The organism is Shimia thalassica (assembly GCF_001458215.1).
Classification (GTDB): domain Bacteria; phylum Pseudomonadota; class Alphaproteobacteria; order Rhodobacterales; family Rhodobacteraceae; genus Shimia; species Shimia thalassica.
On the sequence record NZ_CYTW01000005.1, the window covers coordinates 171,197 to 227,870 of the forward strand.

55 protein-coding genes and 2 tRNA genes (2 of these 57 cut by a window edge) are annotated in these 56,674 nt (G+C 57.2%); 39 read left to right on the plus strand and 18 right to left on the minus strand.

Going from position 1 to position 56,674, the window contains the following annotated elements:
- The 12 genes from PH7735_RS17650 to PH7735_RS17705 form a co-directional block, all read left to right on the plus strand.
- Positions 1-374, plus strand: the 3' end of a protein-coding gene (locus PH7735_RS17650; RefSeq protein WP_058312746.1) for a V-type ATP synthase subunit B. The gene continues 988 nt to the left of window position 1, outside the view; the window shows 374 of its 1,362 coding nt (coding positions 989-1,362); its start codon lies off the left edge, out of view; the stop codon is at positions 372-374.
- Positions 352-948, plus strand: coding sequence for a V-type ATP synthase subunit D (locus tag PH7735_RS17655; protein WP_058312747.1), 597 nt, complete (start codon positions 352-354; stop codon positions 946-948). The genes PH7735_RS17650 and PH7735_RS17655 overlap by 23 nt, the downstream gene beginning before the upstream one ends.
- Positions 945-2,741 carry a V-type ATP synthase subunit I gene (locus PH7735_RS17660; RefSeq protein ID WP_058312748.1) on the plus strand — a complete coding sequence of 599 codons (1,797 nt, stop codon included), beginning with the start codon at positions 945-947 and terminating at the stop codon, positions 2,739-2,741. Before PH7735_RS17655 ends, PH7735_RS17660 begins: the two co-directional genes overlap by 4 nt.
- A complete protein-coding gene (locus PH7735_RS17665) occupies positions 2,738-3,184 on the plus strand; it encodes an ATP synthase subunit C (protein ID WP_058312749.1) in 447 nt (148 codons plus the stop codon). Before PH7735_RS17660 ends, PH7735_RS17665 begins: the two co-directional genes overlap by 4 nt.
- Complete coding sequence (locus PH7735_RS17670) at positions 3,181-3,858, plus strand: hypothetical protein (RefSeq protein ID WP_058312750.1); 678 nt, start codon at positions 3,181-3,183, stop codon at positions 3,856-3,858. Before PH7735_RS17665 ends, PH7735_RS17670 begins: the two co-directional genes overlap by 4 nt.
- 1 nt (position 3,859) lies before the next feature.
- The gene (locus PH7735_RS17675; protein ID WP_058312751.1) at positions 3,860-4,552 is read left to right on the plus strand and encodes a hypothetical protein; all 693 of its coding nucleotides are present in this window, start codon (positions 3,860-3,862) and stop codon (positions 4,550-4,552) included.
- Positions 4,549-6,399, plus strand: coding sequence for a V-type ATP synthase subunit A (locus PH7735_RS17680; RefSeq protein WP_058312752.1), 1,851 nt, complete (start codon positions 4,549-4,551; stop codon positions 6,397-6,399). Before PH7735_RS17675 ends, PH7735_RS17680 begins: the two co-directional genes overlap by 4 nt.
- A 140-nt stretch (positions 6,400-6,539) precedes the next feature.
- Positions 6,540-7,661 carry an extracellular solute-binding protein gene (locus PH7735_RS17685; RefSeq protein ID WP_058312753.1) on the plus strand — a complete coding sequence of 374 codons (1,122 nt, stop codon included), beginning with the start codon at positions 6,540-6,542 and terminating at the stop codon, positions 7,659-7,661.
- A gap of 175 nt (positions 7,662-7,836) precedes the next feature.
- On the plus strand, positions 7,837-8,961 hold the full coding sequence (locus PH7735_RS17690) for an ABC transporter ATP-binding protein (RefSeq protein ID WP_233488348.1): 1,125 nt from the start codon (positions 7,837-7,839) through the stop codon (positions 8,959-8,961).
- Positions 8,961-10,382 (plus strand): ABC transporter permease, encoded by a 1,422-nt coding sequence (locus tag PH7735_RS17695; RefSeq protein ID WP_058312755.1) that lies wholly within the window; start codon positions 8,961-8,963, stop codon positions 10,380-10,382. The genes PH7735_RS17690 and PH7735_RS17695 overlap by 1 nt, the downstream gene beginning before the upstream one ends.
- Positions 10,379-11,209 carry an ABC transporter permease gene (locus PH7735_RS17700; protein ID WP_058312756.1) on the plus strand — a complete coding sequence of 277 codons (831 nt, stop codon included), beginning with the start codon at positions 10,379-10,381 and terminating at the stop codon, positions 11,207-11,209. The genes PH7735_RS17695 and PH7735_RS17700 overlap by 4 nt, the downstream gene beginning before the upstream one ends.
- Positions 11,206-11,913, plus strand: a complete 708-nt coding sequence (locus tag PH7735_RS17705) for a hypothetical protein (protein WP_058312757.1) — start codon at positions 11,206-11,208, stop codon at positions 11,911-11,913. Before PH7735_RS17700 ends, PH7735_RS17705 begins: the two co-directional genes overlap by 4 nt.
- A gap of 50 nt (positions 11,914-11,963) precedes the next feature.
- Here the strand turns inward: PH7735_RS17705 and PH7735_RS17710 are convergent, their stop codons facing one another.
- The gene (locus PH7735_RS17710) at positions 11,964-12,512 is read right to left on the minus strand and encodes a tetratricopeptide repeat protein (RefSeq protein ID WP_058312758.1); all 549 of its coding nucleotides are present in this window, start codon (positions 12,510-12,512) and stop codon (positions 11,964-11,966) included.
- Between the two features lie 92 nt (positions 12,513-12,604).
- Here PH7735_RS17710 and PH7735_RS17715 point away from each other — a divergent pair, with 92 nt between their 5' ends.
- Positions 12,605-13,534: a PHP domain-containing protein gene (locus tag PH7735_RS17715; protein ID WP_058312759.1), complete on the plus strand. Its 930-nt coding sequence runs from the start codon at positions 12,605-12,607 to the stop codon at positions 13,532-13,534.
- Positions 13,535-13,563: 29 nt separating this feature from the next.
- On the opposite strand, the gene PH7735_RS17720 is transcribed toward PH7735_RS17715, so the two are convergent.
- A complete protein-coding gene (locus PH7735_RS17720) occupies positions 13,564-14,253 on the minus strand; it encodes a GntR family transcriptional regulator (RefSeq protein WP_058312760.1) in 690 nt (229 codons plus the stop codon).
- Between the two features lie 109 nt (positions 14,254-14,362).
- On the opposite strand from PH7735_RS17720, the gene PH7735_RS17725 reads away from it, so the two are divergent.
- From PH7735_RS17725 to PH7735_RS17745, 5 genes are read left to right on the plus strand one after another with little or no spacing between them, the layout of a single operon-like run.
- Entirely contained in the window at positions 14,363-14,965 is a 603-nt protein-coding gene (locus PH7735_RS17725) for an amino acid synthesis family protein (RefSeq protein WP_058312761.1), read from the plus strand.
- A complete protein-coding gene (locus PH7735_RS17730) occupies positions 14,937-15,749 on the plus strand; it encodes an alpha/beta fold hydrolase (RefSeq protein ID WP_058312762.1) in 813 nt (270 codons plus the stop codon). Before PH7735_RS17725 ends, PH7735_RS17730 begins: the two co-directional genes overlap by 29 nt.
- Positions 15,746-16,666 (plus strand): flavin reductase family protein, encoded by a 921-nt coding sequence (locus PH7735_RS21200; protein ID WP_058312763.1) that lies wholly within the window; start codon positions 15,746-15,748, stop codon positions 16,664-16,666. Before PH7735_RS17730 ends, PH7735_RS21200 begins: the two co-directional genes overlap by 4 nt.
- A 4-nt stretch (positions 16,667-16,670) precedes the next feature.
- Positions 16,671-17,708, plus strand: a complete 1,038-nt coding sequence (locus PH7735_RS17740) for an LLM class flavin-dependent oxidoreductase (RefSeq protein WP_058312764.1) — start codon at positions 16,671-16,673, stop codon at positions 17,706-17,708.
- A gap of 9 nt (positions 17,709-17,717) precedes the next feature.
- Complete coding sequence (locus tag PH7735_RS17745) at positions 17,718-19,184, plus strand: aldehyde dehydrogenase (protein ID WP_058312765.1); 1,467 nt, start codon at positions 17,718-17,720, stop codon at positions 19,182-19,184.
- Here the strand turns inward: PH7735_RS17745 and PH7735_RS17750 are convergent.
- Positions 19,181-20,146, minus strand: a complete 966-nt coding sequence (locus PH7735_RS17750) for a LysR substrate-binding domain-containing protein (protein WP_058312766.1) — start codon at positions 20,144-20,146, stop codon at positions 19,181-19,183. The genes PH7735_RS17745 and PH7735_RS17750 overlap by 4 nt on opposite strands.
- Positions 20,147-20,240: 94 nt before the next feature.
- On the opposite strand from PH7735_RS17750, the gene PH7735_RS17755 reads away from it, so the two are divergent.
- The 4 genes from PH7735_RS17755 (at position 20,241) to PH7735_RS17770 (ending at position 26,576) form a co-directional block, all read left to right on the plus strand.
- The gene (locus tag PH7735_RS17755) at positions 20,241-22,694 is read left to right on the plus strand and encodes a GcvT family protein (RefSeq protein ID WP_058312767.1); all 2,454 of its coding nucleotides are present in this window, start codon (positions 20,241-20,243) and stop codon (positions 22,692-22,694) included.
- Positions 22,695-22,716: 22 nt separating this feature from the next.
- A complete protein-coding gene (locus PH7735_RS17760; protein WP_058312768.1) occupies positions 22,717-24,234 on the plus strand; it encodes a trimethylamine methyltransferase family protein in 1,518 nt (505 codons plus the stop codon).
- A 79-nt stretch (positions 24,235-24,313) separates the two neighbouring features.
- The gene (locus tag PH7735_RS17765) at positions 24,314-25,327 is read left to right on the plus strand and encodes an Ldh family oxidoreductase (RefSeq protein WP_082645301.1); all 1,014 of its coding nucleotides are present in this window, start codon (positions 24,314-24,316) and stop codon (positions 25,325-25,327) included.
- 10 nt (positions 25,328-25,337) lie between these two features.
- The gene (locus PH7735_RS17770; RefSeq protein ID WP_058312769.1) at positions 25,338-26,576 is read left to right on the plus strand and encodes an NAD(P)/FAD-dependent oxidoreductase; all 1,239 of its coding nucleotides are present in this window, start codon (positions 25,338-25,340) and stop codon (positions 26,574-26,576) included.
- 6 nt (positions 26,577-26,582) lie between these two features.
- Here PH7735_RS17770 and PH7735_RS17775 read toward each other — a convergent pair whose 3' ends face one another.
- Positions 26,583-27,794 carry a threonine ammonia-lyase gene (locus tag PH7735_RS17775; RefSeq protein WP_058312770.1) on the minus strand — a complete coding sequence of 404 codons (1,212 nt, stop codon included), beginning with the start codon at positions 27,792-27,794 and terminating at the stop codon, positions 26,583-26,585.
- 1,024 nt (positions 27,795-28,818) lie between these two features.
- On the opposite strand from PH7735_RS17775, the gene PH7735_RS17785 reads away from it, so the two are divergent.
- The 6 genes from PH7735_RS17785 to nqrF are packed head-to-tail and all read left to right on the plus strand — an operon-like array spanning position 28,819 to position 34,668.
- Complete coding sequence (locus PH7735_RS17785) at positions 28,819-30,153, plus strand: Na(+)-translocating NADH-quinone reductase subunit A (protein WP_058312772.1); 1,335 nt, start codon at positions 28,819-28,821, stop codon at positions 30,151-30,153.
- A 3-nt stretch (positions 30,154-30,156) separates the two neighbouring features.
- On the plus strand, positions 30,157-31,365 hold the full coding sequence (locus PH7735_RS17790; RefSeq protein WP_058312773.1) for an NADH:ubiquinone reductase (Na(+)-transporting) subunit B: 1,209 nt from the start codon (positions 30,157-30,159) through the stop codon (positions 31,363-31,365).
- On the plus strand, positions 31,358-32,173 hold the full coding sequence (locus tag PH7735_RS17795; RefSeq protein WP_058312774.1) for a Na(+)-translocating NADH-quinone reductase subunit C: 816 nt from the start codon (positions 31,358-31,360) through the stop codon (positions 32,171-32,173). The genes PH7735_RS17790 and PH7735_RS17795 overlap by 8 nt, the downstream gene beginning before the upstream one ends.
- Positions 32,173-32,826, plus strand: coding sequence for an NADH:ubiquinone reductase (Na(+)-transporting) subunit D (locus tag PH7735_RS17800; protein ID WP_058312775.1), 654 nt, complete (start codon positions 32,173-32,175; stop codon positions 32,824-32,826). Before PH7735_RS17795 ends, PH7735_RS17800 begins: the two co-directional genes overlap by 1 nt.
- Positions 32,826-33,434 carry an NADH:ubiquinone reductase (Na(+)-transporting) subunit E gene (gene nqrE, locus PH7735_RS17805; protein WP_058312776.1) on the plus strand — a complete coding sequence of 203 codons (609 nt, stop codon included), beginning with the start codon at positions 32,826-32,828 and terminating at the stop codon, positions 33,432-33,434. Before PH7735_RS17800 ends, nqrE begins: the two co-directional genes overlap by 1 nt.
- A gap of 13 nt (positions 33,435-33,447) precedes the next feature.
- The gene (nqrF, locus tag PH7735_RS17810; RefSeq protein WP_058312777.1) at positions 33,448-34,668 is read left to right on the plus strand and encodes an NADH:ubiquinone reductase (Na(+)-transporting) subunit F; all 1,221 of its coding nucleotides are present in this window, start codon (positions 33,448-33,450) and stop codon (positions 34,666-34,668) included.
- A 144-nt stretch (positions 34,669-34,812) separates the two neighbouring features.
- Here the strand turns inward: nqrF and PH7735_RS17815 are convergent, their stop codons facing one another.
- Positions 34,813-35,334, minus strand: a complete 522-nt coding sequence (locus PH7735_RS17815) for a CBS domain-containing protein (protein ID WP_058312828.1) — start codon at positions 35,332-35,334, stop codon at positions 34,813-34,815.
- 107 nt (positions 35,335-35,441) lie between these two features.
- On the opposite strand from PH7735_RS17815, the gene PH7735_RS17820 reads away from it, so the two are divergent.
- The 3 genes from PH7735_RS17820 (at position 35,442) to nqrM (ending at position 36,998) form a co-directional block, all read left to right on the plus strand.
- Entirely contained in the window at positions 35,442-35,627 is a 186-nt protein-coding gene (locus PH7735_RS17820; RefSeq protein ID WP_058312778.1) for a hypothetical protein, read from the plus strand.
- A gap of 87 nt (positions 35,628-35,714) precedes the next feature.
- Positions 35,715-36,743, plus strand: coding sequence for an FAD:protein FMN transferase (locus PH7735_RS17825; RefSeq protein WP_058312779.1), 1,029 nt, complete (start codon positions 35,715-35,717; stop codon positions 36,741-36,743).
- Between the two features lie 18 nt (positions 36,744-36,761).
- A complete protein-coding gene (gene nqrM / locus PH7735_RS17830; RefSeq protein WP_058312780.1) occupies positions 36,762-36,998 on the plus strand; it encodes a (Na+)-NQR maturation NqrM in 237 nt (78 codons plus the stop codon).
- A gap of 58 nt (positions 36,999-37,056) precedes the next feature.
- On the opposite strand, the gene PH7735_RS17835 is transcribed toward nqrM, so the two are convergent.
- Entirely contained in the window at positions 37,057-38,118 is a 1,062-nt protein-coding gene (locus PH7735_RS17835) for a siderophore-interacting protein (protein WP_058312781.1), read from the minus strand.
- Positions 38,119-38,136: 18 nt separating this feature from the next.
- Positions 38,137-38,514, minus strand: a complete 378-nt coding sequence (locus PH7735_RS17840; RefSeq protein WP_199535004.1) for a DUF983 domain-containing protein — start codon at positions 38,512-38,514, stop codon at positions 38,137-38,139.
- A gap of 204 nt (positions 38,515-38,718) precedes the next feature.
- Here PH7735_RS17840 and PH7735_RS17845 point away from each other — a divergent pair, with 204 nt between their 5' ends.
- Entirely contained in the window at positions 38,719-39,687 is a 969-nt protein-coding gene (locus PH7735_RS17845) for an alpha/beta fold hydrolase (RefSeq protein WP_058312783.1), read from the plus strand.
- Positions 39,688-39,759: 72 nt separating this feature from the next.
- Here PH7735_RS17845 and PH7735_RS17850 read toward each other — a convergent pair whose 3' ends face one another.
- Complete coding sequence (locus PH7735_RS17850; RefSeq protein ID WP_058312784.1) at positions 39,760-40,506, minus strand: YbaY family lipoprotein; 747 nt, start codon at positions 40,504-40,506, stop codon at positions 39,760-39,762.
- A 46-nt stretch (positions 40,507-40,552) separates the two neighbouring features.
- Positions 40,553-41,386, minus strand: coding sequence for a universal stress protein (locus tag PH7735_RS17855; protein ID WP_082645302.1), 834 nt, complete (start codon positions 41,384-41,386; stop codon positions 40,553-40,555).
- A 165-nt stretch (positions 41,387-41,551) separates the two neighbouring features.
- On the opposite strand from PH7735_RS17855, the gene PH7735_RS17860 reads away from it, so the two are divergent.
- Positions 41,552-42,460, plus strand: coding sequence for an ABC transporter transmembrane domain-containing protein (locus PH7735_RS17860; RefSeq protein ID WP_058312786.1), 909 nt, complete (start codon positions 41,552-41,554; stop codon positions 42,458-42,460).
- Between the two features lie 239 nt (positions 42,461-42,699).
- A complete protein-coding gene (locus PH7735_RS17865) occupies positions 42,700-44,343 on the plus strand; it encodes a sulfatase-like hydrolase/transferase (RefSeq protein ID WP_058312829.1) in 1,644 nt (547 codons plus the stop codon).
- A gap of 148 nt (positions 44,344-44,491) precedes the next feature.
- Here the strand turns inward: PH7735_RS17865 and PH7735_RS17870 are convergent.
- The 8 genes from PH7735_RS17870 to PH7735_RS17905 all read right to left on the minus strand — a co-directional run bounded on the left by PH7735_RS17870 (position 44,492) and on the right by PH7735_RS17905 (position 50,581).
- Positions 44,492-44,566: transfer RNA gene (locus tag PH7735_RS17870), tRNA-Glu, on the minus strand.
- 47 nt (positions 44,567-44,613) lie between these two features.
- A tRNA-Glu gene (locus tag PH7735_RS17875) sits at positions 44,614-44,688 on the minus strand.
- A 127-nt stretch (positions 44,689-44,815) separates the two neighbouring features.
- Positions 44,816-46,558 carry a single-stranded-DNA-specific exonuclease RecJ gene (gene recJ / locus PH7735_RS17880; protein ID WP_058312787.1) on the minus strand — a complete coding sequence of 581 codons (1,743 nt, stop codon included), beginning with the start codon at positions 46,556-46,558 and terminating at the stop codon, positions 44,816-44,818.
- Complete coding sequence (locus PH7735_RS17885; RefSeq protein WP_082645303.1) at positions 46,555-47,118, minus strand: cysteine hydrolase family protein; 564 nt, start codon at positions 47,116-47,118, stop codon at positions 46,555-46,557. The genes recJ and PH7735_RS17885 overlap by 4 nt, the downstream gene beginning before the upstream one ends.
- Positions 47,119-47,121: 3 nt before the next feature.
- Positions 47,122-48,087, minus strand: coding sequence for a class II fructose-bisphosphatase (gene glpX, locus PH7735_RS17890; RefSeq protein WP_058312788.1), 966 nt, complete (start codon positions 48,085-48,087; stop codon positions 47,122-47,124).
- 68 nt (positions 48,088-48,155) lie between these two features.
- On the minus strand, positions 48,156-48,839 hold the full coding sequence (locus PH7735_RS17895) for a ceramidase domain-containing protein (protein ID WP_058312789.1): 684 nt from the start codon (positions 48,837-48,839) through the stop codon (positions 48,156-48,158).
- Positions 48,840-48,922: 83 nt separating this feature from the next.
- Positions 48,923-50,209, minus strand: coding sequence for a homoserine dehydrogenase (locus tag PH7735_RS17900; RefSeq protein WP_058312790.1), 1,287 nt, complete (start codon positions 50,207-50,209; stop codon positions 48,923-48,925).
- Between the two features lie 129 nt (positions 50,210-50,338).
- Positions 50,339-50,581 carry a hypothetical protein gene (locus tag PH7735_RS17905; protein ID WP_058312791.1) on the minus strand — a complete coding sequence of 81 codons (243 nt, stop codon included), beginning with the start codon at positions 50,579-50,581 and terminating at the stop codon, positions 50,339-50,341.
- Between the two features lie 98 nt (positions 50,582-50,679).
- Between PH7735_RS17905 and PH7735_RS17910 the strand changes: the two genes are divergently transcribed.
- Complete coding sequence (locus PH7735_RS17910) at positions 50,680-51,276, plus strand: TetR/AcrR family transcriptional regulator (protein WP_058312792.1); 597 nt, start codon at positions 50,680-50,682, stop codon at positions 51,274-51,276.
- A 39-nt stretch (positions 51,277-51,315) separates the two neighbouring features.
- Here PH7735_RS17910 and PH7735_RS17915 read toward each other — a convergent pair whose 3' ends face one another.
- Positions 51,316-52,230 (minus strand): pirin family protein, encoded by a 915-nt coding sequence (locus PH7735_RS17915; protein ID WP_058312793.1) that lies wholly within the window; start codon positions 52,228-52,230, stop codon positions 51,316-51,318.
- Between the two features lie 194 nt (positions 52,231-52,424).
- Between PH7735_RS17915 and PH7735_RS17920 the strand changes: the two genes are divergently transcribed.
- From PH7735_RS17920 to PH7735_RS17935, 4 genes are all read left to right on the plus strand, one after another.
- Entirely contained in the window at positions 52,425-54,047 is a 1,623-nt protein-coding gene (locus PH7735_RS17920; protein WP_058312794.1) for a long-chain-fatty-acid--CoA ligase, read from the plus strand.
- Between the two features lie 177 nt (positions 54,048-54,224).
- Positions 54,225-55,217 (plus strand): NAD(P)H-dependent flavin oxidoreductase, encoded by a 993-nt coding sequence (locus PH7735_RS17925; RefSeq protein ID WP_058312795.1) that lies wholly within the window; start codon positions 54,225-54,227, stop codon positions 55,215-55,217.
- Positions 55,214-55,882, plus strand: a complete 669-nt coding sequence (locus tag PH7735_RS17930; RefSeq protein ID WP_233488349.1) for a histidine phosphatase family protein — start codon at positions 55,214-55,216, stop codon at positions 55,880-55,882. Before PH7735_RS17925 ends, PH7735_RS17930 begins: the two co-directional genes overlap by 4 nt.
- Before the next feature lie 13 nt (positions 55,883-55,895).
- Positions 55,896-56,674, plus strand: partial view of a phosphotransferase family protein gene (locus PH7735_RS17935; RefSeq protein ID WP_058312796.1) — the 5' portion only. Its footprint extends 247 nt past the window's final position; the window shows 779 of its 1,026 coding nt (coding positions 1-779); it begins with the start codon at positions 55,896-55,898; its stop codon lies beyond the right edge, outside the window.

The window sequence follows — 56,674 nt, forward strand, 5'->3', positions numbered from 1 at the left end:
TGCATTCCGGAATGCTTGATCCGTTTGGAAGCCTGTCTCGTCTCAAACAAAACGTCATCGGCAAAACCACGCGCGAGGATCACAGCCAGATCATGAATACCATGATCCGTTTCTACTCCGAGTCGCGCGATGCTGCCCAAAAACAGGCTATGGCGTTCGAGTTGTCGGACTATGATCTTCAATTGCTAAAGTTTGGCGACCTGTTCCGTGACCGTTTTATGCGTCTGGACGTGTCTATGCCGCTTGAGGACGCTTTGGATCTTGGCTGGGAAACACTGGCCGAGTGTTTTGAAGCGGAACAACTTCTGATGAAACAGTCGCTTGTCGACAAATATTTTCCCAAAGAAACCCATGGCACGGCTGCAGCTGAATAAATCCTCATTGGCGCGTCAGGTGACGCAGCTTCAAAGCTACAAGCGCTTTCTGCCGTCGCTCGACCTGAAGCGTCAACAGCTTATGGCAGAGCGCGCGCGTGCCCGTACCGAGGCGAAAGCTCTGCGAACGGAAGTCGACGAATTGGTTCAACAGGTCGGAGAACGGCTTCCTATGTTGGCGCAAGAAGGCATTGATCTTGAGGGGCTGGTCGAACTGGATACCTACGATCTGACCGAAGTGAACGTGGTTGGCGTCAAGGTGCCCCAGCTTGCCGGTGTGCATGTCACGGTGCGCCCGTATTCCCCCATGGCCAAGCCCCACTGGGTTGATAACCTCGCGCGGCTTTTGAAAGACGTGATCGAAACCCGGCTGCGGGTCAGCGTTGCCGAAGAACGTGTGCGGCTGTTTGAAAAGGCGGTCGATACGATAACGCAACGGGTCAACCTGTTTGAAAAAGTGCTGATCCCTCAGACACAAGCCAACATCAAACGCATCCGGATTTACCTGAATGATGAACAGATTCAGGCGGTTGTGAGGTCCAAGCTCTCCAAACGAAAGAGAACGGTCGCATGACGGTTGCATCTCTCAAGAAAGTGACCCTGTTCGGTGATGCCACTGCCCGCACCGAGACGATGGTGTTCCTGCAAGAGTTGGGCTGTATGCATCTGGTGCCGCTTGCCCCTTTGCCGGATGCCCCCGAACATGTTCAGTCGCGTGATGCCAAGGATGCCTATACCGCCTTGCGGTTTCTGGCCGAAGTCGGCACGCCACGCCGGCAGGTGCAGCGCGATCCCGGCTTTGATATGACACGGTTCGTGGCCGAGGTCTTGGACCTGTCCCACCGGATGCGCGAAATGCGGGATCGTCGGGATTTTCTGGTGCATCGCATCCGCGCGGTGCGTCCTTGGGGGGATCTGGAATTTCCACCGCACGAGGACCTTGCCGGAAACCGGCTTTGGTTCTACCGCCTGCCGGTGAAGCACCGCAAGGCGCTGGAACAGGTCGCTTTGCCTTGGTCCATCTTGGGGACGGATCACCGGTTTCTGTATGTTGTGTTGATTGCTTTGGACGAGCCGGACGATGATGTTCTTCCGGTGGCGCGCACGCATACGGGTGCGCTGCCTATCAAGCAGCTAGAAGAACAGCTCGAAGATACGGAAATTGCCCTCGAAGCGTTAGAGGCCGAGCGGTTGGCCTCTACCCGCTATCTTGATTTGATGCGTAAAAACCTGTCCGAAGCCGAAACCAAGGCCGAACTCGCCCACGCAGAACAGAAGGTCTTGGAAGAAGATCACCTTTTTGCGGTTCAGGGCTGGGTGCTTTCGGATCGGATTGAGGCTGTATTGGCAGGTGCCAAATCCCGAAAACTGGCCGCGACCATCGAAGAGCCCCGCGTCGATGAATTGCCGCCAACCCTGCTTGAGCAACCGGACAGCCGCAGTGCAGGGGTCGACCTTGCCATGTTCTATCAGGTGCCAAGCGCACGTGGTTGGGATCCAACCGTGATGTTGACACTGTCATTTGCCATTTTCTTTGCAATGATTGTGGCGGATGCGGGCTACGGCCTAGTTATTCTTGCCGGGCTTGGTCTGGGCTGGAAGGGACTCGGGAACACTGCAGCGCGCCGGTCCTGGCGCCGGCTGGGCCTCGGGATTGCTTTGGGGACTGTCGCATATGGTGTTCTGGTTGGTAGCTATTTTGGTGTGTCACCGGATCAAACCAGTGTTTGGGGCAAGCTTCAAATTCTTGATTTGAACGACTTTGGCGCGATGATGCTGCTGTCTATTGTTATCGGGGTGCTGCACCTTGTGATTGCCAATGCTCTGGCGGCGCGGGCGGCGTGGGGCACGCGCCATGCCATCGCCAACCTTGGCTGGATCGCGTCCTTGTTGGGCGGGCTTTTCCTGTGGCGGGCAAGCGTCGCAGAACAGGCGACAGCCGTTCCCGTTGCCGTATTGGGGGCAGGGCTGGCGACGATCTTTGTTTTTTCCAGCGACCGCCCCATTCAGAAACCAACGGACTGGTTGTGGCGGATGCTCGACGGTGCCCAAGGCGTCAGCGGCGCGATGGGCGCCTTTGGCGATGTGCTGAGCTACATGCGGCTGTTCGCACTTGGGCTGGCCTCGGCATCGCTGGCGATCACGTTCAATGATCTGGCCTTTGGCGTGATGCAGGCGTTGGAAGGGCCGGGGATGCTGTTCGGATTGCTCATCTTGCTTGTTGGCCATGCACTTAACTTCGGCCTCGCCCTGATGAGCGGCGTCGTGCATGGCTTGCGCCTTAATTACATCGAATTTTACAAATGGGGTTTGCCCGACGAAGGCGTCGCCTTCCGACCGCTCACCCGCAAGGAGCTTCAGGAATGAATGAACTTGTTATGGCCCTTGGATGGCTTGGAATATATGCGCCTATGGCTCTTGGGGCCGTGGCTTCGGCAATTGGCTGTGCCATCGCGGGACAGGCGAGTATCGGCGCGATGACGGAAACCGATGGCGGGTACGGTCGTTTTGTCGGGATATCGGCCTTTCCGTCTACTTTCGTGATCTACGGGATCGTCATCATGTTCACGCTGAACCGCGAGGTGACGCCGGAAAATTCGCCCGGTTTGTTCGGCGTGGGAATCCTCGCCGGAATTGCGATGTTGTATTGCGGCATCTGGCAGGGGCGCGCCTGTGCGTCTGCGATCAATGCCGCCAAGGAAAAGCCCGAAATCTTCGGATTGGCCTTGGCACCCGCCGCAATCATTGAAGGCTTCGGCGTGTTTGCCTTTGTCTTTGCGCTTGTCATCAGCGGGGGGATCAGCGGATGACAAAGCAAGGCATTGTTTCACACGGTGTTGACGAGCTGATTGATAAGCTGCGCAACGACGGTATCGCGGCAGGGCGCCAAGAGGCGGAACGCCTGCAGGCCGAAGCCGAAGCAGAAGCCGCGCGGATCGTGGCAGAAGCCAAGAAAGAGGCGACCGGCTATTTGCGCAAGGCCCACACCGATGCCGACAACTATGTCAAAGCCGGAGAAGAGGCGCTCAACACCGCGATGCGCGATGCTGTTCTGTCGATGAAAAGCGAACTGACCCGGCGCTTTGCGGCGGATGTCCAACGCCTTGTCACACAGGAAATGGCCGATCCGGAGTTGATGCGCCAACTGATCCTCGAAGTGGTCGGGACCACGGCCCGCCAAGCGGACCTTGAAGGCAAAATTGACGTGATCCTTCCGGAAAAAGCAGCCACGCAGGAAGACATCAAAAAGAACGCGGATGATATCCAGCACGGCAAGCTGACCAAATATGTACTGGGCCTCACGGCAGAGATGCTGCGCGAAGACGTGACACTGCATGTGGCGGATGATCTGAAAGAAGGCATCCGCATGCGGTCTGACGGCGAGGGCGTTGTTCTTGACCTGTCAGATGCGGCGGTTGGGTCGGTTTTGCTGGAACACCTGCAACCCCGGTTCCAAGCCGTTTTGGATGGTGTGATCCGTTAAGATGTCCGACCGCGACGCATACACCGCTTTGGTGTGCAGCCTGCCCAATTCCGAACGGCTGTTCATTGCCAAGAAGCCCCCGTTGTCACGCTTGCGGCTGGACAGCCGCCTCAAGGCGCTGACGGTTGCGGATGCCGAGGTGCTTGCCCGTCTCGAGCATGTTCTGAGCTGGAATGAATATGCGGTCGATATTACGGACGCCGTGGCACTCAAACGGGTGCGTGACGCCCTAAAGGTGATCCGGCAGCCTGCGCTGCGTAAAATTGTGCACGAACGGATGGAGATGCGCACCGCCATGTCAGCCTTGCGATTGCGACGTGACGGGCTTGCCCCTCCGGCGGGTGCGTTTGGCTTCGGGCGCTGGGCCCGCCATATTCCCGCACATTGGGCCGAGTCCTGCTTTGGTCTTGGAGCTGCGCTGCCTTGGTTGAAAGAGGCACAGCGCCTGATCGAAAGTGATGATCCTCTCGCGCTTGAGCGGCACCTTTTGGACACAAGTTATCTGATGTTGAAACGCCACGCTGCCCGTCACCAGTTCGATTTCGAAGCGGTGGCCATCTACGTGCTGATCTGGAACATCTTTGACCGCTGGGCCCAAAGTGATGCTTCGGCTGCAGCCCGCCGTTTTGAATTTCTTGCCCACGCCGCAATGGCGCAACTGGGCGATATCCGTTTTGAGGGAGAGCCCGCATGAATGCCCCCACCGACCCGACCCAGACCGTCACCGCACGCGTGGTCACTGTTCAGGAAGACCTCGTCAGAATTCAGGCGCTGCCCCAATCGGACGGCGCACCCGGACATCTGGTGAAAAACGAGGTGGTGTATATCCTGCCGTCCAAGCTGGGTGTGTCCGGCCGCCAAGAGCGTCTCAAGGCCGAGATTTTGCTGGTCAGAGGCGATACCGCCGATGTTCAGGTGTATGAAAGCACTGCTGGTGTGGCCGTCGGGGACGGTGTGGAACAAACAGGGCTGATGCTGTCTGTCGAGCTGGGGCCGGGCCTTTTGGGACAGGTCTATGATGGGCTGCAATCCCCCTTGCCAAAAGTGGCCGCCGGATACGGGACCTTTCTGCCGCGCGGGGTTGATGTGCCTGCCATTGATCAACAGGCAAAATGGTCCTTTTCTCCCAAGATCAAAGTCGGGGATACCGTTCGTGCCGGCGACAGCATCGGTTCGGTTCCTGAAGGGCGGTTTGTGCACAAGATCATGGTTCCCTTTAACTGGCCCGGCACCTACCGCGTTGTCTGGATTCAGGAAGGCGCCGCACAGGTGCATGATGTCGTGGCCCGGCTTGAGGATGAAAACGGAGGAGAGCACCCTCTGACGTTGTCTCAACGATGGCCGGTCCGCCGGTCCCTGCCGCTTCATCTGCTCAAACGTGCCTTGTCGCAACGCACCTATCCGGACGAGCCGGTTTTGACATCGCAGCGTCTGATCGACACGTTTTTCCCGATCGCACGGGGCGGGACCGCCTGTATTCCCGGCCCGTTTGGCGCGGGGAAAACCGTGTTGCAAAACCTGATTGCGCGGAACGCAAAAGTGGACGTTGTGATTGTTGTGGCATGTGGTGAACGGGCCGGTGAAGTTGTGGAAACCATCAATGAGTTTCCCAAGATGACGGACCCGATATCCGGCGGAAGCCTGATGGATCGCACGATCATCATCTGTAACACATCATCCATGCCGGTGGCCGCACGCGAAGCCTCGATCTTTACGGGGATCACGCTGGGTGAATACTATCGCCAGATGGGGCTGAACGTTCTTCTTATTGCCGACAGCACCTCGCGCTGGGCCCAAGCCATGCGTGAAACTTCCGGCAAACTCGAAGAAATTCCGGGCGAAGAAGGCTTTCCCGCATATTTGGAAAGCTCGATCAAAGGGCTTTATGAGCGCGCAGGTGTCATTCAGTGCAATGACGGGGATATGGGCAGCCTTACATTGATTGGAACAGTGTCGCCTGCGGGGGGCAATTTCGACGAACCTGTCACTCAATCCACGCTTTCGACCGTCAAATGCTTTCTCGGGCTGTCATCCGAGCGGGCCTACAAACGGTTTTACCCCGCAGTGGACCCGCTTCTCAGCTGGTCGCGTTATCAGGATCAGCTGTCTGACTGGTATGAACGCCAGATTCAGCCGGGCTGGGTCGGGCGCGTCAAGGAAATGCAGGCTTTGCTGGAACGGGGCGAACAGATTTCGCAGATGATGCAAGTCACCGGCGAAGAGGGGGTCACGCTCGAGGATTTCATCACGCAGCAAGCGGCCTTGTTCCTTGATATGGTGTACCTCCAGCAGGATGCCTTTGACAAAGTCGACGCCACCGTACCGATGGAGCGCCAAAAGCTGACCTTTGGGCTGGTCTACGAGGTGTGCAGTGCGCACCCTGAGTTTTCCGAGAAAGCCGAAGTGCGTCAGTTCTTTACCCAGCTGACAGGCCTGATGAAAAACTTCCACTATGCGGCTCTGGACACTCCGGAATACGCGCGGCTTCTTGAGGAAATTCGGGATCTTTGCCGCGCCCGCATTTCGGGTTTTCACGGGTAATTCCGAAAGCCGGCGTTGTAACAAAGACGTCCTCTTGGCGTTACAAAACCTTTATCGACTGGTCACACCTCTGACTCAGTGCGTCCCTAACGATCGGCGGGACAAACACTGGTTCATCAATATCCCAAGAGGTTCTGACCATGACAATCACCCGTCGTTCTGCCCTGAAACTGGGGGCCGCCGCATTGGCCGCACCTATGATCCTGCGCGCCACTGATGCTCTGGCCTCATCCGGCAGCGTCAAAGTCTTTGCATGGCAGGACTATATCCAGCCGAATATCGCCGAAAAGTTCGAAGCCGATACCGGTATCAAGCTGGAACTGACCACCTATGGGTCCAACGACGAAGCAGAATCCACCGTGCGTGCCAACGGCGGCAAAGGGTTTGACGTTGTGTTCCCGTCGATCACCAACTCGGCCGGCTATATTGATGACAATGGCGACAGCTTCTTTGCCGAAGTGTCCGACAGCGTCAATTCGGGCAACGTGATCCCGTCGTTCCTGCGGGACTCGGCGACTTTGGGTGGCATGCACAACGGCGCGCAGATCCTGTTGCCTTTCAACTGGGGCACAGAAGGCCTGACTTTGAACCGTGGCAAGCTGAATATCTCGGACGCGGACCTTTCGTTTGGGGACCTGTGGCGTCCCGAAGTGGCCGGTGCTGCCGCGTTCCGCCAGAAATCTGTCATCATGGGCACAGGCCTGTATCTCGATGCGATCGGTGCTGTTCCGTCAAATCGCATGCTGGATGTCTATAAATCCGAAGACGACGCACGCCGCGTCTGGAGCGAAGTTGCCAAGTTCATCATCGAGCGCAAAGAAAACTTCGGTGCCTTCTGGAACAACGCCACTGAAGCGACCGCGGCCTTCAAAGAATCCGGCTGTGTCATCGGCCAGACCTGGGACACGACAGGTTTGCTGCTGAACCGTGAAAACAATGACTTTGTTTATCGCGCTCCAAAAGAAGGCATCATCACATGGCTCGACTCGGTCGGCATTCTCAAGCAGGCCGCCAACCGCGAACAGGCCGAGGCCTTTGTGAACTTTGTTCTTCAGCCAGAAGTCGGCGGCATGTTCGCCAACAACACCGGGTATAACTCGGCGGTGGCAGGTGCTGCGGATTACGCATCAGACGATTTCAAGAAACAGTTCAATGACGTCTACACGCCAGAGGTTCTGGGCAACATGTGGTGGTGGCAAGCGGACACGCCTTTCTTTGCGCCGATCCGCAACGAATTCGTCGAGATTATTACAAACGCATAGTTAAAGCGCTTTTCATGAAGACAGGGCGGCCTCTCCCCCGAGGCCGCCTTATTTTCGTTTGACGACAGTCACATAAGCAAGGCTTCGTTTGTCACGGACGGAACTCCAGAAGTTTTTTCAAACCACGCCCTGTGGTTATCATCTTACTGTCACACCGGATCGCTAGAGACGCCGCATGAGTTCCAAGAGGCATGCAATGCACGGCAAAGACGTTACGCTGGATGGGGTCGCCATCACCTACCCGAACGGGTTTACAGCGGTTCATCCCACCAATCTGAAAGTAGAAGCAGGCGAGTTCTTTTCGATACTCGGCCCGTCCGGATGTGGGAAAACCACCATTTTGCGGGCCGTATCCGGTTTCGTCGATCCCAGTCAGGGAAAGGTTCTGATTGGCGGGGACGATCAACAGGGTATCGGTCCGAATACGCGCCCCACGGCGTTGATCTTTCAAAACCTTGCGCTGTTCCCTCTCATGTCGGTTTGGGAAAACGTGGCGTTTGGTCTTGAGGCGCGGGGCGCATCCAAAGCGGAGCGTCGCAAGAAGGCACTTGAGTTGCTGGATCTGGTTGCCCTGCGCGATCAGGCGGACAAGAAGCCACAGGAGTTGTCGGGCGGGCAACGTCAACGCGTGGCCATTGCCCGCGCCTTGGCCGTTGAACCATCGGTGCTGTTGCTGGACGAACCGCTGTCGGCGCTGGATTTGAAGTTGCGGCAACACATGCGTGCCGAACTTCGTGACATTCAGAAAAAAACCGGCGTGACCTTTATCTATATCACCCACGACCAAGGCGAAGCCCTGACCATGTCTGACCGGATTGCGGTGATGAACGCGGGCGTTGTCGAACAGGTCGGCGCCCCTGACGAGGTGTATAACGCCCCCGCAACGGCCTTTGTGGCGTCATTTGTCGGAGAGGTGAACCAATTCAAGGGGCGCATTGTCGAGATCAGGGAAGATGGCCTTGCCGTGATCGAAACCGTCGCCGGGGTGCTTGTCGGGAAAAACCCCAAAGGTTTGACCACAGGTGATGCCGCGATCCTTTTTGTGCGCCCGGAACAGGTTCAACCGGGCCAGCACCTTACCAATCAGTTCACCGGACAGGTTATGCGTCGCGACTTGGAAGGGGCCTTCATTAACTACGAGATCACCATCCGCGAAGGCGCGCAATTGGTCATGCATACAACAAACACTGGCGACGGTGTTGGCGTTGGGGCCGAACTTTCTGTCGGGTTTCAAGGCAATGGCGGCATCATTTTGCCCGAGGGCCAGCTGGCCCGCACTGGACGGGAGCTGGCCGCGTAATGAAGTCCCTCTTGAACGGGTTCGGGCGCACGTTGACGATTGTATTTTTCGTCGCTGTTCTGGTGTGGGGCTTGGTGCTGATCATCTTGCCGCAACTCACGATGCTGGAACGCGCGGCGACGGCCCCGAAACGCCAGCTGGACAGCTCGATTGCGCTGTCGCTCAGGCGTGATGCGCGCACCTGTGTTTCGGTTCTGGATGCCTATACGGTCAATCCGGCAGAAAACGGCGCGTCAAACACAGGTCTTTCCATCCCGTCGGTCTCCGGCATGGCCTTGCCGTCGCCATCGGGGATGGCGGTGCCGTCCTCATCCACCATGACAGGGCCCAAGGCAAAGGCCTCTGCGGAAGTGGTGAATCGCCCCTATATCCTTCAATGCGACAGGGCCAGCACCCACAAGCAGTTGGTGCGCGAAGACAGTGTTGCAAAGCTGTGGCTGGATGAAGCCTATGATGTTGAAACGCTCTCGGTTGAGGCCGCTGATCCCATCGCCGTCCAAAAGCAAACCGCCGAGAAAATCGCACTGATCGCTGATGATCTTTATCTTCAGATGAAACAGGCCGAGGCGGCGGCCTTTCCTTACACAACAGGCAACTTTGGCAAATTGTTCGCGGCCCGTCTGATCCCTTTGTCGCCCGCGCAAAAGGATATCGAGGACGCGAAACTGTCCAAGCAGCTTTATGGTCTTATCGGATTGCGGTTTGAACGCGACGGACAAATCTATGAACGGATCGGGTTGGTCACGCTCACCCGCACGATTTCATTTGCCTTGATGGCGACAACCCTTGCGCTGCTTTTGTGCTATCCGGTCGCGTATAAAGTCGCCTTGGCCTCAACGCCCGAGCGTGCGGTCTGGTTGTTCATGGGGCTGGTCATCCCCTATGCAATTGTCGAGTTGATGCGGGTCTATGCCTGGACCACAATTGTCGACAATCAGGGCCTTCTCAACGGTGTTCTGACCGGTCTCGGCATGATTGCCGATCCGATCCAGTTCAAACGCATGCCCGCGACCGTCTTTGTGGTGATTGTGTATACATACGTTTTGTTCATGGTCTTTCCGATTTTCAATGTCATGTCGACACTGGACAAGAACCAGATCGAAGCAGCCAAGGATCTGGGCGCTTCGACGGTGCGCACGCATCGGCGCATCATCATTCCGCATTCCAAACCGGGCATTGCTGTGGGCTGTATTGCAACCTTCATGCTGGCGGCGGGTGCCTTTTCGGTGCCCCGCATCATCAGCCGCGGCCTGCAATCGGAATGGTTCAGCCAGACGATCTATAACAAGTTCTTCGAATCCGAGAACTCGAACGTCGGGGCAGCCTACAGCTTTACCTATACGCTAGTCTGCTTTGTCATCGTTGGCCTGTTCATGTGGCTGATGCGCACGCGCCTCAAAGATTTTGCGAGAGTTCAATGACCTCTACACGCCTTCTCAATATCTATACCGGCGGCTTTCTGGTTTTCATGTTCGCACCGCTGGTGTTGATGATTGTCTCGTCTTTCAACAATATGTCCCCGCCTTCGGTTACCGAATGGCATGGGTTTACCGGCAAATGGTATGCGTTCTTCTGGATGGAAGAAGGCAGCCTGCGGGCGGATCCGATCCTGCGTTCGCTTGATCGTGACCGGTTTGTTGGATGCTTCGGAAATTCTCTGTTCATAGCCTCCATCGTGGTGCCCCTGTCCCTGTTGCTTGGGCTGTCAGGGGCCATATTGCTCACGCGGTGGCGCAGCCGTGCCAACGGCGTGCTGTGGTGGGTGTTGCTGTCTCCGATGCTTGCACCGGGCATCGTGCTGGGATTGTCGGCCTTGGTCTTTTGGGGGCGATTGGGGGTGAATGCAGGGATGTTCACCATTGTCATGGCCCAGACCACGTTTATCGCCGGATATCCAATGTTGATCCTGATGGCGCGGTTGCAACGTCAGCCGGTCGAACTCGAGGAGGCCGCGCTTGATCTCGGGGCATCGCCCTTTCGGGTGTTTCGCCGGCTTACGCTGCCTTATCTTGCTCCTGCGCTGATGTCCGCAGCGGTCATTGCTTTCATGGCATCGATGGAGAACTACAACACGACGATGTTTGCCAAAGGGGGCGCCTGTACCTTTGCGACAGAAATCGGCGCAATGGCCCGAAATCCGAACGGCCATCCGCCGGTGATCAATTCGGTTGGTACGGTTATCATTTTGCTTACGGTGATTGCTGCGGCGGCGCATACCTTTTTATCACGACGCGAGGCAAAGCCATGATCACCGCGCGCTGCCATCCAAAACTCGCGGCCTTGTTGCCGCGTCCAACAGTTGCCGGTGATGCCTTGCCAGAATGGCTGCGCCAGATGCCATCCGAAGTGACCGCCGAAACTCTTCGGGGCGAGGTCGTGCGCACGCTCAAACACTGTCCGCCGATTATCGACGCGCTGTCCGGTGGCGTTCTCATCCCGTTGGCGACAGATGTGCATGTTTGCGGTGGGGAAATGGCGTGGGATTGGGACCCGCCTGTTCTGGATGATGCCTTGATCACCCGTTCGCCAGTTGGGGTACATGTCTCGGAACAGGCCAGTGGCGCGCCTTTCACGTTACAGACCAACGCCGTGGTCAAGTTCATGAATTTCTGGACCTTGGAAGCCCCCAAAGGCATGTCTCTTTTGTTTACGCATCCCCTGAACCGTGAAGAGCTTCCGTTTCGCACCCTTTCGGGCATTGTGGATTGTGACCTGTTTCGGGATGGCTATGTTCATTTTCCGGCCCTTTGGACGGCTCCGGATTTTGAAGGGACCTTGGCCAAGGGCACACCGGTTGCTCAGGTGTTCGCAATCCCCCGCGCAGAGCAATCTTTGACGGTTGCAGACATGGACGCGGATGCGATTGCGCGAAATCGCGAGGTTCAATCCGCCTTGGGGGCAGAACGCGGTGTCTATCGAAAGCGGTTCAGACACGCCAATTCACACGGCTAATACGTTTGACGGTGCTTCCTTTGAAAGCGGCGCACAGTTCTGGTCAAGGCTTAAAGGTTGAGCGGCATCGCGCCTTTGGACACGCGCACCAATGTGCGCAGAACGGCGGCGCGGTCTGGATGTGTTTCCAGCAGGGATTTGCGCATCTCGGCCGCCTTTGGGTTTCGGGTTTCGGCGGCAACACGATAGAGCGCCAGCTCTGCCTCTGGATCGCCCTTCAAGAGAGACCATGAGCGTTCTGCGGCCTGCCAGTGGCCCAGCCGGATTGCAATTCGACCAAGGTTGCGCGCAGCGTCCTTGTCTGTTTTGTCCATCGACACGACCTTTGAAAAGGCATCAAAGCCGGTTTCCAGATCCTCGAGCGATAACGCGGTGCGCCCCATTTCAAACCACGCCGCAGCATGGCCAGGTGCCCTTGCGACACATCGGTGAAACAGCTGCATCGCCTCGCAGTGGTGTCCAAGTTCGACCAAAACCTTGCCGTGATTATAGAGAAGAGAAGGATGCGCGTTCTGACCACGGGTCAGAGGGGCCAACAGCGCCGCGGCAAGTGGCCAGTCGCCACGCGTCAACGCCAAATTCAGGTGCTCTGTGTTCATGAATATGGTCTAGTGGAACAAGACGACAGTTTCGTTACAATTCCGTCGTGTAAACCGCCTAATTGGTTCCAAAAACAGCATGGAGACTTCAGATGTCCCTTTCGGCATTCACACAGCCCGGTTCCTTTTGGCGCGGCAACCTGCACACCCATTCCAACCTGTCAGACGGGTGCCTTGATCCCGCCGAGGTATGTCGCCGGTACAAGGACGAGGGCTATGATTTTATCGCGCTCACAGACCATTTTATCGGCATCTACAAGTATCCTCTTCTGGATACGTCAGAGTTTAGAAGCGAAGGGTTCACGACCCTGTTGGGCGCCGAGCTACACTCCGGCGCGATGGAAAACGGCGAGCTGTGGCATATTCTGGCCGTGGGGCTGCCCGCTGATTTTGCGCCGTCCAATTCTCCGGCCTTCGTGCCGGTCGACGATCAGGAAACCGGCCCCGAGATCGCGGCCCGCGCCCGCGATGCAGGCGCCTTTATCACGGTTGCGCACCCGCACTGGTCCGGTATGACGCTGGCAGATGCCCGATCCATCACAGCGGCCCATGCGGTTGAGATTTACAACCACGGTAGCGAGATGGGATGCGATCGCGGCGGGGGCGCGCATGTGCTTGACCTCTTGTTGTCCGAAGGGCGCGATCTGACGTTGATCGCCACCGACGACGCCCATTTCACGGAACCTGACCATTTTGGCGGCTGGGTGATGGTCAAAGCCCCGGAAAATGATCCCGACGCTTTGCTTGATGCGTTGAAAAACGGGGCATTCTACAGCACCCAAGGGCCGGAACTGCGCAATCTTACGGTGGATAAAAAAGCAGTGCATGTTGACTGCACCTCGGCGGTGTCGGTCATTGTGCAAGGTCACGGAAGTGGCGCCCGTGCCGTGCATGGGCATTCGATGACTCGGGCCTCTGTGCCATTGGACCGGTTCTACAATTCGCCCTGGTTGCGGGTGACTGTGCTGGATGCGTCGGGAAAACGCGCATGGAGCAATCCGTTCCCCAACCCGTCTTTCTGATCGGAACATGACGGTGATCAAGGTGAGGCTCAGCCGTGCTCGGCCTCACTTTGAGACAGCAGGTGTTCTGCAATGTGGGTCGCATCATCCAGATGGCGCGCAATGGCGTCTCGGGCCGCTTCGGCATCGCCCGAGACGATGGCATCACAAATGGCCTGCATGTGCACGGGGCCGGGCTGGGCGCGGTCATTGGTGGACAGGGTCATCATGCGCAGCCGGCTGATGCGGCCGTTCAGGCGCTGCACGACTTCCCAGGCAATGGAATGTCCGGCACCTTCAAAGATGACCTGATAAAACTCGGATGTGGCCGAAAACAAGGCCCCCGGGGCGTCGGTCGCAAGCGTGCCTTTCAGGTTCTGCAATGCGGCCTGCAACCGGTCTTTTAAGTCGGGCGTCATGTTGCGCGCGCAGGTCATCGCTGCCGCGGTTTCAAGCATGCGTCGAATGTCATAAATCTGGCGGGCATCGTCCCAGCTCATCTGCGCGACAATCGGGCCTTTGCCGGGCAGGATATCCACCAAACCCTCTGCTTCCAGATACCGGATGGTTTCGCGCACGACGGTGCGGCTCACCCCGAGCTGGTCGCACAAGGGGCGTTCAACCAGACGTTCGCCGGGCTTGAAATGTCCGGCAATAATCGCCTCGCGCATTTGATCCTGCACGATATCCCGCAAGGTTTGTGGCGGCTTTTGGATTCTATTCAGACCAGATGTGTTCATAACTCTTCCGATAACAGCCCACCCGGTTTCGAACAAGCGTGATTGACATTCCGTATTATGGTATACCATATTATATTCAATTGGAATCACAACTCAGACAGGTGCCGCAATGCCCGCCGAAATTCGCAAAACTCTGTTGCATATCGAAGAAACACTTATCGAAGGCGGCAAGGTCGCGCCGGTGCCTCTCAAAATGATTGCAGCGGTGGCCGTGATCAAAAACCCTTGGGCGGGGCAGGGCTTTGTCGAAGACCTGAAGCCCGCCATTCATGACTGCGCCCCCGGTCTGGGCGAGATGCTGACGGGTATGATCCTTGACGCCGCCGGTGGCGGTGATGCGGTCGAAGGGTATGGAAAGTCGGGCATCGTGGGTGTCAACGGCGAGGTCGAGCACGCATCGGCCCTGATCCACACGCTGCGGTTTGGCAATCACTACCGCGAGGCCGTGGGCGCAAAATCCTATCTGGCCTTTACCAACACGCGCGGGCCGGCCAATGCGCCGCTTCAAATTCCACTCATGGACAAAAACGACGGTGGGCGCCGCAGCCACTATTTGACAATCCAGTTGTCAGTTGCTGATGCTCCGGGTCCGGACGAGATCGTCATTGCACTGGGCGCGTCAATTGGCGGGCGACCTCATCACCGGATTGGTGATCGCTATCAGGACCTCAAGGAGTTGGGCCATGACGTCGACAACCCTGCAGCTGTCTGACCCCTACGGTCAAGTCACTTATCGTGACGTTGGGCAGGGCGATCCGCTGGTGCTTATCCATGGCGTCGGGATGCAATCCGCCGCGTGGGATCCTCAGATTGCGGCATTGTCGGCACAGTGTCGCGTGATCGCCTTGGACATGCCCGGCCACGGGCAAAGCGCGCCCTTGTCCGGAACGCCGGCCTTGCCGGATTATGTGAATTGGTTGCATGCTGTCTTGTCGGCGTTGGAATTGCGATCAGTCTCTCTTGCGGGGCATTCGATGGGGGCGTTGATCGCGGGTGGATACACCGTGACCCATCCGGAAAATGTCGCGCGTGTTGCGCTTTTGAATGGTGTGTTTCGCCGCAGTTCCGCCGCCCGAGAGGCGGTTGTGGCACGTGCCGAAGATATCCGAAACGGGCGGTTTGATCTGGAAACGCCGTTGAAACGCTGGTTTGGCACATCTGAGACAGACAAGGCCGCCAGCAATCTGGTTTCGGGCTGGCTGTCGTCGGTCGACCTCAAGGGATATGGCGACGCCTATGCCGCCTTTGCCGAAGGGGATGCAACCTATGCCGACGGGTTTCGCGATATCGCTTGTCCCTTGCTGGCTCTGACGGGGGGCGAAGATCCGAATTCTACACCTGACATGGCAAAAGCCATGGCAAGTGACGCGCCTGTGGGCCACGCTTTGATCATTGAGGGGGCGCGTCACATGGTGAACATGACGGCCCCTGGACAGGTCAACGTCGCATTGGCGCATTGGCTGGCATCTCCGGTGGAAGAAAGGAAAATGGCATGACCGACATTGATCCGCGCGCGCTGCGCAACGCCTTTGGGTCTTTCATGACCGGCGTCACGGTTGTGACCGCCCACGATACAAAAGGGGTGCCCATCGGGTTCACGGCCAATTCCTTTACGTCGGTATCGCTGGACCCGCCTTTGGTTCTGGTCTGCATCGCCACGAGTTCTGGCAACTATGACGCGTTTTCTGCGGCTTCCGGATTTGCGGTCAACATCCTGTCCGAAAGTCAAAAAGACGTCTCCAATACCTTTGCCCGACCTGTTGACGACAGGTTCGCCGCCGTGGATTGGAAGGCAGGCCCACATGGCGCGCCGGTGTTCCAAGGTGTCTCGGCGTGGTTTGACTGTTCGATGTTCAAACAGGTCGACGCAGGTGACCACCTGATCATGATTGGCAAGGTCGAGGCCTTTGAACACAACGCCCATCCGGGTCTTGGATATGCGAGCGGAGCTTACGTGACCCCCGCAGCCGAGGCCGAGGCACTGAGCAATGCAGCCAACCTGACGGTCTCAGCATTGATCGAGCAGGACGGGAAAATCCTTCTGGTGGATGACGGGCAGGGGCAGTTGACCTTGCCAGACATCAAAGTTGGTAAAAAGGGGGCGTCCGTGGCCCTGTCCCGCTTGATCGAGACCAGCGGTGTCTTGGCCGAGCCCGGGTTTATCTATTCTGTTTATGAAGATGAAGCGCGCGAAAATCAGCACATCTCGTTTCATTGCCTGTCGCATGGTGGCACGCCTGCAAGCGGCGCTTTCACCGAATTGACAACGTCAACCTTGATGGACGTTGCCGATCCGGCGATGCGCATCATGCTTGAACGCTTTGCAGCGGAAAGCCGTATGGGCAATTTCGGGGTATACTTTGGTAATCAGATCAGCGGCAAAGTCCGTCCGATCGCGTCCGGGAGCACGTAAAACCATGAAATTCTCTTTGTTTGCTCACATGGAGCGAATTTCGCCCGAAGAAGATCAAAAGCAGCTCTATGAAGAGTTCGTCGCGCTGTGCAAAATCGCCGATGAAGGGGGCATGCATGCCGTTTGGACCGGCGAGCATCATGGCATGAACTTCACCATCGCGCCGAACCCTTTTCTGAACCTCGTTGATCTGGCGCGCCATACCAAGAACGTGCGCCTTGGAACGGGCACGGTGATCGCACCGTTCTGGCATCCGATCCGGTTGGCGGGCGAGGCGGCCATGACCGATATCATCACGGACGGGCGGTTGGATCTTGGCGTCGCGCGTGGCGCCTATTCGTTCGAGTATGAGCGCTTGCAACCGGGCATGGACGCATGGGAAGCCGGCCTGCGCATGCGAGAGGTGATCCCTGCGGTAAAACAGCTTTGGGCGGGCAACTATACCCACGACGGAGAGTATTGGGCCTTTCCCGAAACGACGTCCTCGCCACAGCCCGTGCAGAAAGACGGTCCCCCCATCTGGGTTGCCGCACGTGATCCGAACAGTCACGAATTTGCGGTTTCAAACGGGTGCAACGTTCAGGTTACACCGCTTTGGCAGGGGGACGGCGAAATTGCCGATCTGATGACCAAGTTCAACGCCGCCTGTGCCAAGTTCCCCGAACAGCCGCGCCCCAAGATTATGTTGCTGTTGCACACCTATGTTGCCGACGGTCCTGAGGATGTGAAACGTGGCGCAGAAGAGCTGAACCGGTTTTACAACTATTTCGGTGCCTGGTTTATGAACAAACGCGACATCGATCAGGGCTTGATCGCGCCCTTGTCTGATGAAGAGATTGCAGCGCATCCGTTCTATAGCCCCGAAGCAATGGAGCGGGATCTGGTCATCGGGGAAGCGGACGCCGTGATCGAACGTCTCAAAGGGTACGAGGCGTTGGGGTATGACGAATATTCCTTCTGGATCGATTCAAGTATGAGCTTCGAGCGTAAGAAAGCCTCGCTTGAGCGGTTCATCCGTGATGTGATGCCAGCGTTTCAATAAGGACAGACCATGCAGCAGTTTCAACAGTATATCGACGGTGCATTCGAAGACGGATCTGCCCGGTTTGAAAGCCTTGATCCGGCAAATGGACGGCCATGGGCGTTGATGCCCGAGGCACGTGCCGATGACGTCAATCGAGCTGTCGAAGCCGCTGAACGGGCCTTTTTCAACCCCGAATGGGCAAATATGACTGCGACCCAGCGCGGCAAGCTGTTGATCCGCCTGTCAGAACTGGTCGCAGAAGCGGCACCGCGCCTGGCCGAGCTTGAAACCCGCGACACCGGCAAGATCATCCGAGAAACAAGCGCCCAGATCGCCTATGTGGCCGAATATTATCGCTATTACGCAGGGCTGGCGGACAAAATTCAGGGCGCGCACCTGCCGATCGACAAACCGGACATGGATGTGTGGTTGCGCCGCGAGCCCGTCGGTGTGGTGGCCGCTGTTGTGCCGTGGAATTCACAGTTGTTTCTGTCCGCAGTCAAGATTGGTCCGGCCCTTGCCGCAGGATGCACCGTGGTGTTGAAAGCTTCCGAAGAAGGCCCGGCGCCAATGCTGGAATTCGCGAAGATTTTTGATCAGGCCGGTTTTCCCAAAGGTGTTTTGAACATCGTCACCGGGTTTGGGCCCGACTGCGGATCTGTGCTGACCAGCCATCCCAAGATTGCCCATGTTGCGTTTACGGGCGGGCCGGCAACCGCACGCCACATCGTGCGGAACTCTGCGGAAAATCTGGCGTCGACGTCTTTGGAACTTGGCGGGAAATCGCCCTTTATCGTGTTTGAAGACGCCGATATCGAAAGCGCCGTCAATGCACAGGTTTCTGGCATTTTTGCTGCGACGGGGCAAAGTTGCGTTGCGGGATCGCGGTTGGTGGTCCAGCGTTCCATCAAGGATGAATTCCTGTCGCGCCTGAAAGAAAAGGCCGAAAACGTTGTCATCGGTGCCCCCGATGACATGGCGACCGAGGTCGGTCCGCTGTGCACCGAGAAACAGCGGGAACATGCGCTTGATCTGATTTCGCGCTCAACCCACATGGGTGCAACGCTTGTCACTGGCGGCGCGGATTGTGAGGGCGAAGGGTTTTACTTCCCGCCAACGATCCTTGATTGCACGGCGGTGCCTGATGCGCCCTGTGTCACAACCGAGTTTTTCGGCCCCGTTCTTTCGGTGCTGGATTTCGAGGACGAGGCCGAAGCCATCGAGATCGCCAATACGACACAATTCGGGTTGGCTTCGGGCATCTTTACACGTGACCTGACACGGGCACACCGGATGATCCGCGCGATCCGCGCCGGTATCGTCTGGGTCAATACCTACCGCGCGGTGAGCCCGATCGCCCCGTTTGGCGGGCATGGCTTGTCCGGGTATGGACGCGAAGGGGGCATCGATGCTGCGCTGGAATACACCAAGATCAAATCGGTCTGGTTGCGCACAAGTGACGACCCCATTCCGGACCCGTTTGTCATGCGTTAACTGCCCAAACGGGTGGTGCTATCAAAACGGTCAAGACCGTGAGGAATGGCATCAAGCTGTTTGAAACGCGCGACCATCCAGTCTTTGAAAAGGGTGTGATGGGCGCGCAATATCCGGTTCTTGGGGGACAGCAGGAACACGTTTTGTGGGGTGCGCACCACCGTGTTGGCGACGATTTGCAGCCGACCCTCGCCCAAATAGCCCCCAACCAGATGTTGCCATCCCAAAGTGACGCCCTGACCAACCAAGGCCGCATGGATCGCGGAATGGTGATCCGAAAAGACCATATCATTCTGGTCACGCAAATAGGGCGTTCCCGTCGCGGCGAACCATTCTTTCCAGCCCATGCGTGACCGGTGTGTCTCGGTCGCGTGCAGCAAATGGGACTGCTGCAAGGTGTCCAGTTTCAGGCACTCTGGATGGGCTTTGATATATTCGGGCGAGGCCAGCGCATAAAGCCGTTCTCGGGCAAGATCCCAGCAGTGTGCCTCTTTCCACGCGCCCATTCCGATCCGGGTTGTAAAGTCGCAAGCCGCAAATGCGTCTTGATCCAGATCGCCATGGTTTTCGGTAATGTTGAACAGGACACTGGGGTTTTGCTCTTTGAAGCTGGCGATATTGGGCACCAGCCACATGGAAACAAAGCTTGATGAGACGTTGACGCGGATTTCTTCTGCGTCACTGGCGGATTTGATGGCTGTGGCGGCGTCGCTAACCCGATCCAGAGCGTTGCGGACCTCGTCAACAAACGCTCTGCCTTCAAGAGTGAGTGACAGGCCGCGGTGGCGCCGGATGAACAACTGTGTTCCCAGATTTTCTTCTGTCGCCCGAATGGATTTGCTGACAGCGGGTTGTGAAATTCCCAACTCTAACGCCGCCTTGGTCAGGTTGAGATGCCGCGCAACGGCATCCACCACATAAAGGCTGTTCAAAGAGGGCAGAATCCGGCGCAGTGTTCTCATAACCTGAAGTTATATTAGTGTGGCATTTTTTTGAAGAGCAAACTCTCGATTGTCTCGCCTAAGCTACTCTAAATTTCGCTCAGGGAGTCGCAAGATGAAGTCGCATGCCAAAGTTGTGGTTGTAGGTGGGGGCTGTGTAGGGGCTTCGATCCTGTATGGGATGACACAGCATGGAGAAACTGATGTTGTCATGCTGGAACGTACGACATTGACCTCTGGGTCGACATGGCATGCGGCGGGTCTACTCGTCACGTTTGTGCGGTCTTACAACATCTCCAAGATGACGATGGAGACCATTCGCATCTATGGCGAGGTTGAAGAAAAGCTGGGCAATTCCGTGGGGCTTCGCAAGGTCGGTCAATTGCGCGTTGCCAATACCGAAAAGCGTTGGGACGAATTCCAGTCCTATATTTCTATTGCCGAGGCCGCAGGTGTCCCCTGCAAATTGCTCACACCTGAAGAAGTCGCCGAAGCCCATCCCCTGTTGGCGCAAAGCGAAAACATCCGTGGCGGGATTTTGCATACAGAAGATGGCTATGTGAACCCTGCCGACATCACGATGGCCCTTGCCAAACTGGCCCGCGACCAAGGTGCGACCATCTATCAGAACACCGAAGCTCAGGCCTATGAGAAACTGGACAATGGCCACTGGAAGGTCACAACCGACAAAGGCGACATCACCTGCGAGCATCTGATCTTTGCGACGGGCAACTATGCGCGTGAAAATGCGCGCCGCGTTGGGCTGGATCTGCCTTGTATCCCGATTGTGCACCAGTACTGGACCACCGAAACCGTGCCGGAACTGGCCCGTCGTCGCAAAGAAGGGTTGCCCGAGTTTCCTATCCTGCGGGACGAAGACTATGGCGCCTATTTGCGCGAAGATGTGGGCGGGTTTCAGTTCGGCCCCTATGAGTTCGAAAAAGACCTGAAACTTTTTGCCGAAGACAAGGTGCCCGAGGATTTTGGCGCAGACCTGCTGCCTGAGGATTTTGACGCGGTCGAAACCCAATGGGAACGTGCGCTCGAACGTGTGCCGACCCTTGGTGAAGTCGGCATCAAGGCCAACACGCGCGGCCCGTTCCAGATGACACCGGACGAGTTGCCGTTGTGCGGTCCGGCACCGGGTCACGATAACCTGTGGCTTGCCGAAGGCGTGCCGGGCGGCATTCTTTGGGGCGGTACGATGGGCGAAAGTCTGGCCCGCTGGATTGTGCATGGTGATCCCGGCAAAGACATGTCCGAAATTGATCCCCGCAGGTTCGGAGACTATGCGTCCAAACGCTGGACCATGGATAAGGTTCGCGAAACCTGGGGCACCCACATGGATGCCCATGTTCCGGGCGAAGATTTCCCCGGTGCGCGGCCTATGAAAACCGTGCCGTCCTATGATCTGCTCACCGCGCAAGGCGCCGTCTGGACAAGCTTTAACGGATATGAATTCCCCCGCTGGTTTGCGAAATCCCTGGAAGAAGCGATCCCCGAGCACAGCTTCCGCCGGACCGATCATATGGAACTGGTGCAGGAAGAGGTGCGCAGAACCCGCGAAGACGCCGGTTTCATCGAAATGTCCCCCATGACCAAATTCACGGTGCGTGGACCGGGCGCGGTTGCGTGGCTCGACAGCATCATGGCGAACAAACTGCCCAAGGTAGGGCGGATGACCTTGGCGGTTGCCCTTAATCCCAGAGGGGGCATGGAGGGCGAATACACAATCGTGCGTTATGCAGAGGACGATTTCTATCTTGTCAGCACGCCAAACGGGCAAGTCTACAACTGGGATTACCTGTCGCGCCTGCTGCCGGCAGATGGCTCTGTTGTCATGACTGATGTCTCTGAACAGATGGGCGTCATCGCTCTGGCCGGTCCCAACTCAAGAGATATCCTGCGCCCTCTGACAGACAACGACCTGTCAAATGCAGCTTTCCCTTGGTTGTCCGCGCAAATGGGCGAGGTAGGCTATGCCAAAAACGTGCATCTTTTGCGGGTGAGCTATACCGGTGAATTGGGATGGGAGCTGCACCACCCGATTGGCTACAACCGCCACCTCGTTGATTTGCTGCTCAAGGCAGGCGTGAAACCTTTTGGTCTCGAAGCGTTGGAATCCATGCGACTGGAAAAATCCTATCGCGCCATCAATCGCGAGATCTGCAAGGACATGACCCCGTATGAGGCAGACCTTGGACGGTTTGTGGCCTTGAAAGAGAAAATCAACGGAGCGTTCCAAGAGCGCGATTTTATCGGGAAAGAGGCCCTTCTTAAGCAGAAAGAGCAGGGGGGCTGTAACACTCTGGTGACTCTGAAGCTGCCGTTTTGCGACACCTCAGTGATGTATGATGAAGGTGTTTATCATGGCGACGCTTTGGTTGGTCGCGTCACGTCGGGTGGGTTTTCCTATTATATGAACCACGACATTGCGATGGCATTGGTTCCCCAAGACCTCACCGCTGCGGGCACCAAATTCCAAGTCAACATTCACAATGAAATGCGGGACGCCGAGGTGGTGGATACCTGCCTTTATGACCCAACCAGCGCACGCGCGCGCGCTTGACCTTTGAACAGGATCAGACACCATGACTGAAACGAAAAAACGCCCTTCGCGGGGGGGACGTGCGGCCCGTGTTCAGGCGCGTACAAACCCGGCGCCGGTCTATTTGCCCACGCTAAACCGGGCGGTCGGCCCCATAGATCTTCTTGGCCCGGACGGGGTCGAGAAAATCCACAACGCGGCCATGACGATTTTGGAAACCACCGGCATTGAATTCCGCGATCCTGTGGCCCTCGCCGATTGGAAACGCGCAGGCGCAGATGTGGAAGGCGAACGTGTACGCATCGGGCGCGACATGTTGATGGACCTGATTTCAACGGTTCCCTCGACTTACCAGTATCATGCGCGTGATCCCCAAAAAACGGTTGATGTAGGTGGGGCGCATTCGATTTTTGCCAACGCTTATGGCGCACCGTTTGTGTATGGTCTGGACGGGGAACGCCGCCCGTCCATGCTTGAAGATGCGCATAACTTTTTCAAACTGGGCCAGATGAGTCAGGCGCTTCATGTGCCGGGTGTTCTGCCGGTCGAGCCGCAGGATGTTCCCGTTCCACATCGCCATCTCGAGCTGGTGCATGCCGCTCTGACGTTGACCGACAAACCCATTAAGGGCTCTGTTCTATCTGCAACAGCGGCGCGAGACACGGTTGAGATGACCCGCATTGTGTTTGGTGAAGAGTTCGTTGACCAAAACGTGGTCGTCACATCCCTGTTGAACTGCAACACGCCGCTTGTCTGGGATGAAACCATGCTGGAGAGCTTGCGGGTCTATGCGGCTGCCAACCAGCCATGTTTATTGTCTCCGTTTGTGTTGGCAGGGGCCAGCACACCGGCCAGCCCCCAAGGTGGTGTTGCGCTTCTCATTGCCGAGTCTTTGGCTGGCATGGCCTATAGCCAGATTGTGCGGCGTGGCGCGCCCATGGTTTTGGGGGTCGCGATCATGGGGGTTTCCATGAAAACCGGTGCGCCAATGATGGGATCGCCTGAACCGGGTCTGATGAATTTGCTGGTTGGACAGATGGCGCGTTTCTACGATGTGCCATGGCGCTCGTGCACGATGTGGACAGGATCAAAGTCGCCCGATTTGCAGGCCGGTTTTGACAGTGCCAACACGATGTGGCCTGTGCTGTTGGGTGGGTGTAACTTCATCGTGCATTCCGCTGGCTTCCTCGAAGGGGCGCTGGGCGTCAGCTATTCCAAATGGGTGCACGACTCCTATCAACTCGAAGCCTTCCATCGCTTCTTTAGCGGCCTAAAGGAAGAAAGCCTTGATGCGCTTTTGGGGGATGTTGCCGAAATCGGACCCGGCGGGCATTTCCTTGGAACGGATCATACGCGTGAAAACCCTCTTCTTATTAACCCGCTGCAAAACAACGACAGCTACGAGCAGTGGGTGGATGAAGGTGCAAAGAATGCCGACATGGTGGGGCGCGACGAAGCACAGCGTATCCTGCACAATTATGTGCAGCCGCCCATGGATGCCGACACGCGCGGTGCACTGGACGACTTTGTTGCAAAGAAGCGCTTGGAATATCAGACCTGAACAGGCAAAGCTGCGATAAACAAGACACAGGGCGGGCGCGTATAGGGCCCGCTCTCAGCGTGAAGAACAAGGATGCCGCATGACCGAGATTTCGACCAGACACCTCTTGCTTGACGAGGTCCGCACCTTTGCCAAATCCTACCTTGTGAAGGCAGGTATGAATGCGGCGGGCAGTGACGTATTGGCTAACCTTGTGATGATGTCCGAACGCGACGGCCCACGCAGCCATGGTCTTCGAATGCTGCCGGTCTATGCGCAAAGCTTTGCCTCCGGCTATGCCAATCCTGACGCGATGCCCAAGATCGAGCGCACCGCCCCGGGGGTGCTGCGCGCGGATGCAGATAACGGATATTTCCAGATCGCGGCAGAGATGGCGCGCGACGACCTGATTGCGATGGCGCGCGAAAACGGGATCGCGGCCTTGACCTGTGCCAACAGCCACCATCTTGGGGCGATGCGATTTGACACGGAACCTTTGGCCGAGGCCGGACTGGTGGCGCTGGGCGTTGTGAATTCGCTTTCGATGGTGGTGCCGCATGGCGGCGTGCGGCCTGTTTTTGGCACCAACCCGATGTCTTTTGCCTGTCCGCGCGACGGCGCGTCACCCGTTGTCTGGGATCAGGCGTCTTCGGTTGTGGCCCTGATGGACGTCAAGATGGCGGCTGCCGAAGGGCATGATCTGCCCCGCGCAGGGGGGCTTGATACCTCTGGACAGCCCAGCACCGATCCCAATGCAATTCTTGAAACCCGCAGTTTGCTGCCTTTTGGCGAACACAAGGGCGCGGCGATTGCCTTTATGGTCGAAATTCTGGGCGCGGCGCTTGCGGGTGGCACATTGTCCGTGAACAACGAAGATCGCGAAGCGCACGGCGCCCTGAACGTCAAAGGGGGCGCGACCTTGATTGCGATCGATCCAAGCCGCTTTGGGAATGCGTCGTTCAACGACTACGTCACGCGTGTGTGTGCCGAGATCGAAGGCAATGGCGCGGCACGCGTACCCGGTGACGGGCGCTTGGGCAAACGCGCTGAGGCCACCAGCACAGGTATCGCCGTCAGCACTGCGTTGCTCGCTGAACTGGGATTTGAAGGCTAGGGAAAACAAAATGAAGCATGTTGTGGTGATCGGCGGCGGGGTCGTTGGCATCTCTTGTGCATTGTCACTGTTGGACGATGGGCATGATGTGACCGTGCTTGATCCGGGGGCTGTGGGCGAGGGGGCAAGCTGGGCTTCTTGTGGATGCATCGCAGTTGGCGAGGTCGTGCCGCTGTCCCAGCCGGGCATGTTGACCAAAGTGCCGGGCTGGCTGATCGATCCGGATTCTCCCCTGTCCCTGCGCCCGTCGAGCGCTCTGAAACTCTTGCCGTGGTTCGCGCGGTTCACGGCGAACTCCCGCCCCTCGAAAATGCGAGAGATCGCTGTTGATCTGGCAAAGCTGAACTTTGCGGCCACTGATGATTTCAAGGCGCAGATGGTAAAATACGGCGTGCAGGACATGCTGATCGAACGCCCTGTTCTCAAACTGTTCGAGGATGACCGCGACAAGGCCACAATGGGGGCGGCCTTTGACCTCGCGCGCGAAATGGGATGCACGATTGATGAAATTTCCGGTGCCGAGGCCCATGAAATAGAGCCTGCCATTGCGCCCGATTTCCAACACGCGGCGGTTTTGCGCGACTGGAGCTTTGTTGCCGATCCCCGTCGTCTTGTGATCGCCTTGCATCGCGCCTTTGATCAGCGCGGCGGCAAGGTTGTTGTAACGGCGGGAACGGGTTTCACACGGGAAAACCAGCGGCTCACGGGTGTCACCTGTGCCGATGGGCAAACGATCTCTGCGGACGAGGTGGTTCTGGCGGCTGGCACCCACTCAAAAGCGCTGGCTTCACAGCTTGAGATCGCTTTACAGCTTGAAGGTGTTCTTGGGTATTCGACGGGTCTCAGCGACCCCGGGGTCGATTTGAAGCATACCGTGTTTTACCCTTCGGGTGGTTTCGGGATCACCCCGTATGAAAATGAACTGGCGGTTGCGGGCACGATTGAGTTTGCAGGTCTCACCGCCGATCCGCGTTGGCGCCGCGCCGACGTTTTGGTCAAGCGCGCCCATCGCGTTTTGCCGGGATTACAGGACAAAAAAGCCAGCAGACGCATGGGCCGCCGTCCGTTCACACCTGATACGCGCCCGATCCTTGGCCGGTCGGCAAAAATGCCGAACCTCACCTTTGCAACGGGTCACGGGCAACTGGGGCTGACGCTCGGGGCGACTACGGGCGGGATCGTTGCAGATCTGATCGCTGGCAGATCCCCGCAAATAGACATCGCCGCGTTTAGCCCCGACAGGTTCTGATCCTGCCTAAACGCCGCTATCCGTGCGCACCTTAAAGCCGTGTTCGCGCAGGGCACCGACGATCTCGCGGACGTGGTGGATGTCGCGGGCTTCGATCACCACCTCGAGTTCTGCCTGTTTCAGGGCAACAGTCTGCATCATGCGTTGGTGGATAACCTCGATCACGTTGGCGCTTCCATCCCCGATGATGCGCGATATGTCGGACAGTTGTCCGGGCGTGTCATCGATTTCAAAGGTAAGGCGCGTGATGCGCCCGTCACTGACCAGCCCGCGCAGGATCAAGGTCGACAACAGACGCGAGTCGATGTTGCCGCCACAGATCACCAGACCGACAGTTTTGCCCTTATAAGCTTCAAGATGTTTCTCGATCACGGCAAGTCCGGCCCCGGGGGCACCCTCGGCAACCAGCTTTTCGTGGCTGATCAGATCAAACACCGCTTTTTCGATTTCCGCTTCTGTGGCACTGTCGATGCGATCTACATACTTTGCGATGATGTCCATATTGGCCTGTGAAGGTTCGCGCACCGCAATCCCTTCGGCCAGAGTTGCCCCCCCGAAATTGGTGGAGCCCATGTCGAACTGGGCTTTTGCTGCATCAAACAGTTCGGCTTGGGCACCGACGATTTCTATCTCGGGTTTGATGTCTTTGGCGGCGACCGCGATGCCTGCAATCAAGCCTCCTCCGCCGATGGGCACGACGATCACATCCAGTTCCGGATGATCCTCAAGCATTTCGATGGCCACGGTGCCTTGGCCTGCTGCCACAACTTCATCATCAAAGGGGTGGATCAGGGTCAGGTTCTTTTCTGCTGCCATATCCAGTGTGAACTGCACGCTTTCGTCAAAGCCGCTGCCGTGCAGGACAACTTGCGCCCCAAAATCTTCGGTCCGTTTCACTTTATTAAACGGGGTGCCCTCGGGCATTACGATGACGGACGGAATTCCCAATCGAGAGGCGTGATAGGCAACCCCCTGTGCATGGTTTCCGGCGCTACAGGCGATGACACCGTTTTTGCGTTGCTCGTCGGACAGGGTGAGCAGTTTTGCCAAAGCCCCCCGAGATTTAAACGCATTGGTGTGCTGCAGGTTTTCCAGCTTCAGATACAGATCGATCCCGAGATGCATCGAAAGGCGTGTGGCCTTGACCATGGGGGTGCGGATCGTGGCACTGCGAATGGTGTCGTGTGTCTGTCGGATAAGGTCAGGTGTCAGCGCCATAGTCGCGTTCCGCAAATTGGGTTTCAAAAGATCGGGCCAAAGGGCCAATTGCTTTGTCGTGCAATGCCGCCGTGCACAAGTCAATCAGCAGCGTTCCGTTTCTACCCGATGTGGTGGGTGGTGGAGCGTATCCTACAGGTGTTTTCGGTCATTGATGCGGTCGTGCAATTTATATTCCTAAAATTGCATGTGGTTGAATTGGCGTGGAAAAACGGATGCGACATATCATCTCGCTGGTGCAGCATTTTTTTTGGCAATGCAGAATTATTGCTGCCCGGCGTCCATTGGTTCGGGCACTTTGCTGGTCGTCTGTTCCAATCCGTAAGCGACCCATTCGTTCCTGTTTGCGCCTTTCGCAAAACAGTACGCGCGATGGGTTGCGGTGCCGGATGAAATGTACCCCGCGGATTCGCGCATAGATGTTCGGTCGTTTTGCCCATGACACAAATCCAGCATCACATTTATTGCACCACCGTGCGCGCACCGCACATGCTTGTCAGGCGTGCGATCAAAAGTTTTCAAGTCCACAAGGGCATTTAGCAGACGGGCAGGGCAGGGCCGCTTATGTCGTCAAAAAGGCGCGCCGCCTTGATCCTTTGGTGCGATGGTTGGTCAAAATGACCTCTGTCTGGGGCGGCCCAAACGACGTGGCGTCACATTTTTTGTCTCGATGGGCGGCGATCGCGGGTGCGCGGTTTTCCAAAGATGGGCGGCGCAGACCTCTCAAAAGCGCGAGATGTCCACAGCGCGGGTCAAACGCGCGATGTCAAAATCGCTTTGTTTTTAAGCGTTTCACAAATGCCGCCTGATCCGGTTTCGTTCAAAGTCATTCCCTCGCACAGTCTGACAATTCCGGCGGATAAGCCCTTGGCAATGACCCCCAATCGCCCCTAAAAGGGCGTCAGATTCTTATGTGGGCCGCGCAAGAGTATTCCTTTGCGTGTGCAACGTGGAAAATTTTGCGCCGTTGGCTTGTCTGTTCGGTGTGAAGCAAAGGTAGCCGGGCTGAAAAGAACGAAGCGAAATGCAAAACTATACATTAAAAAAGGGACTGGATATTCCGGTCGAAGGCGCCCCAGATCAGACAATAGGCGATGGTCCTGCGATCACGCATGTTGCTGTTTTGGGAGACGACTATATTGGGCTGAAGCCCCGTATGGCTGTTAAAGAAGGCGAAGAGGTAAAACTGGGCCAGCCCCTGTTCTGCCACAAGGATGTCGAGGCGGCCCAAATGGTGGCACCGGCAACCGGCAAGGTGGTCGCGATCAATCGCGGCGCACGGCGCGTCCTGCAAAGCGTTGTCATCGAAATAAGCGATGCTGCTGATGCCGGCGTTGACTTTGGTGGTGTCGGAAATGCCGAGACCGCAGAAGGCATTGCCGAAAAGCTCTGCGCGGCAGGTCTTTGGACAAGCTTCCGCACCCGTCCGTACTCAAAAATGCCGGTTCCCGGCACGGCGCCAAAGGCAATCTTTGTCACGGCGATGGAAACGGATCCCTTGTCTGCTGACGCCGCAGTGATCGTAAACGATGCCTCCGAAGCCTTCGCTTCCGGTTTGGCTGCGGTTTCCAAGCTGACAGAAGGTACAACGTGGTTGTGTCAGGCCCCGGGCGCGCCTCTTGCGGATGTTCCCGGCGTCGAGGTTGCGAGCTTTGATGGCCCGCACCCTGCCGGACTGGCCGGAACCCATATCCACTTTCTGAGCCCGCTCGCGGGTGATGATCTGGTCTGGACAATCGGATATCAGGACGTGATCGCAATTGGCCGTCTCATGGAGACCGGGTATCTGGATCCGTCGATGGTTGTGGCGATTTGTGGCCCCGAAGCGGCGAACCCGCGTTTGGTGCGCACACTGCAAGGGGCCTCGACCGAAGAACTGACCGCAGGCGAGATCAAGACGGGCACGCCACGTGTCATTTCCGGATCGATCCTGTCGGGACGTCACGCACATGGGCCCTTCGCCTATCTGGGCCGCTTTGCACGTCAGGTTTCGATCATCCGTGAAGACAAGGACCAGACTGTGTTTGGCTGGATCCGCCCCCGCCCCGAAAAATACGCGGTACAGCCGGTGTTGGCCTCGGCTTTCTCCAAAAAGCTGTTCCCGCTGACGTCAAATATGAATGGTGGCCGCCGCGCCATGGTGCCAACGGGCACTTTTGAAACGCTGATGCCGCAGGACTATCTGCCAACCCAGCTTTTGCGCGCATTGTTGGTCATGGATACCGATTCCGCCCAGGCACTGGGCGCGCTGGAGCTGGATGAAGAAGATCTGGCCCTGTGTGGTTTCGCCTGTCCGGCCAAGTACGAGTACGGCATTGCCCTGCGCGACAGCCTGACCAAGATCGAAAAGGAGGGGTGATGCATGGGTTTGCGTAACTTCTTTGATAATATCGAGCCGCATTTCACCAAAGGTGGCAAATACGAAAAGCTTTTCCCTGTCTACGAGATGGTGGAAAGCCTGCTTTACACGCCTAAAACGGTCACATCAGTCGCACCTCATGCACGGTCTTTCGTGGATATGAAGCGGATCATGACCTATGTCGTGCTGGCAACCATCCCCTGTATCCTTTGGGGCATGTACAACACCGGCCTTCAGGCCAACGGCGCGATTGCCGCGCTGGGTGACAGCGCCGCGACAGGGTGGCGTATCGCCATTCTGCAAGGTCTGGGCATTTCGCTGGATCCGACCAGCATGTTTGCCAATGTTCTGCACGGGTTCCTCTACTTCCTGCCGATATACCTGACGACATTGATCGTCGGCGGGATTTTCGAAGTGATCTTTGCGACGGTCCGGGGACACGAAGTCAACGAAGGCTTCCTTGTGACCTCGATGCTTTATGTTCTGATCCTGCCTGCAAGCACACCTCTCTGGCAGGTTGGCTTGGGCATCGCCTTTGGCGTTGTGATCGGCAAAGAGGTCTTTGGCGGTACCGGCAAAAACTTCCTCAACCCGGCCCTGACAGGACGTGCGTTCCTCTATTTCGCCTATCCTGCGTATATGTCGGGTGACTCGATCTGGACACCTGTAGATGGCTTTTCCGGCGCAACCGCGTTGGGTGTCTCTGCCGCACAAGGGTTTCAGGCGCTGGCCGCTGAAGGGATCACATGGATGGATGCGTTCTTTGGAACGATCCAGGGGTCGTTCGGGGAAACCTCGACACTGGCCTGTCTGATTGGTCTTTGCTTCCTGCTGATCACCAAAATCGCCAACTGGCGCCTGATCGTAGGCTGCCTTGGTGGCATGATCGGCCTTTCGCTGCTGTTGAACGTGATTGGCTCGGAAACGAACCCGATGTTCGCCATGCCTTGGTACTGGCACCTTGTGCTGGGTGGCTATGCGTTTGGTCTTGTCTTCATGGTGACAGAGCCGGTTTCCGCCAGCCACACCAACGTGGGCCGCTATATCTATGGTGCGCTGATCGGTGTGATGGTTGTGCTGATCCGTGTGATCAATCCCGCTTTCCCGGAAGGCATGATGCTTGCCATCCTGTTCGGTAACGTCTTTGCGCCTCTGATCGACTATTTCGTCGTACAGGCCAACATCAAACGGAGGGCGCGTCGTCATGTCTGATACGCAAACGCCTGATCAACCCAAGGGCGCGATCGCCCGCTTTCTGGCCGCTCCGCCAGACTCTGTTGGGAAAACCATCTTTGTCGCTGTGGCTTTGTGCCTGTTTGCTTCGATGATCGTATCGGTCGCAGCCGTAAGCCTGCGTCCTGTTCAGGAAGCCAACAAACTGCGCGACAAACAGTTGAACGTCCTGCAGGTGTCCGGCGTCTATGAACCGGGCATGAACGTTGCAGAAACCTTTGCCGCGTTCGAACCCAAGGTTCTGGAACTTGCTACGGGTGAGTTCACGGATGAATTCGATGCCACCACGTTCGACGATCTGGCCGCAGCGTCTGATCCCGAGCTGAGCGTTGCACTAGGCAACGATCCCGCCGGTATCGGCCGCAAAGCCAAATACCGTGTTGTCTATCTGTTGAAAGACGACGCCGGTGCGATCGACAAGGTGATCCTGCCGGTCCACGGCTATGGCCTGTGGTCAACACTGTATGGCTTCATCGCTCTGGAAGAGAACGGCAACGACATCTTCGGTCTGCAGTTCTATCAGCACGGTGAAACCCCCGGTCTTGGTGCCGAGGTCGACAACCCGCGCTGGAAATCACTGTGGAGCGGCAAGAAGCTGCGCGATGAAAACGGCGAGATGCAAATCAACGTGTCCAAAGCCCAATCGCCTGCTGGTCCCGACTATCACATCGATGCTTTGGCCGGTGCCACACTGACCTCGGTTGGTGTCGATAACCTGGTGAAATTCTGGCTGGGTGACGAAGGCTATGCCGCGTTCCTTGCCAAACTGAAAACGGGAGATCTCTGATGTCACAAACAAAAAGAGAAATGCTGATCGACCCGTTGGTCGACAACAACCCGATCACCCTTCAGGTGCTGGGTATCTGTTCGGCGCTGGCGGTGACGTCCTCGTTGCAGGTTGCCTTTGTGATGACGCTGGCGGTGACCTTTGTGACCGCGTTTGCATCGTTCTTCATCTCGATCCTGCGTAACCAGATTCCCGGCTCGATCCGGATCATCGTCCAGATGGTCATCATCGCGTCGCTGGTGATCCTTGTGGACCAGATCCTCAAAGCCTATGCCTTTGAAATCTCGAAAACACTGTCGGTATTTGTTGGCCTGATCATCACCAACTGTATCGTGATGGGCCGCGCCGAAGCCTTTGCCATGAAGAACCCGCCTGTCGCGTCCTTCATCGACGGCATCGGCAACGGGATGGGTTATGGCCTGATCCTGATGCTGGTCGGCTTCATTCGTGAACTGTTCGGCGCCGGATCGCTGTTTGGTGTGACAATCCTCGAGACCGTGAACAACGGTGGCTGGTACGTCCCCAACGGCATGCTTCTTCTGCCACCTTCTGCGTTCTTCATTATCGGTCTGCTCATCTGGGGCTTCCGCACATGGAAACCCAAGCAGGTCGAAGAGCGTGAATATAAAATTCAGACGGTGGAGGGGCACTGATGGAAGGCCTTATCGCACTGGCCGTAAAGGCCATCTTTGTTGAAAACCTCGCACTGTCGTTCTTCCTTGGCATGTGTACCTTCATCGCGGTGTCGAAAAAGATCTCGACCGCGCTGGGTCTCGGGATTTCGGTTATGGTCGTTCAGGCCATCACCGTACCTGCGAACAACCTGCTGCTGACCTACCTGCTGAAACCGGGTGCGTTGGCTTGGGCCGGGTTCCCAGATGTGGATCTGACCTTCCTTGGTCTGATTTCTTACATCGGCGTGATCGCGGCCATGGTGCAAATCCTCGAGATGATCCTGGATAAGTATTTCCCGCCGCTTTACAACGCGCTGGGGATCTTCCTGCCCCTCATCACAGTGAACTGCGCTATCCTTGGTGGCTCTTTGTTCATGGTCGAGCGGGACTACAACTTTGCCGAAGCAACCACCTATGGCCTGTCTTCTGGCTTTGGTTGGGCGCTTGCCATCACCGCAATGGCCGGTGTGCGCGAGAAGCTGAAGTATTCTGATGTTCCTGACGGGCTTCAGGGGCTTGGCATCACCTTCATCACAGCAGGTCTGATGGCGATGGCCTTCATGTCCTTCTCTGGCGTCAAACTGTAAGGGGGCCGATACTATGGAAACGTTTTCTCTGGGTGTCATCCTTTTCACCCTCATCGTTCTTGCTCTGGTGACGCTGATCCTCGTGGCACGTTCGCGTCTGGTTTCGACCGGCGACGTCCAGATCACGATCAACGGCGAAAAGACCATTTCGGTACCGGCTGGCGGCAAACTGCTCCAGACACTGGCGGCTGAAAAGCTCTTTGTTCCGTCCGCCTGTGGCGGCGGGGGCACCTGCGCGCAGTGTCGCGTCAAGGTGCATTCGGGGGGCGGGTCGATCCTGCCCACCGAAGAAAGCCACATCACCAAGCGTGAAGCCTCTTGTGGTGACCGTCTGTCGTGTCAGGTGGCCGTCAAACAGGATATGGACATCGAAGTCCCCGAAGAAGTGTTCGGCGTGAAAAAGTGGGAATGCACCGTGCGTTCCAACGATAACGTCGCGACCTTCATCAAGGCGCTGGTTCTGGACCTGCCCGAAGGCGAGGATGTTAACTTCCGCGCGGGTGGCTATATCCAGATCGAAGCGCCTGCACACGAATTGAAATACACCGAATTTGATATTCAGGAAGAGTATCGCGAAGATTGGGACAAGTTCAATTTGTGGCAGTACGACTCGAAGGTGACCTTGCCTGTTGAACGTGCGTATTCGATGGCCAACTACCCCGAAGAGCGCGGTATGATCATGTTGAACGTGCGTGTGGCTTCGCCACCTCCCGGATCAACGGGCATCCCTGCCGGCGAGATGTCGTCGTATATCTTTAACCTGAAACCAGGTGACAAGGTGACGATCTCTGGTCCCTTCGGCGAGTTCTTTGCACGTGAAACCGAAAAAGAGATGGTCTTTATCGGTGGTGGTGCCGGTATGGCGCCTATGCGTTCGCACATCTTTGATCAGCTGAAGCGTCTGAACTCCAACCGCAAGATCAGCTTCTGGTATGGTGCGCGTTCGAAGAAAGAGATGTTCTTTGTCGAAGACTTTGACGGTCTGGCAGCAGAGAACCCCAACTTTGATTGGCATGTTGCCCTGTCCGATCCTCAGCCCGACGATGATTGGGATGGTTTGACCGGCTTCATTCACAACGTGCTGTACGAACAATATCTCAAGGATCACCCGAACCCTGAAGATTGCGAATTCTACATGTGTGGTCCGCCCATCATGAACCAATCCGTGATCAACATGCTGTTGGACATGGGTGTGGATCGCGAAGACATCATGTTGGATGACTTTGGCGGATAATCCGGAAAGAATTTGAAACGGGGCGGCTTTCGAGCCGCCCTTATTCTTTGGCAGAGGCCCGCAAAAGGTAAGGCCCGGACACAGTGTTGTGCGCCGGGCCTTACTGATTTTCGAAGTACCCTCTCTCAAGGGCGGTTGTCAGACCTAGCCGACAATCATCTGCTTCATTTTGAGCGCTTCATATTCCAGCTCGGTCAGGCGGAAATTGACGACATCACCCACGGTGATCATGCCAACAAGCGAAGTGCCATCCATGACGGGCATGTGGCGGAATTTACCTTCTGTCATACGCTTTAGAACGTCGATCATGCTGTCTGCCGGCGCGCAGGTCAGAACATCTTTGGTCATCAGGTCCTCGACGGCCTGAGGCAGCGTCTGGCCGGGGGTGTCTGCCATGCGGCGCACGATATCGCGTTCAGATAGAATCCCGAGAACGGCGCGGTTCTGATCAGTCACGACAACGGCTCCGATGCCTTTGTCCCGCAGAATGGTCACAACCGTCGAAATGGTGTCATTGGGGCGTACCGTAATGACGTCATTGCCTTTTTCATCCAGCAATTTGGAAATTGTGGTGGTGGATGAGGCTAGATTCGATTGCGATGTCTGGCTATAGGTCTTTTCGGATTTGTCCCCTTGGGACGGGGACTGGTAAGAGCTTGGTGCCAATGTCTTCTCCTCCATTTTAGCGCGCTGACAAGACCATCTTAGCGACGCATCTTGATCTGACTAGTGGTTTTTCCGCCTAAAGGGTTGGAAGCCGGAGAGAAAACGCAATGAACGACCTTTATCTGACTCCTTTGACCGGCTCTATTCTGGTGTTTCTTGTGGTCGTTTGTGGCCACCGCTTTCGCAAGGCATGGAAAGAGCAATATCCGGGCTGGCAAAAGCGCGCTTGGATGTACGGTGTGCCCGCTCTGGTTGGTCTTTTAATGCTGGGATTTGTGCCCCTCGAATTCTAGGCAAACCGGCGCTGGTGCGACGCGGGCACGGTTTGACTCGGGACGCGTCGGGTGGCATATGTCGCTGCGATTTACAGGAGCCCCGACATGATCCGTTGGACCCCCATTGCCGCCGTTGTTTTTTTGTCTGGTTGCCTTTTCGAAGAGACGCCGGAAGTTGTCCGTTTTTCGGGCAAAACCATGGGCACGACCTATAACATCACCGCCATCGGAGTGGACCTTGACGAAGAGGCGCTGAGCGCCAGCATCGAGGCGACACTCAAGGATGTGAACGGCAAAATGTCGAACTGGGACCCCGAGTCCGAGGTGTCGACCTTTTCAAAATCGACAAGCACCCTGCCGCAAACGGTTTCTGCTGACTTTGCCAAGGTCATGAGTGCCGCAGGCGAGGTGCATGTGGTCAGCGGCGGACAGTTTGACGTCACGCTTGGACCGCTTATCGAACTTTGGGGATTTGGCCCGCGCAAGCCCGAAGATCCGATTCCGTCGGATGAGGCGATCAACGAAGCCCTGACAGGTGTCGGACAGGCACGTCTTCTGGATCTGGACCCCGCCGCGCCAAGTCTGGCCAAAGCGGCCCCCGAGGTTGGCATCAACCTGTCGGCCATTGCCAAAGGGTTCGGGATTGATGCGGTCTCTGCGGTTCTGCAAGACGCCGGTATCGAAAACTTCATGGTCGAAATCGGCGGCGACCTCTTTGCCGAGGGCAAGAACGACAAGGGCGATCCATGGCGGATCGGCATCGAGACCCCAGAAGCGGGTGGTCAAGGCGGGCTCGAGCTGATCGTTCCGGTCAGCAACACCGGCATGGCGACATCCGGAGACTACCGCAACTTTTTCGAGCAGGATGGCATCCGCTATTCGCACATCATTGATCCGACCACCGGCCGCCCGATCACACACCGCACCACGTCTGTCACCGTTTTGGCGGAAAACGGGATGCTCGCGGATGCCTGGGCCACGGCGATGCTTGTTCTTGGTCAAGAACGCGGCATGAAGATCGCGAATGATCACAATCTTGCGGTGTTCTTCATTTCACGCAGTGCAAATGCCGACGCGGAAGATTATATCACCACTCAAAGCGACAGCTTCGCCGCCGCACAGTCGGTCGACTAAGACACAGGAGACTACATCATGAGCACCTTTATTCTGGCTTTTATTCTGCTGGGTCTGGTCATGCTGGGCATGAGCCTCGGGGTTATGCTGATGGGCAAAACCATCAAGGGCAGCTGTGGCGGTCTTAACGCGATCTCGGGCGCTGACAAATGTGTGGTGTGTTCCAAAGATGTGGACCCCAACAGCCCTCTCAAAGACAAGCTGATGTGCAAACGCCAGCGCGAAATGCTGGAACGCATGCAGGCCGAAGGCTAAGAACCCACGGTTTTGGACATGGTTTGATCAGGCGGCTTCGGGGCCGCCTTTTTGCTGTTCAACGGCCTTTGGGCGACCAGAAGGCGACGATATAAGATGTGCCCGGCGTGCCCGAGGGGAAGCGGGATTTGACCGACTTGCGCAACAGGTCAACCTCATTTGATCCGGCCGCGAACCACAGGAAATGGTCTGGGCTTCGGGCCTGACAGTCGCGCGCCGCATCCGACAGCGCGCCTTCTGCCAAGGGCACCCATTCAACGACGAAACCGGCATGGTCCGGCATCGGATAGGTCGCTCGTGTCTGGACATCACCTTTGAGGAAAACGCGCCCTTTTGCCTCTGCTGGCAAGCTTTCCAAAAAACGCGCCACGGCGGGCAATCCGGTTTCATCTGCGAACAGGTTGAGGTTCAGCGCATCGGGAATGCCGCCACCAGAAGGCCCTGTGAAAAACACCACATCGTCCCGTTGGGCATGTTCTGCCCAGTGCTCTGTCCGGCTTGCCACGTGACGAAACACATCAAAGGTCAAAAGACCCTGCGGCCTGTCCAGTGCACGCACGGTATAAACAGGGCGATGCGGTGCCTGATCACCTGTGGGCCATGTCAGTACGCCGTTTTGGGCCACTGTTGGCAAGGTGAGTGGCGCCTCTGCGGTCGGGGGCAGGAACAGACGAAAATGAATGGATGTATCGGAAAACGCTTCAAGCGTTTCACATCGAACCAACACACGCAGAAAGGTGCTCCCAAGTGACGTGACTGACACCACTTGGGCGCGGTGCAGGGTCGGTGGCTGGCGGGCTGTATCAGGCGCGTCAGACCAGCATAGCGCCTCTGCGGCTTTGGTCGACATAGCAGCGATCAATTGCACGACGCTTTCGCGCAATTCCTGAAGGTTTTGGGCGGTTTCGGATGCGATCTGTAGGCGCACACCGGTTTGGGACGCGGCAATGCAGATACCGCCTGAAACCGTCAGAACAGTTATGGTGCGTGGCTGGTGTTGCTCTTTCACGGCCAGATCAAACGATCCGGCCAGTTCCAGAAGCTTTAAACGCACCGCGTCAAACGGCACATCGATAACACCCGATTGCGCAGAAAACGGAAGGTCGTGCAGAGCGGTCATGCCCAAACGCGGGTGCGCCTAGAACCCGTGCATCCGCTTGGCCCATTGATAGGCCACAACAAAACCCTTCATGCGTGGCAAAAGGAACAAAGACGCGGCAATCGTCAGCGCCCCCATGCCCAAGGCCAGCTCAAGAGGTTCGGGCCGGAACTTTACAAACACAAAGTGCAAAGCAAAGCCAAGGATGTGACCGACCAACAAAATCGTCAGATACGCCGGACCATCGTCGGCCCGCTGATGTGACAGGTCTTCGCCGCATTCCGAGCAGGAATCATTCACTTTGAGGTAGCTGTGCAGCAATTTGCCCTCACCGCAGTTGGGGCATTTCAAACGCAGGCCCTTGGCAATAGCGGGTCCCAAAGGACGCTCGAGCGGTGGTGCAAACATGTCAGTCATGGAAACCTCCAAAGGATCACTCATTGCGGGTTAGACCGATTCCAAAGTGATTGCAATCTAGGCGATACGCCGTGCGCTGCGATGACGCGTGACCCAAAGGCCATCTGACGTTTCGTCCAACATCGCAATTCTGGTCCATGCGGGCTGTGCGGGCGACCTGTGCGCATTTATGCTGCCAGAACCAAATCCAGAGTTCAGTGAAACATGTACCAGCATCCAGAACCCGACTATTTGCCCCCGCGTTTTCTGCGGCCTGCCTTTGTGCAAACGGTTTTGGCAGGCCTGCCTTTGCGCAAACGCGGCACCAGCGCGATGGAGGAGGTGGCACAGCCCCTGATGCTGGATTGTGGGGATGGCATTCGAACCACCGCCATGCTTTCAGAGAACCCGCAAGGCCGTGGCACGGTGTTGGTGGTGCATGGGTGGCTGGGGCATGTCGACTCGACCTATGTGGTGTCGTCGTCACGTTTCCTGTTCGAGCAGGGCTTTTCGGTGATGCGCATCAACCTGTTGGATCACGGCGACACGCTGCATCTGAACGAAGGCTTCTTTCATGCCGCACATTTTGTCGAAGTGTTTAATGCGATTGCGCATGCGGCACGGCTGGCGCCGCATGGACCCGTGTCTTTGATGGGCTTTTCACTGGGGGGCAACTTTGCCCTGCGTGTGGCGCGCCATCTGAAAGACCACCCGATTTCCGAACTGTCGCGCATTTTTGCCATCAGCCCGGTCATCAATCCCGGCGTTGTGGGCAAGAAAATCGATGCCGATCCTCTTATCCGTCGCTATTTCCGTCGCAAGCTGCACCGGACGTTTCGCACCAAAGAGGCGGCCTTTCCGGATCTCTATGATGTGGCCCCAATGGTGGCACAGCCGACGATCACCGGCGCCACAGAGGTCTTTATGCAGCATTACAGCGAATACCCCGATGCGGCGACCTACTTCGCAGACTATGCGGTTGGGCTGGGGGATCTGGTCGGGTGCCCCGTTCCGGTCACCGCGATCGGGTCTGTTGATGACCCAATCGTGCCGGGCGAAGAGTTGGGCACGCTGGTCAAGGATCAGAACCTCGAGATCATCATGACCAACCATGGCGGCCACAACGGTTTCTTCCAAACGCTGATGGGGCCAACCTACTATGACGATCTGGTGCTGCGCCGATTGACGGTTTGACCCGCACCGCGCGGTTTTTCCGAGGAAACGTGTGCGACGATGCCCGATGCCCCGTCGCGCACATCCGGTGCCTTACTTCTGCTTTGCCAAACGCATGACCGTCACGCCGTTTTTGTTGGTCAGCGCAAGGCTCTCTTCGTTCATCACATAACCGGTGACTTTTTCCAGCTCTTTCAGAACGGTTTTCTCGAGCTTGTCGTAAGGGGCAGGGCAGGCCATCAATGTTCCGGCCATGGGGCCTTTAAAGCTCATGGTCTCGGGGCCGACCTCGACGGGGCCACGGAACCTGTTGCAGCCAGCATAGACGCCTACGCCGCCTTCGGCAAAGGTCACGACGGGTTTGATATCCGACACCAGCATCCGGCCTCCCAGTTCAAAGGCTTCCCATGTTGTTCCGTCAAAGTCCGGGGTTTCCTTGGCGGGCGTTGAGACTTTCTGCATGACCACCTCGACTGTGTTGCCATTGCCTTGCGTCAGAACAGGATGTGCCGATGTGTTTCGAAACAAGAGTTTGCCTTTGAAGGTCACGGAAGCTTCGATGTTATAGCGCATCCGCTCGTCAATCAGGGTCGCATCATAGGTCAGCTCAAACGGCTGTGGCACCCGTTTGAGCGACATACGCTGGGACGACATTGTGATCGCAGGCGCATCCGCACGCGACACATCAACCAGTTTGACCTCAAGTACCGAGCCGGGAATGACAGCCATACGCTCAAGATATGTTGCCGTGCCCGAAACGGTGTCAGCGGCGGCATAACTGGCCGCACCAACAACCCCGCAGGTTGCAAGGGCAGCGGACGCAAGAAACGATTTCAACATACGGAACAATCCTTTTGTGTAATGTGCGGTGTCATCCAGACGAGGCCTAGTTTCCGGTAGGCGGTGCGATCAACAAATCGGTCGGGGGCTCGCGTACCAGTTCGGCGGCAAATCCACCGATCCGGTGCAAAAACAACCCCGAGCGGGTATGCGCGCCAATGGCCAGCATATCTGGTTTTGTATCCGCAACAGTCTGCATCAAGATACCGCGCAAACCACCTGTGACGATGGTGTGTTCAAAGTTGTCGTTCTCGGAGGGAACGGTTTCCAACCACTTCGCGGCCTCTGCTTCGGCCTCTTGGCGGACGGCTTTCGCCATTTCAGAGTCCGTATCCCCACCTGTAAGACCGGCATAGGGCACATGCAGCGCGTGAATGGCTTTGACCTCGGCCTCAGGCGCAAGGGTCAGCGCCGCATCAACCACTGTCGCACAGGCCCTGGAATAGCTCACAAGACCCAGCACCGAGGTATAGTCGTGGTCGGCTGATTCCTTGACCAGCAAAACCGGAACGGTGCTGGCTGTCACAATGCGCTCCATCGTTGTTTCACGCAAACTATCCAGGAATGTGCGGGGACGGTGCAGACCGAGAACAACCAGATCCGCCTCTTTCGCGACCACAAACTGGGTCAGCGCTTCGGTGATATCACCCGAGGTTACCGTAACATCATAAGAGGCACCGGTGTTCAGCGCGTCAATCTGAACGGGCAGACGTTCTTCAATCGAAAGCCGCAAAGGACGGGCCAGATCATCTGGCATTGCGGCATCCACAATCGAAATCACATGCAGTTGGATGTCATGTTGCTTGGCCAGCAAAAGCGCACGGTGCATCGCGCGATCTGAACGTTCAGAGAGGTCGGTCGCCACTACTATTGATTTCATTTCAAAACCCTTTCCCACTAATCAAGCGGTTTGCTCATCCTCAAAGATATGTCATCCGCCGCGATATAAAATCCCTTTTTGAAGATTTATGTTCTTTCGTCGGCGCTCTCTTGCCAAGGGGCCGCGTAACTCCCAGTATCGCCTCACTTGTTTCGGAGCAAAGACGTGTTCAATCTCTATGCCACCATTTGGCGCGTCAGCGGCCGCCAGCAGATTCTCCTGATCCTGATCTCGATGGCCATCGCCGCACTGGCAGCGGTGCCATTGAACTTTCAAAAGGACATCATTAACGGACTGACCGAAAGCAGCATCGACAAAACCGGGCTGCTTTGGATGTGTGTCTGGATGATGGGCGCGATCTTGTTGTCGCTCACATTGAAATGGGTGTCGGGCTATCTTTCGAACCTTCTGGGCGAAGACGTCATTCGGCGCATCCGGAACCGTATCATTATCGGCTTTGGCGCCCATCCCGACCCCGACGGGGCCGGTGCCGTGGCGACGATGGTCTCGGCCGAGGCCGAAGACCTTGGCAAGTTCACGGGCAGTGCGTTTTCCGAACCCGTGATGCAGTTGGGCACCTTGATCAGCGTGATTGGCTTTATTGTTGCGACACAGCCGGGTCTGGGTCTGATTGCACTGTTCATGATTGTCCCGCAGGTGATCGTGGTGCTTTATACGCAGCGCAGGGTAAACATGCTTATCTCGGAACGCGTTCATGTGCTGCGCCGCGCCACCGCCGAGATTTCCGCGGACACCATCGCAAAGGTCTCTGATGAAATAGGCGCCGAGTTTGACCGCATTTATGAAACGCGCAAATCGTTGTTCAAATGGAAGCTGTCGACCAAGTTCGTGCTGAGCAGTGTCAACGGGGCAGGGACCGTTTCGGTGCTTTTGCTGGGTGGAGGCCTTGTTCTGGTTGGTGAAACGGATGTGGGCACCGTGGTTGCGGCCACGATGGGTCTTGGCCGTCTTCAGGCCCCGACGGCGTTCCTGATTGCCTTTTACAGACAGGTCAGCGCGACACGGGTCAAATTCGAGCTTTTGCGCGATGCGGCCGGTGTTGTCCCAAAGTAAGCCAATCCGCGACCCAGATGATCTGCGCGCGCCGATCTGTTTCCACGGTGGTGGGGACGGAGCGAAAGACCCGCCATTGCAACCTTTGAGACGGATCTACCCGATCCCGCCGACTTGCAGTTTTTTGCCAAGTCGTGCCACCTACCGGCAAGACTATCCAAATTCCCAGAGGTGCCAATCTGTCGTGGCCCCCTGAAATCGCAGCGAGGTGATCCATGGCCGACACAACCAAAAACAAAGTGAACATTTTGTTCATCATGTACGACCAGCTGCGGTTTGATTATCTGAGCTGCGCCGGTCATCCGCATTTACACACGCCCAACTTTGATCGGGTGGCGGGAATGGGTGTCAGGTTTACCAACGCCTATGTGCAGTCCCCCATCTGCGGGGCCTCGCGGATGAGCTTTTATACAGGGCGCTACACCTCTAGCCACGGGGCGCAATGGAACGGGTTCCCCCTGCGTGTTGGCGAACATACCATGGGCGACCACCTGCGGCGCGAAGGGATGGACTGTTGGCTACTGGGCAAGACCCACATGAAGGCCGACGCTGACGGGATTGCACGTTTGGGGCTTAGTCCCGACAGCGAAATCGGCGCCAGACAGGCCGAATGTGGCTTTGATTCATGGATTCGCGATGATGGTTTGTGGGCCGAAGGGCCGGACGGATTCTATGACGAAAAACGGTCGCCCTATAATGAATACCTCAAATCCAAGGGCTATCCTTCGGAAAACCCGTGGGCGGATTTTGCCAATGCGGGAATCGACGAAAACGGGGACGTCGCCTCGGGGTGGATGTTCGCCAATGCGGACAAACCCGCCAACATCCGCGAAAAAGACAGCGAAACACCGTGGCTGACCCAAAAGACAATTGAATTCATCGAACAGGCCCGTGCACCGTGGTGCGCTCACGTCAGTTTTATCAAACCGCATTGGCCCTATATCGTGCCCGCGCCCTATCACGCCATTTATGGCACCAACCATGTGCCACAGCCCACGCGCCACGAGGTCGAGCAAGACAGCCCCCATCCGGTGTTCGGTGCCTATATGGGTAACAAGATTGCGCAGGCCTTCCAGCGGGAGGATGTCCGGCAAAAGGTGATCCCCGCCTATATGGGTCTGATCAAACAATGTGATGACCAGCTTGGCGTTCTTCTCGAATATCTGGAAACCAGCGGACGCATGGACAATACGATGATTGTGTTGACCTCGGATCATGGCGATTATCTGGGCGATCATTGGCTTGGTGAAAAGGATCTGTTTCACGAACCCAGCGTGAAGGTGCCCATGATCATCTACGATCCCCGCCCCGAGGCGGATGCAACGCGCGGCACCACATGCGATGCCTTGGTGGAATCAATTGATCTGGCCGCGACCTTTGTCGAGGTGGCCGGCGGCAAGGTGCCTGACCACATTATCGAGGGGCGGTCTTTGCTGCCTTGGCTGCGCGGAGAAACCCCGGACTGGCGCGAATTCGCGATCAGTGAATACGACTACTCCGCGACGCCCCAATGCGTCAAACTTGGGCTGGAACCCCGCGACGCACGCCTGTTCATGGTGTTCGATGGCCGGTACAAACTGATGCATGCCGAAGGCGGATTTCGCCCGATGCTGTTTGACCTGCAAGAAGACCCCGAAGAGTTTCACGATCTGGCCAAGGGCGACGCCCACCAAGCTGAAATAGACAGGCTTTATGGCTATCTCGCACAGTGGGGCCGGCGTTTGGCACAGCGCGTGACCAAATCCGAAGAGGACATCAAGGCCATGCGCGGACGTTCGTTGCGCAAAGGGATTTTGCCGTTTCTTTACGATGGTTCGGAAATACCGGAAGAGCTGACCGAAAACTATCGCGGTCCCGCCCCGAAATCCTATCTCGACACCTAGGCACATCTGGCTCTGCAGTTTTGGTGTGAAACTCAAGTCCCCGCTTTGGTGTCACGCCAGCGGGGAGGATAACACCCGCACCGCCAAAAATGGCGCGGACAGCGTAAGGTCCTGACAACTTTGTGGATTTTGCGATGTTCGGGAAAAGTGGCAGCCCGTAGGGGAATCGAACCCCTCTTTCCAGGTTGAAAACCTGGCGTCCTAACCGATAGACGAACGGGCCACTTGAACCAAAAGTTCAGGGGTTTCCGAGTATGGAAACAGCTTCGGTGGCAGCCCGTAGGGGAATCGAACCCCTCTTTCCAGGTTGAAAACCTGGCGTCCTAACCGATAGACGAACGGGCCATTCCGAAGCGTGAGGCGGTATTTATGCAAAGCGCTTGATGTGCGCAAGCAGAAATTTCAGAGTCTTGAAAAATAATTGCGGGCGCTTCCCGCAGGGCCCGTCAGGGCGCATAAAACACGGTGTTTCCTAGGCCGGAGCAGCATCTTCCAGACGCAGCTGAACATTGCGGCGGCCGCCCCATTCGTTGATTTCCAGACGACCGGCAAGGTGGAACCGTGCGCCATTGTGATTCTGCAGGGCAGGACCCAGCGCTGTATCAAAAGCCCCGAAACAAATGGAATCGATGCGCACGCCCAAACCGTCTCCGAATGTCATCTTGAGGTGGCTGTCCCCGATGCGTTTTGCAAACAGGATTTCAACGTCCGGAAATACGAAACGCGGGGCAGGGGCACCCGCACCAAAAGGACCCGCCTTTTCGATATCCTCGATCAGCTCGATCCGCGCCGCCGTCGGCATCAGCATACCGTCCAGTTTCAAATCGGCAGGGCCACCCTGTCCGGCCCCCTGTTTTTCCAGAAGCTCGCTCAGGCGCGCCATAGCCGGTTCGAGCATATCTCGTGCAACCGTCAGACCGGCGGCCATCTTGTGCCCCCCGCCCTTGATCAGCAGACCCTCGGCCGCCAGTTTCTGGATCGAGGCCCCAAGGTCTACGCCCGAAACAGAACGCCCCGAGCCTTTGCCTTCCGCGTCATCCAGCCCGATCACGACCGCAGGACGGTTTGTCGCCTCTTTGAGACGGCTTGCGACAATGCCGACAACACCGGGATGCCAGCCTTCACCAGCGGCCCAGACCAACGGCGCGTCAAGACCGCGTTCTTCGGCCTGATCAAGGGCTGCGGCACGCACCGAGGCTTCGATATCGCGCCGTTCGGTGTTCAGGGCATCCAGACGTTCGGCCAAGGCTGCGGCCTCGTGTGGGTTGTCCGTGGCCAAAAGCCGTGCACCCAGATCGGCCTGACCGATGCGTCCTCCGGCGTTGACACGTGGCCCCAGCAGAAACCCCAGATGATAGGTGTTGGGGGCGGTCTCCATGCGCGAGACATCCGACAGCGCCACAATGCCAACCCGTTCCCGTCGGGCCATCACCTTGAGCCCCTGTCGCACCAAGGCGCGGTTCACACCGATCAGGGGCGCAACATCGGCAACAGTGCCAAGGGCCACGAGATCCAGCATGGCCATGAGGTCTGGTCCCTTGGCGCCGGAGTCGCGCATCTGACGGTTCACTTCAACCAGCATCAGGAAAACAACCGCCGCCGCACAAAGGTGCGCGAGGTCGCCGGTCTCGTCCTGCCGGTTGGGGTTCACCACGGCCAAGGCCGGTGGCAGGGTTTCCCCACCAAGGTGGTGATCCAGCACCAGCACATCAGCCCCTTTTGCGGCCGCGATTGGCCCATGGGACAGAATTCCGCAATCGACACAGACAATCAGGTCATGCGCTTGTGCCAAAGCTTCCATCGCGGCTTCGTTCGGGCCATAGCCCTCGTCGATGCGATCCGGAATATAGAGCGTCGACGCAACGCCCATCTGGCGCAGCCACGTCATCAACTGGGCCGCAGAGGTGCCACCATCCACATCGTAATCGGCAAAAATCGCAATCCGCTCGCGGTTCCTGACGGCCTGAAGGAAACGGGTGGCGGCCTTTTCCATATCTTTCAGGGATCGCGGGTCGGGCAGCAGATCCGCCAGCTTCGGGTCCAGAAACGAGGCGGCGTTCATTGCATCCACGCCACGGCGCGCCAGAACCTGACACAATGCCGGGGGCAGGGTGGTGTCCTGCGCCAAGAGTTCCGCTGCGCGGTTGGTCTCGATTGAGGGCCCCACCCAGCGCCGTCCGCTGAGCGAGGTTGAAACATCCAGATAGTCGCTCATGTCAGGGCCTCGAGTATCGCGTCTGTGCTATCAGCGCGGCAAAATTCGCCATGAAGCATCGAGACTTCTGCGCGGTGAATGTCATCAGCAGTCATTTTGGGTGCCCCGTCGCTCCAGCTGTTGTCGGCGTGGGTCTCGAATGCGGCACAGGCATCATGCGCCAGCCATGTATCAAACCCGAGGTTGGCCGCCATGCGCACAGAGGTCGAAATACACTGAGGTGTCGACAGCCCCGCAATCACCACACCCGTCACGCCGGCCTTGCGCAGATCACTTTCTAACGCGGTGCCGATGAAGGCAGAGTTGGTCTGTTTGGAATACACAGGTTCACCGTCGCGCGGCGCCACGATCGCCTTGATCTTCGTGCCGCCGTTGTCGGGATGCAGTGGCGAGGTGGCGCGCGTAGACAGGTGATACACATGAAAAAGCGGCGCGCCTGCGTCCCGAAACCGGGACAAAAGGCGCGCCGCATTATGTTCAGCGTCCGGATTGTTACGCGCGCCCCAAAGGGGACTGTCCATCCCTTCCTGAATATCAATCAGGATGAGAGCGCGCGACACGGATTATTCCACCGGAGTGCGGTATACGATACGACGCACCGAACCGGTTTTCGAACGCATGATCAGTGTTTCTGTTGTGACCCAGCCGGGCTCGGTCTTGATGCCTTCAACCAGCGACCCTTGGGTCACGCCGGTGGCGGCAAAGATCACGTCTTCGGTGACCATGTCGTCACGGCTGTAGATGCGGTCCAGATCGGTGATGCCTGCTTTTGCAGCACGGCCACGCTCGTCGTCGTTGCGGAACAACAGGCGCCCCCAGATTTGACCACCCATACATTTCAACGCCGATGCCGCCAGAACACCTTCGGGTGCCCCGCCAGAGCCCATATACATGTCGATGCCGGTGATTTCGGCTTCTGCACAGTGCATCACGCCTGCAACGTCACCGTCTGTGATCAGACGGATCGCCGCGCCGGTTGAACGGACTTCTGCAATCATGTCTTCGTGGCGTGGACGCTCGAGAATACAAACCGTGATGTCAGACGCGTCACAGCCTTTGGCTTTGGCCAGCGCTTCAACACGTTCTTTCGGGCTCATGTCCAGCGATACGACGTCTTTTTCAAAGCCCGGGCCGATGGCCAGCTTGTCCATGTATACGTCAGGTGCGTGAAGCATCGACCCACGAGGACCCATCGAGATAACGGTCAGGGCGTTGGGCATATCTTTTGCGGTCAGGGTTGTGCCTTCCAGCGGGTCCAGCGCGATGTCAACGCCGGGGCCGTTTCCGGTGCCAACTTCTTCGCCGATGAACAGCATTGGCGCTTCGTCGCGCTCGCCTTCGCCGATAACAACGACACCAGCAATATCAAGCAGGTTCAGCTGGTCGCGCATGGCGTTGACCGCTGCTTGGTCTGCGGCTTTTTCGTCGCCACGGCCAACAAGCTTGGCCGAGGCCAATGCGGCTTGCTCGGCAACACGGGCGAGGCCCAACGACAACATTCGATCCTGAAATTCAGCTTTGGTCGACATGAAAACAATCCTTGAAGATAGGTATTTTGACAAAAGGGTTTAGACGCCTGCGCCCTTGGGCACAAGCATCAAAGGCGGTTTCGCACGAGGGCCTGTAACAACAGACCCACCATTAGCCCATTCAGAAGGTGCCACATGAAGTGAGTGCCTAATGGGAGAGCGCTACAATAAGAGATGTCGATGGTGCGAAATGTCAAAGACGCACCAAAGACCAAAGTCGCCGCAATCGCCCATGGCGCCATCGGGTGATGCCTGCGCCACGTGATGATTGAAAAGACCACAAGGGCGATGAGGGCCGGTGCGTATTGAAGCGACCCATTGAATGGCGAATGCGAATGGCCGTGGGCATGTGATGCGTCGGCCTCGGGGGATCCCGACGCCAGAAACCAGACCACCAGAACGGCGCCGACGATGGCGGCAATCCGCAGAATGCGCCCCGGAGCAACGCCCCCGATCAGATGGATCGAGACCAAAACGTAAAGCGCGACAAACGACCAGATCGGGATTACATCCGCAAGTTCGGTCCAGCTGTTTGCAAAGGTGTGAAACAGGAAGGACCCCACACCGATCAGCGCCGCCAAAACGATCAGGACATGGATTGCCAGCGGAACAGGCGGGTTTTTGCGGGCTTCGACCCATGCCCAGAGCGCGGCAAGCGGAAAGGCAATATTCGAGATCGCATTGATAGGCTCGTTCCAGAACCCCGGCGCCGTGCGCTCACAATACAAGTCGATATAGGTTGCATAATCCATTTTAACTCAATCACTTATAAAAAAGGCGCGCCGCATGTCTGCGCCGCGCCTATCACGTCAATATGTCTGTCTTGCGACGGGTCTCACACGGTTTCGATGCGCAGGGCGACCGGCTGGTTGGCCATCACACCCGTTTCGGTCATGGCATCAACGGCCGCGTCCAATGCGGCGCGTGTGGTTTTATGCGTCACGATCAGGACCGGCGCATTGGTGTCGTTGTGGCGGGTCTGGCGCATCCGGTCGATGCTGATGCCGTTGTCGCCCAACACGGTCGCAACCTTGGCCAAAGAACCGGGACGGTCCTGCAATGTCAGGTGCAGATAATAAGGGGCAGGCGAATTGGATTGCGCCACCTTGGCCTTCTCGAGAGAGGCCGCAGGCACGCCAAAGGTCGTGATGCGCAGGCCACGCGCGATATCGCAGACATCGCCCATTACGGCACTCGCCGTCGGGCCTTCACCAGCACCGGGGCCGCGCAAGACAACCTGCTCAACCGCGTCGCCTTCGATCACCACCATATTGGTGCCACCCTTCAGTTGACCTAACGGGCTGTCGGCGGGCACAAGACAGGGCGACATGCGCTGCTCCAGACCACGGCCTGTTATTTGGGCAACGCCCAGCAGCTTGATTTTATATCCAAGATCTGCGGCCTGATGGATGTCCTCGATGGAAATACGCTGGATGCCTTCCAACTCGACCCCGTCGAAATCGACCTGTGTGCCAAAGGCGATCGATGACAACAGCGACAGCTTGTGACCGGCATCGATGCCACCCACGTCGAGATTCGGATCGGCTTCGAGATACCCAAGAGCGTCGGCCTCGGCGAAAACCTCTTCATAAGGCAGACCGGAATCCTGCATCCGTGTCAGGATATAGTTGCAGGTGCCGTTCATCACGCCCATGACGCGGGTGATTTCGTTGCCAGCCAGACCTTCAGTCAGGGACTTGATTACAGGGATGCCACCGGCAACCGCCGCTTCAAACCGGATCACGCATCCTTTAGCTTCTGCGGCTTCCGCCAATGCCTGTCCGTGATGGGCAAGCAGGGCTTTGTTTGCTGTGACAACATCCTTGCCAGTTGCGATGGCGGCCTCGATCGAATCTTTGGCAGGGCCGTCGTGCCCGCCCATCAGTTCGACAAAAACGTCAACATCATCGCGTTTGGCCAAGGCCACCGGATCATCTTCCCAGGCAAAGTCGCTCAGGTTCACGCCGCGGTCTTTGTCACGCGAGCGGGCCGAGACGGCCGTGATAACCACGGGGCGACCTGTGCGCGTGGCCAGAAGATTTGCCTTCTGACGAACAATTTTCACAACGCCGACACCAACAGTGCCCAATCCGGCGATACCCAGACGCAGGGGGGTGGTCATCATGCTCTCCTTTACATGTGTTTCTGATTTGCCGTTTACCCTCTTGCCCCAAAGGGTGCAATGCAGCATGCGACGCCGCGCGACGCATTCCGCAGAAATAGCGATTTCGCGGGCCTGTCTGCGCGGTTTCTACTCGATGGGGCGGGTGCGCAATTCATTGGCGCGACGGTTCAGGCGATCAACCCGTGCAATCAGTTGATCGTCGCTGTTCTCGTCCAGACGGGCCGCATCTTCGATCAGAATGTCGTCCACGGGAATCAGATCGGGAAAGGGGGCGCGTTTGGCACTGTCACTGACCGCTTGAGCCACGTCTGGAAATTCCGCGCAAGCGGCAAGGAAGGACAAAACTGTCAGGGTCAAAAGAGGGCGCATGATAGGACCTGAGCTTGCAGTTCCCGCTTTTTGCCTCAACCAGCATAAGAGAGCAAGCAGGGCTTTCAACTGAACGTGTGTTCAGTTAACCTGAATGTATGGCAAGAACTGCAGGGTCACATTCCGATATCACAGGACCGCGTGTGCGCGAAGCCGCGCTGTCGTTGTTTTCGCGCCATGGCTATGCCGCCGTATCGATGCGCCAGATTGCAAAAGAGGTCGGCGTTCAGGCCGGTGCCCTTTACAATTATACGCCGGACAAACAGACCTTGCTGTTCGAACTGATGCGCAGCCACATGGACGACCTGTTGTCGGCCCGCGCCGCAACCGGCGACAGCGGACAGGATGCCATGGCGCGCCTCGAGGCGTTTACACGGTTTCACATCCACTTTCACTCGCAACGCCCCGATGAGGTCTTCATCGCCTATATGGAATTGCGCAATCTGACGCCCGAGAATTTCGAAGTCATCGAAGGTCTGCGCAGGCAATATGAAAACGGGCTGGAAGACATCCTGAGCGCGGGTCAGAGCGACGGCGTGTTTGCGGTCTCTGATACCAAGATTGCAGCCATGGCCGTGATTGCCATGCTGACGGGCGTCAATACGTGGTTTCAGGAAGGCGGACGCCTGTCTCTGGAAGAGGTCGAGCAGATCTACTGGGATATGGTGCGCAAATCTGTCGCCGCTAACCCCTAGCGGCGACGCAAGTTTTTTACAGTGCGGTGCGCAACCGCCCTACATTCCGCTTTCGCGAATAAACGTATCGTTGCGCAGATCGCGAAAGGCCTGGCGCAATTCTTCTTGGGTGTTCATGACAATCGGGCCATGCCATGCCACGGGTTCCCGAATGGGGGCGCCTGAAATCAACAAAAAGCGCACGCCTTGTTCACCTGCCTGAACCGTGACCTCGTCGCCCGTGCCAAACCGCACCAGCGTCCGGTCGCCGGACATGTCGCGAATATGCACTTCTTCTCCGCCCACTTCTTTTTCCAGCAGGATTCCGGTTGGGGTTGACGCATCCGCAAAAGCGGCATCACCTTCAAAGATATAGGCAAAGGCCTGACGATAGGTGTCCACCGGCAGGGTCTTTTTGACGCCCGGAGGGATGGAAATATCAAGGTATTGCGGGTCTGCGGCAATACCGTCCACAGGACCGCGCTTGCCCCAGAAATTGCCCACAACAATGCGCACCTTTGTGCCGTCATCATCGATAATTTCCGGAATCTCGCGGGCCTCGACATCCTGATAGCGGGGCGAGGTCATCTTCAAATCGGACGGCAAATTCGCCCAAAGCTGAAACCCGTGGTTCACGCCGGCCCTGTCGGGGGCTGGCATTTCCTGATGTAGAATGCCCGATCCTGCCGTCATCCACTGGACGTCTCCGGCCCCCAGTGTGCCGGTGTTGCCAAGGCTGTCTTGATGCTCGACCGATCCCGACAAGACATAGGTGATGGTTTCAATCCCGCGGTGGGGGTGCCATGGAAACCCCGCCTGATACTGGGCCGGGTCGTCATTGCGGAAATGATCCATCATCAGGAACGGGTCCAGTTCGGACGGATCTTGAAAACCGAAAGCACGGTGCAAATGCACGCCTGCACCTTCGATAACAGGTTGGGCGGCGCGCGTTTCGAGAACAGGTCTGATTGACATGATGCATCTCCTTTTCGTCCTACAAACTAGGTTCTGCACAACACTGCGGCAACTCTGACAGTTCGAACGCGAACTGTGCAAATTTGCACCAAGGCGACGTGACGGCAAAATCCCAAATACCATTTCCAAAAATGGACCGGCCCAGCATAGGGTAGGGGCAATTGAACCAACTAATCCGCTGGGGAGGGCAGAATTTGCTAGGTTCCATGATGATGCGTCCGTTGAAAGTATCGGACATTTTAACGTTTGCCGCAGAAGTACATCCAACTGCCGAGCTTGTCTCGGTGCGCACCGAAGGTGACATTCACCGGACCACCTATGCCGACACCGCCAAGCGGGTTGCGCAGCTTGCCCACGGGCTCAAGGCGCAGGGCGCAGAGGTCGGAGACCGCATCGCGACGTTGGCGTGGAACGGATACCGCCACTTCGAGTTGTATTACGCGATTTCCGGCATCGGTAGCGTCTGCCACACGATCAACCCGCGCCTTTCGGCCGAGCAGATGACCTATATCATCACCCACGCCGAAGACACGATGCTGTTCGTTGATACCACCTTTGTGCCCTTGGTGGCCGCGTTGCGCGCACGGTGGCCCGACACCCTCAAAGTGGTGGTTATGACCGACAGGGCGCATATGCCCGAAGGCGACTATTTGTGCTACGAAGACCTGCTCGACGGGCAATCGGACCATTATGACTGGCCCGATTTCTCCGAAGAAACCGCCGCGGGGCTGTGCTATACGTCCGGCACAACCGGCAATCCGAAGGGAACGCTTTACACCCATCGCTCGACCGTGCTGCATGCCATGATGGTGGGCATTTCCCTGCCAGCGGCGCTCAAACCCGGTAAGAAAATCCTGCCTGTTGTGCCCTTGTTCCATGTGAACGCATGGGGGCTGCCTTATGCAGCGCCTCTGACCGGGGCCTCTCTGGTCTTTCCGGGCGGCGCGCTGGACGGGGAAAGCCTTTTCAAACTGATGGATGAGGAAAAGGTCTTCTCTGCATGGGGTGTTCCAACGGTCTGGCTCGGGCTTCAGGGCGAGATTGCCAAACAGGGTCGCGTGCCCGAAGGCTTTGGCGACATGGTTGTCGGCGGCTCTGCGGCACCTGCCAGCATGATCCAGTATTTCGAGGAAAACGGCGTCAATGTCTGCCACGCATGGGGCATGACCGAGATGAGCCCCGTGGGCACCCAAGGCAACTTGCCCGAGCATCTGGATCACCTGACCTTGGCCGAAAAGGTGGCCATCAAAGGCAAACAGGGGCGTCGGGTGTTCGGCGTCGACCTCAAAATCGTGGACGAAGATGGCGTGCGTTTGCCCCATGATGGTGTCGCCGCCGGTGAACTGTTCGTGCGCGGCAATGCGATCTCGTCTGGGTATTTCAAGAACGACGCTGCCAACGCCGAGGCCTTTGATGCCGAAGGCTGGTTTGGCACGGGGGATGTCGCCACAATCGACACCCACGGCTATCTGACCATCACGGATCGTGCCAAGGACCTTATCAAATCGGGCGGAGAATGGATCAGCTCTCTGGATCTTGAAAATACGGTCATGGCACACCCCCAAGTGGGCAATTGCGCCGTGATCGCCGTGCCCCATCCCAAATGGGACGAACGCCCGCTTCTCGTGGTGGTGCCCACACCGGATGGCAAGCCGGAAGAGGCCGCGCTGATGGCGCTTCTGGAAGAGCATTTCGCCAAATGGCAGCTGCCGGATGACATCGTGTTTGTCGAAGAGTTGCCGATGACGGCAACGGGCAAAGTGTCCAAGCTGACCCTGCGCAAGCAATTTGCGGATCACACCCTGCCTACCATTTAAGGCGGTGATGCCTCGCGAACCGGATTGAGCGCCACGGCGCTCAATCTGTCGTTTCAGGGGAAGGCCCTTCAAAACCGGACCTGTTTTTGCAAGTGACGCAATGTCGTGTTTATGAAGCCTTGCGTTGCGCTTCGAATGACATACCGTCGGGTATGTGGCAGCGAAGAGGAGAAGCGCATGTCTGGCGATAGTCATTTGCCGAAGGCCCTGCAGGGGTTGAGAATCCCTGCTGTGGCGTCACCCCTGTTTATCATTTCCGTGCCGGCGCTGGTGATTGCCCAGTGCAAGGCTGGCGTGATCGGGAGTTTTCCGGCGTTGAATGCCCGCGAGGCCGAGGGCGAGTCCCCTCTGCTAGACGCATGGCTGAAAGAGATCACCGAAGAGCTGGACCGTCACAATCAGGAAAACCCTGACAAACCCGCCGCGCCATTTGCGGTGAACCAGATCGTGCACCGATCGAACACGCGTCTCGAGCGGGATCTCGAAATCTGCGTGAACTGGAAGGTCCCTGTCTGGATTACCTCGCTTGGGGCGCGCGTCGAAGTGAATGAAGCGGCGCACAGCTGTGGCGGCATCGCGCTTCATGACGTGATCAACAACAAGTTTGCCAAAAAGGCGATTGAAAAAGGGGCTGATGGTCTCATTGCCGTGGCCTCCGGTGCCGGCGGACATGCGGGGCCGCAATCGCCCTTGGCCCTGATCAGCGAAATACGTGAATGGTTCAACGGGCCGCTGTTGCTGTCCGGATCGATTGCCACGGGGGATTCCCTGTTGGCGGCTTTGGCGATGGGCGCGGATCTGGGCTATATCGGGTCGCCCTTTATTGCCACGGACGAGGCCAACGCAGATCAGGGTTACAAAGACATGATCGTCGACAGCAGCGCCGAAGACATCGTCTATTCTTCGCTCTTTACCGGTGTCTGGGGCAACTACCTCAAAGGCTCTGTTAAAAATGCAGGCATGGACCCCGACAATCTGCCCGATGGCGATGTGTCCACCATGAGCTTTGGCAGTGACCGCGAAAAGCCCAAAGCGTGGAAAACCATCTGGGGGTCGGGACAAGGCATCGGCGCGGTAAAGTCACAAGGCACCACAGAAGATCTGGTCTCGCGGATCGAGCGTGAATACCACGCCGCCTATGCACGTTTGCAGGATCGTATGGCAGTATGAGCCAGATGTTTCATCTTGTGCGCCATGCACAGGCGTCTTTCGGGGCGGCGGATTATGACAACCTGTCCCCTTTGGGTCATCGCCAGTCCGAGGCCTTGGGCAGCGCCCTGCGTCGTCAGGGCGTGCAGCCGGACAAAGTGTTTATCGGGGCGATGAAACGTCACCGCCAGACATGGGAGGGCATGGCCAAAGGCATGAACCTCGATGCTGATCCGGTGATTTTGCCGGGGTTGAACGAATTCGACTTCAAAGGTCTTCTGGATGCGCGGTTCGCCAAGGGCGGCGCGCCAGAGGGCATGCATGATGACCGCAGACAGCATTTTCGCACGCTGCGCGATACCGTGCTGATGTGGCAGAACGAGGAAATCGAAAATCCGCCCGAACGGTTTGCAGACTTTTCCGCCCGGGTGCGCGAGGCCCGCGAGGTGATTGCCGCAAGCGGGGCCAAAGTGCCCTTGGCGGTCTCGTCCGGTGGTGCGATTGGCCAGACTGTCGCCGAAATCACGGGCGGCCCAGCGGATCAGATGATCGCGCTGCAATTACAGGTCAGAAACTGTGCCGTGGCGCGGTTTGTTGTGTCGCGCAATGGCACATGGCTGCACGGGTTCAATGAAACCCCGCATATTCAGGCCGACAACGAAGCAGAAATGCTGACCTATAGCTGAGGGAGGAAGGCTTATGGACACCAGCACATTGGATGTCGACGCGGTGGCCGCATGGCTGTCGGAGAACCTTGACGGGTTTGAGGGGCCGATGACGGCCGAGAAATTCGCAGGCGGTCAATCAAACCCGACTTTCCTGCTCAAAACGCCTGCGCGTGAATACGTTTTGCGCCGCAAACCGCCGGGAGTCCTGCTCAAGTCCGCCCATGCCGTGGATCGCGAATTCCGCGTGCAACAGGCGCTGGCGGGCTCGGACGTGCCTGTCGCACGCATGCATGTCCTGTGCGAAGACGACGATGTGATCGGTTCGATGTTCTATGTGATGGACCGCGTGCAGGGCCGCAATTTCGACGATCCCCGCATTCCGGAACTCGACACCGCAGACCGTTCCGCGGTTTTTAACCAGATGAACAAGGTGCTGGCGGCGATCCATTCGGTGGATATCTCTGCCGTAGGCCTGTCGGACTACGGCCCCGAGGGCAACTATTTCGAACGTCAGGTCGGCCGCTGGACAAAACAGTATCGCGCCTCGGAAACTGAAACCGTGCCCGCGATGGACCAGTTGATCGACTGGCTGAATGCCAACATGCCCGAAGACGATGGCAAGCGGACACTGGTCCACGGTGATTTCCGCCTGGATAATCTGCTGTTTGACGCAAACGGCACGGATTGCGTGGCGGTACTGGATTGGGAACTTTCGACCATTGGCCATCCCTATGCGGATCTGGCAGCCGTGATCATGCAATGGCAAATGCCCCCCGGCGGTGCGGGACGCGGCCTTCAGGGGGTTGATCG

Coding starts and splice junctions, on each gene's coding strand:
- PH7735_RS17655 (WP_058312747.1), top strand. CDS start 352: ATGGCACGGCTGCAGCTGAATAAATCCTCATTGGCGCGTCAGGTGACG.
- PH7735_RS17660 (WP_058312748.1), top strand. CDS start 945: ATGACGGTTGCATCTCTCAAGAAAGTGACCCTGTTCGGTGATGCCACT.
- PH7735_RS17665 (WP_058312749.1), top strand. CDS start 2,738: ATGAATGAACTTGTTATGGCCCTTGGATGGCTTGGAATATATGCGCCT.
- PH7735_RS17670 (WP_058312750.1), top strand. CDS start 3,181: ATGACAAAGCAAGGCATTGTTTCACACGGTGTTGACGAGCTGATTGAT.
- PH7735_RS17675 (WP_058312751.1), top strand. CDS start 3,860: ATGTCCGACCGCGACGCATACACCGCTTTGGTGTGCAGCCTGCCCAAT.
- PH7735_RS17680 (WP_058312752.1), top strand. CDS start 4,549: ATGAATGCCCCCACCGACCCGACCCAGACCGTCACCGCACGCGTGGTC.
- PH7735_RS17685 (WP_058312753.1), top strand. CDS start 6,540: ATGACAATCACCCGTCGTTCTGCCCTGAAACTGGGGGCCGCCGCATTG.
- PH7735_RS17690 (WP_233488348.1), top strand. CDS start 7,837: ATGAGTTCCAAGAGGCATGCAATGCACGGCAAAGACGTTACGCTGGAT.
- PH7735_RS17695 (WP_058312755.1), top strand. CDS start 8,961: ATGAAGTCCCTCTTGAACGGGTTCGGGCGCACGTTGACGATTGTATTT.
- PH7735_RS17700 (WP_058312756.1), top strand. CDS start 10,379: ATGACCTCTACACGCCTTCTCAATATCTATACCGGCGGCTTTCTGGTT.
- PH7735_RS17705 (WP_058312757.1), top strand. CDS start 11,206: ATGATCACCGCGCGCTGCCATCCAAAACTCGCGGCCTTGTTGCCGCGT.
- PH7735_RS17710 (WP_058312758.1), bottom strand. CDS start 12,512: ATGAACACAGAGCACCTGAATTTGGCGTTGACGCGTGGCGACTGGCCA.
- PH7735_RS17715 (WP_058312759.1), top strand. CDS start 12,605: ATGTCCCTTTCGGCATTCACACAGCCCGGTTCCTTTTGGCGCGGCAAC.
- PH7735_RS17720 (WP_058312760.1), bottom strand. CDS start 14,253: ATGAACACATCTGGTCTGAATAGAATCCAAAAGCCGCCACAAACCTTG.
- PH7735_RS17725 (WP_058312761.1), top strand. CDS start 14,363: ATGCCCGCCGAAATTCGCAAAACTCTGTTGCATATCGAAGAAACACTT.
- PH7735_RS17730 (WP_058312762.1), top strand. CDS start 14,937: ATGACGTCGACAACCCTGCAGCTGTCTGACCCCTACGGTCAAGTCACT.
- PH7735_RS21200 (WP_058312763.1), top strand. CDS start 15,746: ATGACCGACATTGATCCGCGCGCGCTGCGCAACGCCTTTGGGTCTTTC.
- PH7735_RS17740 (WP_058312764.1), top strand. CDS start 16,671: ATGAAATTCTCTTTGTTTGCTCACATGGAGCGAATTTCGCCCGAAGAA.
- PH7735_RS17745 (WP_058312765.1), top strand. CDS start 17,718: ATGCAGCAGTTTCAACAGTATATCGACGGTGCATTCGAAGACGGATCT.
- PH7735_RS17750 (WP_058312766.1), bottom strand. CDS start 20,146: ATGAGAACACTGCGCCGGATTCTGCCCTCTTTGAACAGCCTTTATGTG.
- PH7735_RS17755 (WP_058312767.1), top strand. CDS start 20,241: ATGAAGTCGCATGCCAAAGTTGTGGTTGTAGGTGGGGGCTGTGTAGGG.
- PH7735_RS17760 (WP_058312768.1), top strand. CDS start 22,717: ATGACTGAAACGAAAAAACGCCCTTCGCGGGGGGGACGTGCGGCCCGT.
- PH7735_RS17765 (WP_082645301.1), top strand. CDS start 24,314: ATGACCGAGATTTCGACCAGACACCTCTTGCTTGACGAGGTCCGCACC.
- PH7735_RS17770 (WP_058312769.1), top strand. CDS start 25,338: ATGAAGCATGTTGTGGTGATCGGCGGCGGGGTCGTTGGCATCTCTTGT.
- PH7735_RS17775 (WP_058312770.1), bottom strand. CDS start 27,794: ATGGCGCTGACACCTGACCTTATCCGACAGACACACGACACCATTCGC.
- PH7735_RS17785 (WP_058312772.1), top strand. CDS start 28,819: ATGCAAAACTATACATTAAAAAAGGGACTGGATATTCCGGTCGAAGGC.
- PH7735_RS17790 (WP_058312773.1), top strand. CDS start 30,157: ATGGGTTTGCGTAACTTCTTTGATAATATCGAGCCGCATTTCACCAAA.
- PH7735_RS17795 (WP_058312774.1), top strand. CDS start 31,358: ATGTCTGATACGCAAACGCCTGATCAACCCAAGGGCGCGATCGCCCGC.
- PH7735_RS17800 (WP_058312775.1), top strand. CDS start 32,173: ATGTCACAAACAAAAAGAGAAATGCTGATCGACCCGTTGGTCGACAAC.
- nqrE (WP_058312776.1), top strand. CDS start 32,826: ATGGAAGGCCTTATCGCACTGGCCGTAAAGGCCATCTTTGTTGAAAAC.
- nqrF (WP_058312777.1), top strand. CDS start 33,448: ATGGAAACGTTTTCTCTGGGTGTCATCCTTTTCACCCTCATCGTTCTT.
- PH7735_RS17820 (WP_058312778.1), top strand. CDS start 35,442: ATGAACGACCTTTATCTGACTCCTTTGACCGGCTCTATTCTGGTGTTT.
- PH7735_RS17825 (WP_058312779.1), top strand. CDS start 35,715: ATGATCCGTTGGACCCCCATTGCCGCCGTTGTTTTTTTGTCTGGTTGC.
- nqrM (WP_058312780.1), top strand. CDS start 36,762: ATGAGCACCTTTATTCTGGCTTTTATTCTGCTGGGTCTGGTCATGCTG.
- PH7735_RS17835 (WP_058312781.1), bottom strand. CDS start 38,118: ATGACCGCTCTGCACGACCTTCCGTTTTCTGCGCAATCGGGTGTTATC.
- PH7735_RS17840 (WP_199535004.1), bottom strand. CDS start 38,514: ATGACTGACATGTTTGCACCACCGCTCGAGCGTCCTTTGGGACCCGCT.
- PH7735_RS17845 (WP_058312783.1), top strand. CDS start 38,719: ATGTACCAGCATCCAGAACCCGACTATTTGCCCCCGCGTTTTCTGCGG.
- PH7735_RS17850 (WP_058312784.1), bottom strand. CDS start 40,506: ATGTTGAAATCGTTTCTTGCGTCCGCTGCCCTTGCAACCTGCGGGGTT.
- PH7735_RS17855 (WP_082645302.1), bottom strand. CDS start 41,386: ATGAAATCAATAGTAGTGGCGACCGACCTCTCTGAACGTTCAGATCGC.
- recJ (WP_058312787.1), bottom strand. CDS start 46,558: ATGAGCGACTATCTGGATGTTTCAACCTCGCTCAGCGGACGGCGCTGG.
- glpX (WP_058312788.1), bottom strand. CDS start 48,087: ATGTCGACCAAAGCTGAATTTCAGGATCGAATGTTGTCGTTGGGCCTC.
- PH7735_RS17895 (WP_058312789.1), bottom strand. CDS start 48,839: ATGGATTATGCAACCTATATCGACTTGTATTGTGAGCGCACGGCGCCG.
- PH7735_RS17900 (WP_058312790.1), bottom strand. CDS start 50,209: ATGACCACCCCCCTGCGTCTGGGTATCGCCGGATTGGGCACTGTTGGT.
- PH7735_RS17905 (WP_058312791.1), bottom strand. CDS start 50,581: ATGCGCCCTCTTTTGACCCTGACAGTTTTGTCCTTCCTTGCCGCTTGC.
- PH7735_RS17910 (WP_058312792.1), top strand. CDS start 50,680: ATGGCAAGAACTGCAGGGTCACATTCCGATATCACAGGACCGCGTGTG.
- PH7735_RS17915 (WP_058312793.1), bottom strand. CDS start 52,230: ATGTCAATCAGACCTGTTCTCGAAACGCGCGCCGCCCAACCTGTTATC.
- PH7735_RS17925 (WP_058312795.1), top strand. CDS start 54,225: ATGTCTGGCGATAGTCATTTGCCGAAGGCCCTGCAGGGGTTGAGAATC.
- PH7735_RS17930 (WP_233488349.1), top strand. CDS start 55,214: ATGAGCCAGATGTTTCATCTTGTGCGCCATGCACAGGCGTCTTTCGGG.